The following is a 55,741-nucleotide window of genomic DNA, read 5'->3' on the forward strand; positions in this document are numbered from 1 at the left end:
GCGGCGCGTTGCGGCGCTCCGCGCGCGGCCCGCTGCGCGCCCTCGTCGCGCTCGGCCGCCGGCCGACCGGCCGCGTCGCGCGCCGTCGCCGCGTCGCGGTGGACGGGACGGCACCGGGGGTGCCCGATCCTGGTATCGCGGAGCGAGACGTTCCCGGGGCACCGCCACGCGCGGGGAGCCGCGTTGCGGCCGCGCTCGCCCTGCTCGCGCGTCATCCCGGGCGCGTGCTCGCCGTCGCCGCCGTGCTCGCCGTCGGCGGCTGGGCCCTGGACTCCCGGATCGCGGTCGTCTCCGAGCTGCCGCGGCTCGTCCCGCAGAACCTCGCCGCGGTGCGCGACCTCGACGCGCTGCAGCGCGACACCGGCGTGGCGGGTGAGGTCGACGTGCTGGTCGAGAGCAAGGATCTCACCGACCCGAAGGTGATCGCGTGGATGCGCGACTACCAGGCCGAGCTGCTCACCCGCCACGGCTACAACGCGCAGAAGGGGTGCGCGGGCGGGGAGCTGTGCCCCGCGCTGTCGCTCCCGGATCTCTTCCGCCAGCCCGAGTCGTCGGTGACGCGCGCGCAGATCCGCGCGCTGCTGGACGCCGTACCGCCGTACTTCTCGCAGGCCGCGATCACGCCCGACCGGCGCACCGCGGTGCTCGCGTTCGGGATGCGGCTGCAGTCGCTGGAGGCCCAGCGCGCGGTGATCGAGGACATGCGCGCGCGGCTGGACCCGCCCAAGGGCGTCACCGCGACCGTCGCTGGCCTGCCCGTCCTGGCCGCGGACGCCAACCACGCGCTGAGCGACCCGCTGCGGCGGATGCTCACCGCGCTGGCGGGACTCGTCGCGGTCGCCCTGGCGCTGTTCGCGGTCTACCGCTCGTGGGCGCGGGCGTGGGTGCCGCTCGTCCCGATCGCGCTCGCCACCGGCTGGTCGGCACTCGTGCTCTGGCTGATCGGCGTCCCGCTCAACCCGATGTCGGCGGCGCTCAGCGCGCTGGTCATCGCGATCTCGACCGAGTTCTCGGTGCTGCTCAGCGCCCGCTACCGCGAGGAGCGCGAGGCGGGCCTCTCGGCCCCCGACGCGCTCGCGACGACCTACGCCTCCACCGGCGCGGCGGTGCTCGCCTCGGGCGTCACCGCGATCGCGGGCTTCGCCGTCCTGATCGCCTCCGACATCGCGATGCTGCGCGACTTCGGCCTGGTCACCGTCATCGACCTCGCCGTCTCGCTGCTCGGCGTCCTCATCGTCCTCCCGGCGGTCCTGGTCGTCGCCGAGCGCCGCGCCGCCCGTCGCCCCGCCCGCCGCGCCGTCGCCGCATGACCCCGACTATTAAGGGGTCTGACCCCTCAACGCCGCGTTCGTATGAAAAGCCCTGCTCACGGCGATTTCGCTTTGTTAAGGGGTCTGACCCCCTGTGATGCGGCGGGTGCGGCCGGGGGTGTTGCTCGCGGTGTTCGTGGTGGCGCTGCTGGGGTGGATCACGCTCAATTCGGCGGCGACGAAGACGGCTGGGTCGAAGGGCCTGGAGGCGGGCGACGAACTGCCGCCGTTCGCGATGCCGCTGTCGACGTCGACCTGTCGCGGGCGCTGCGACGCGAACGTGGCGACGAAGGCTGATCAGGGCGCCGCCGGCGCGAAGCCCGCCTGCGACGTGCGCGGCGCGGACGTGCTCAACTCCTGCGAGCTGGCCGAGGACGGGCCGTTCGTGCTCGCGTTCGTGTTCGAGCCCGTGGCCCGCTGCCGGGCGCAGGTCCCGGTGCTGGAGCAGGCCGCGGCGCGCCACCCCGAGGTGAAGTTCCGGATCGTCGCCGTGCGCGCCGATGCGGCGACCGCGCGCGGGCTGCAGTCCACGCTGCCGGTCGGCTACGACCACGACGGCGCCGTCGCGAACGAGTACGCGGTCGTCGTCTGCCCGACGATCACCTACGCGCGCGCGGGCGGGCAGGTCGCGGGCTCGACGGTCGGGCCGCTGGACGAGGAGGCGCTCGAGCACTGGGTCGGGCGCATTGAGCGCTGAGCCCCCGATCACGGTCGCGCCCGGCCTCGCGTGGTGCGCCTTCGCGATCGACCGCAACCCGCTCCGGCGGTCGCCGCGCACGCTGCGGCGGCGGCTGAACACGCTGTCGGACCGCCACGGCGGCGCGCGCGCGATCACCCAGTCCACCCGCGAGATCCCGCAGGCCTACCGCGCCCGCTACGGCATCGAGCGCAGCCCCGCCGAGGAGCTGACGATCAAGCGGCTGATCCGCGGTCAGTACCGGTCGCGCGGCGTCCTGCGCGACGCGCTCCTGCTCGCGACCGTCGACACCGAGGTCGGGGTGTGGGCGCTCGACGCGGACCGCGTCAGCGGCGCGCCGCACATCGTCGACGACACGGTCGCCGACGACGCCGGAACGCTCGCACCCCTCTTCGCCGACCCCAAATCGGTGACCCGCGCCACGCGCCGGCTCGTGCTCTACGCCGTCACCGCTCCCGGCATTCCGGACCTCGCGATCGAGGAAGCCCTCTACGCCGCCTGGGACGTGCTCAGCGCTCAGGGCCCGCACAGAAATTACTGACGCGTTTGGGCGCCGCATCGCGGCGCCAGGAGCCACCCGCGATCCTCAACGGGCTGGCGCCCGCCTGCGGTCGCGTGCGGCCCCTGGCATCCACGATCCGGACCCCAAACCCGCCACTAATTCCTCTACGAACCCTTACGCAGCGCGTGCCTAGCGACCCGCGTACGGGTCCCGCAGGCGGGGCCGCACCAGCGCTGGTCGCGGCGGCTGCGCATGAAGAACTGGCCGCAGCTGGGCGCGTCGCAGTACGCGAGCGCGGGCGAAGGAAGGAGGTCGACGGCGGACATCGCGGTGCGGGCGAGCAGCTCGTCGAGCGGGTCGCAGTCGGGCGGGGCGACGAGCTCGACCGCGCCGTCGCGCAGCTGCGGGATCAGCGGGACGGCCGCCAAGGCGGCGTTCACCTGCTTCTCGATGCCCGGCGACGCCGGCTCGTGCTGGGCCGCGGCGAGCAGCAGGGCGAAGATCGCGTCGCGCAGCTCGCGGACCTCGTCCAGGCGGATGTCGGAGGCATACTCCGACGGGTCCGGCACGCGGCTCGCCTCGTGCTGCGCCCACGCGCGCAGGTCGGCGCCGCTGGAGAGCAGCTCGGTGTAGTCGCTCCCCCGCCGCCGGACGGTATTGGCGAAGTCGATCGCGAGCGGCTCGCCGAGCCAGGACCAGCGTTCAGGAGGCACGACGACATATTGTAGGTTACTAACGCTTTCAGTGATTCAAAGCGTTATCGCGCAGCGCTTCGAGTAGACGGTCGAGCGCTGCCGCTTCAGGCGGGAGCGTGACGCGCACGTGGTGCTCGTCGCCCCACGCGGAGCCGGGCGCGACGTAGATCCGCCGCGCGGCGAGCTCCTCCGCGACCGGCAGCGCCAGCCACGCGTACGGCCCGACGCCGGCGGCGACGGGGAACTCCGCCGCCAGCCGCTCCCGCGCCGCGTCCGCCTGCTCGCGCCGCCGGCGGACCGATTCCGCGCCGCCCTCGACCGCCCACGCCGCGGCCGCCAGCGCCGGCGCGCCCACGCCCAGCACGGGGGAGAGATCCGGGCCGCCGTCCGGGACGATCGCGTAGCCGATCCGCAGCCCCGCGAGCGCGTGGGCCTTGGAGAACGAGCGGATCTGGATCACCCGCGGATGGTCGAGCACCTCCAGCTCGGCGAACCCCGCCAGCGCCTCGTCGAGGATCAGCCAGTGATCCCCGATCAGGTGGTCGAGCGGGATGATCGCGCCGGTGGGATCGTTCGGGCGGGCGGCGACGAGCGTGCGCGCGGCGGGAGCGGCGGCGGTCGCCTTCCGGCGCGCGGCCAACTCGGCCGCCGCGACCGGTACCGGTGACGCGCCCGCCTCGCTCACGAGCCCCGGCAGCAGTCCCCAGCCCGGCCACAGGACCTCGGTCTCCTCCGTCGCCACCGCGCGCAGCGCGGAACGGATCAGCTCGCCCGCCCCGTGCCCGATCGCCACCCGCGCCGGATCGATGTCGTGCGACGCCGCGATCGCCGCCCGCAACGGCGCGCTGTCCGGGTACGCGTTCACCGCTCGCCGCAGGGCGAACGTGGCGGCGTTGATCGCCTCCGGGTGCGGCGGACCGTGCCATGCGGCGCCGGAGAGATCCAGCGGCGGCGTCGTCGCCGGGTGGCGTCGCAGCTCCTCGTCGCGGCGTGCCAGGAGCTCCTGCGAGATCTCCTCCGGCGAGAGCTCGTCGAATTGGCGGTAGTAGCCGAACAGCCGCTTCATCAGCCCATGTCGGGTGCGGGGCCTTGGATGACCAGGAACCAGATCCCGAAGAGCACGAGAGCGATCACGGCCGAGCCGCCGAAGATGCGCGGCAGCGCCCCTTCGCGCTGCTCGTGCCCCGCGGCGCGCCGCACCATCCGCCACACGCGATCGAGCCGCGACGCCAGGGACAACGTGATGAACAGGGAGGCCAGGATGCCCACGAACGCGATGACGATCCCGCCCATGTTCGAGTCCATCCGGTAATCCGCCTGCGACCCGATCCACAGCCACGCCAGCGGCTGCGGGCCCCAGAGCGACAGGCAGAGCACGCCTTCGGCGAGGAGCAGCACGAACGCGAGCACGCCGTCCGCCCGCCGGCGCCCGCTGCCGCCACGCGTCGGCTCGCCCCGCAGGTGCACCGGCCCGGTCCCCGGCCGGCGCCCGATGAAGAGCCCGCCGGTGTCCGTCGGATCGTTGCGCGGCACCTAACCGAGGATACGCGGCAGGAGATACCCTCGGCCCACGTGAGCCGGCACAACAAGGGCAAGCGCCGCCGGCGCCCGAAGAGCACCGCGCCGCAGGTCCCGCCGCGGGCGCCGCGCCGGATGACACCGGCGCTCGAGGAGCGCCCGAAGGCGCCGTGGCACCCGTTCCCGCTGGTCGAGGTCTCGGTGCTGATCGGGATCGTCTGCATCGGCGTCGGCTTCTTCTCGCGCGACAGCGCGGGGGGCCGCACGATCCTCGCCCTCGGTTTCGTCCTGGGCGCGCTCGGCGGCCTCGACACCGCCGCCCGCGAGCACTTCTCCGGCTACCGCTCGCACACCCTCGTCCTCGCCGCGTTCCCAGCCGTCGCCGCCGCCGTCCTGACCGCGCTGGCCGGCGTCCCGAACGTCCTCGTCCCGGTCCTGCTGGTCGCCGTCTTCATGGTCGCGTTCGTGGTGCTGCGCGGTGCGTGGGAACGTTCGGCGGGCGGCTAGCGCCTATCCTTCCGCCGCGTGTCGGATGAGAAGCGCATGCAACTGCGCGGGCTGCACCACGTGACGGCGATCTGCGCCGACCTCGAGCGGACGATCGCGTTCTATCGCGACATGCTCGGGCTGGCGGTCGTCCACGACGCGCCGTCCGACGACGATCCCGACGCACGCCACGTGTGGTTCGGCTCCGGCGACGGGACGTACGTGAGCTTCATGGAGTACCCGGAGCTCCCCCCGGGGCAGATCGGGCGCGGCGTCACCCACCATTTCGCTCTCCGCGTCGACTCCGAGGAGGAGCAGGAGGCGTGGCGCGACTACCTCAAGGCCCACGACGTCGAGTGCACCGACGTCTATGACCGCGGCGCCTTCCGCTCGATCTACGTCGCCGATCCCGATGGACACGTGGTCGAGATCGCGACGCGGGTGAATGGCTTCGGCGCCGGCGGGCCGCCCGCGTAGCGGGCCACTCGCCGACGCCGCATCCAGGGCGCGCTTACGCGATCAGGGCGTAGCCCGTCTCGTGGTCACCGCTCAGCCGCCGCGCGAGCTCGTTGCGCTGGCGCTCGGTCATCGAGCCGATGGTCTTGGTCTCCACCATCGGGATCGAAGCGAGGAACCGGCGGCAGCGCGTACGTCCCCAGCGGTGTTGGCTCATCAGCAGGTCCGCGATCGACATGCTCTCCGCCTCCCAAGGCCGCTCGAGCACGATCTCGGCCACGCTTGCTTCACCCTCTGACACCTGGCGCTTGAGCTCAGCACGCGCAAGCCGCACGCGGTTGGCCTGCGCGAGCGCCCGCATGTGTTGTGGCGCAGGTGCTGTCGCAGTTGCTTCCATCGAACCTCCCCGCTGCTCCCGCCCTCGCTTCGGCGGGAGTCCGTCGTTTTCATTGCCCGGTCGAGGGCGCGCGCGGATCCGGGCACCAGCCCCCCAGCTCTCGCACCCGACAGTGCGGTGAGCCGTGCCGGCCACCCGTTGATTTCTTGCCTTACGTGTCCCCGTGCGTCCCGTTCGGGACGGCCCGTGTCGCGCATCGACCGAGGCAGCAGGCTAGCCCGCCTTGAGCCCGACTATCAACGCTCAACCACCCTCCGCACTCGCAAAGAGCACCCTTTTTTGTGCTGGTGTTGCCGTTCGGTGAATCTGCTATGCGGCCGGTCCCGGCAACGCGCCATGCTCGGATTCGAACTTTTGTTTGACGTTTTGAAACGCAACCAACGCCCGGTCCAGGACAGCCCGGTCGTGGGTCGCCATGACGCTCGTGCGCAGCAGCGCGCCGCCGGGCGGAACGGCCGGGTGGATCGCCACGTTGACGTAGACACCCGCGTCGTATAGGGCGCGCCAGAGCAGCACGGCCTTCCAGTCGTCGCCGACCACGACGGGCACCACCGGCGTGATCGTGGGCTCGCCTTCGACGACCTTGAAGCCGAGGTCGTGCAGGCCGCGGTTGAGGTAGCGGGCGTTGTCCAGGACGCGCGCGAACAGCCCCGGGCCCTCGGGCGAGCGGATGATCCGCAGGGCGGCCAGCGCGGCACCCACGGCGGCGGGAACGCCGGACGCCGTGAAGAGGAACGCGCGGCTCGAAATGCGCAGGAAGTCGATCACCTCGTGCGGGCCGGCGATGAAGCCGCCGCACGACGCCAGCGACTTGCTGAACGTGCCCATGCGCAGGTCGACGTCGGCCTCGACGCCGAAGAGCTCCGACGCGCCCGCCCCGCGCGCCCCGAGCACGCCGGCGCCGTGCGCCTCGTCGACCATCAGCCGCGCGCCGTACGCCTTGCACAGCTCGACGATGCGCGGCAGCGGGGCGATGTCGCCCTCCATGCTGAACACGCCGTCGACGACGACGAGCACGCCGCCGCCGTCGTCGGCCGCGCGCTGGAGCATCTTCTCCATGCGGTCCAGCCGGTTGTGCTTGAACGGGCGCAGCTTGGCGCGGGAGATCAGGCAGCCGTCGAGGATCGAGGCGTGGTCGGCGGAGTCGACGATCACCGTGTCGCCGGGGGCGAGGATCGTGCCGAGCGTCCCGACGTTGGCCTGGTGTCCGGTCGAGAAGACGATCGCCTCCTCGGTGCCCATCCACTCCGCGAGCTCGCGCTCGAGGTCCAGATGCAGGTCCAGCGTGCCGTTGAGCAGGCGGCTGCCGGTGAGGCCGGTGCCGTACTTGTCGAGCGCGTCGCGGGCGGCTTGCCGGACCCGCGGGTCGGCGGTCAATCCGAGGTAGTTGTTGGAGCCGAGCATGATCCGCTCGGCGCCCTCCATCTCCACCACGGGGCCGGCCGGACCCTCGAGTCTGCGGAAGTAGGGCAGCAGGTCGGCGTCGCGGGCGGCGCGCAGCTGCTCTGAGCGCTCGTGCCCGCGCACCTTGGCGAAAACGTCGGTGGCAGTCGGCATTGGTAGGGTCCGTTCCCGTGAGCGTGGTCGTCCGTCCCGTCTCTGGCTGGCGGGACCGCCGGGAGTTCGTCGACCTCCCGTACCGGTTGCACTCTACCTCCGGGGTTTGGGTCCCTCCGCTGCGCCTGGAGCGTCACATCTTCCTGATGCGCTCGCAGAACGCGTACTTCACGCACGGCGACGCGCAGCTGTTCCTGGCCTGGCGCGACGGCCGCGTCGTGGGGCGCATCAGCGCCCAGTACGACGACAACTTCAACGCCTTCCACGGCAACCGCTGGGGCATGTTCGGCTTCCTCGAGTTCGAGGACGCGGCGGACATCCTGCCGCCGATGCTCGAGGCCGCGGAGATCTGGCTGCGCGCCCACGGCCGCGACCACATGATCGGCCCGATGGATTTCGGCATGAACGACGAGAGCGGCGTCCAGATCGAGGGCTTCGAGCGGATGCCCTTCATCAAGCAGCCGTGGCACCCGCCGTACTACGCGGTGCGCTGCGAGGAGGCCGGGCTGGCCAAGGCGATGGACCTCTTGATGTACGAGCTGGTGATCTCAGACCGCTCGAAGATCCTGCCCGTCGTCTTCAAGCTCGCCGAGAAGGTCGAGCCGCGCCACGGGATCAAGATCCGGCGGATGAGCCGGCGCTCGCTGCGCCGCGACATGGACGCCTTCGCCGAGGTCTACAACGAGGCCTGGAGCGAGAACTGGGGCTTCGTCCCGTACTCGGAGAAGGACCTCGACGTCTACGCGCAGGAGATGCAGCTCGTCTTCGACCGCAACTGGTACATGGTCGCCGAGACCGAGTCGGGCGAGACCGCGGCGATCGCGATCACGATCCCGGACATCAACCAGGTGCTGATGCGGATGCAGGGCCGGCTGCTCCCGTTCGGGTGGTGGCACTTCCTGCGCAAGGGCCGCACGATCGATCGTGTGCGGGTCGGCTTCCTCGGCGTCAAGAACGAGTTCCAGCACACGGGGGTGGCCGCGGCGCTGTACGTCGAGCACTTCGACACCGCCTCGCGGGTCCGCCAGAAATGGGGCGAGATGGGCTGGATTCTCGAGACCAATCGCAACATGAACCGCGCGATGGAGGCCATGGGTGGCCGCGTGGTACGGCGTTTTCGGGTCTACGGGCGGGATCTTTGAAGTTAGGGCAGCCTGATATGTAGGGTTTAGCTATGGATCGCAGCGAGTTCCTGAAGGCTTCCCCGCCGATGTTCAAATCGGGTGTGCTCGACAAGTTCACCCGCGTCCATCACCTCGTGCCGGTCGTGATCTTCCTGCCGGCGATCGCGATCCTCTTCGCGTACGGCATGAATCGCGTCGGCCTGGCGCCCGCGCTCGCCTACGCCGTCGGCGGCTACTTCCTGTGGACGCTCGCCGAATACTGGATCCACCGCGTCATCTTCCACTTCGAGCCCGAGGACGGATTCGGGGCGCGCCTGCACTGGATGGTCCACGGCGTCCACCACGACCACCCGAACGACCCGCTGCGGCTCGTCATGCCGCCCGCCGCCTCGGTCCCGCTCGCGCTGTTCTTCTACGCGCTGTTCTGGCTCGTGCTCGGCGCCGACCGCGCGTTCGCGTTCGGCGCCGGCTTCCTCGCGGGCTACCTGGCCTACGACATGATCCACTACGCGCTGCACCACTACACCCCGCGGACCCGCGTCGGCCGCTGGCTGCGCGAGCTGCACATGCGCCATCACTTCCAGGACGACGAGCGCGGCTTCGGGATCAGCGCGCCCTACTGGGATCGCGTGTTCGGCACCATGCACGTCCGGCGGGGGCGGTAGGGTCTGTAGTTCGTGGGAGCTGACGAAGCAGAAGAGATCCAGGACGTCGAAGTCGTCGACGGCCTCCCGGTCGTGACCGAGGCCGGCGTCCTCGAGGAACGCCCCACCGCCGTCGTTTCGGCGGCCCAGGCGACGGCGCTGGCCTGTACCGGCTTCGTGGCCGGCGCGGCGACGATCGCCGTCGTCTCGCGCCACCGCACCAAGAAGGCCTTGAAGAAGAGCAAGCGGTCGGGTCCGATCGGCGAGATCGTCTCCTCGCGCTCGTTCCTGGTCGACGTCCACCTCCTGCGGCGAGATTGAGCCGTCCGGGGCGGGCTGAAGGCTCCGTCCTGGTCCGGGAGGTCGTCCGGCCGCGGTGGGCTCCGTACCGGCTGGGCCCGCCCTCGCTGGACGGTCTGACGCGCCGACGCGGGAACGGGCTCGTCCGCCTGCTGCACGTCGGCGACGAGCCGGTCGTGGTCGCGGTCGCGGGCACGGTGTTCGCCGCGCGGGCGGTTTCGGAGTCAGCGGCGCGCGCCGGGATCGAGCGGATGCGCTTCGCCACCGGGATCGACGACGACGTCACCGACTTCCACGTCCGCTTCCGCGACGATCCGGTCATCGGCCGCGCGGTCCGTGCCTACCCGTGGCTGCGCGTGCGCCGCAACCCGGATCCGTGGGAGACCCTGATGTGGTCGATCACCGAGCAGCTGATCGACATGCCCCGCGCGACCGCGATCCAGCGCCGCATGATCGGCCGCTTCGGCCGCAGCTGGGAGGGTCTGCGCGACTCGCCCTCCGCCGCGACGATCGCGGCGTGCGCGCCGGCTGAGCTCGAGGCGTGCGGCCTGCACGCGAAACGCGCGATCGCGATGATCCGGGCCGCGCGGGAAATGGTCGCGGGGCGGGTGGCGTTGGCGCGCGGAGGCGGAGCGGGGGGCGGCGCGGTCGCGACCGCGCGCGATGACGTGCTCGCCTCGCTGCGTGCCGACGCGGACTTCGCACGGCTGCTCGCGATCCCCGAGATCGGGCCGTGGACGGTCGAGATGGTCGCGCTGCACGGGCTCGGGCGGCTCGACGTCGTGCCCGCCGGCGACCTCGGGTACCTCAAGCTCGTCGGGCGGCTCGCGACCGGGCGCCCGAAGGCGATCGCCGACGAGGCCGAGGTGCGCGGGTTCTTCGCTCCCTACGCGCCCTGGGCCGGCCTCGCCGCGAGTTACCTCATCCGCGCGCGGACGATCCCAGGCCCTCCCCAGGCAGGAACTCGTTGGTCAGCGGCGGCGCCTCGGAAGGCGGCCGCTTGAGCAGGTCGTTCTTGCGCATCCAGCGCTCGTAGTTGGCCCAGTCGACCGGTTCCATCCAGCCCCACGGCTCATCGGGCTTCGGGAAGAAGGTCGGGAGGGTCGCCCGGACCTGGGCCTCGGTGAGCGTGCGGTCAAGGCCCTTGTCGGCCTTCAGCAGCGCGTCGACGCCCGCCGCCGGGTTCTCCCGCACGAGCCGGTGTCCGGCGGCCGTCGCGGTGATGAAGCGCCGCAGCCGCGAGGCGCCCGCCTCGTCCAAGGACTCGCGCTTGGCCACCATGATCAGCTCGTCGTAGGTCGGCACGCCGAGGGTCTCCATGCGCAGGATCACCGGCTTGCGCGGCGCGAGCTGCACGCCCTCCACGTTCCAGTAGGCGCCGAGGGTGGCGTCGACCTTCTTGGACACCATCGCCGGGACGAGGTTGAAGCCCACGCTGGTGGTCTTCACCGTGCTCGGGTCGACGCCCGCCGCCTCCAGGATCGTCTTCAGATAGGCGGTCTGGTACGCGATGCCCGCGGTGCCGACGTGCTTGCCGGCCAGGTCTTTGACCGTTTTGACGCCTGAGCTCGGCAGCGCCATCAGCGAGGTCAGCGGGGCCTGCACGAGCGCGCCGACGGCGACGAGGTTCTCGGCGCCCTGGTCGCGCGCGAGCAGCAGCTCGGGCTCGTAGGAGATCGCCAGGTCCGCCTTGCCGGCGCGCAACAGCTTCAGCGGCGACGCCGCGTCCGGCGGCGTGACGAACTTCACGTCGAGCCCCGCCTTGGCGTAGAGCCCCGTCTCCTTGGCGGCGAACATGCCCGCGTGGTCGGCGTTGGGGACGTAGTCGAGCATCACCGTGAACGGCTCCTGCGGCGGCAACGCGTTCCCGCTCGGCTCCGCCTTCTCACCGCAGCCCGCGACGAGGACGAGCATCAAGACTCCACACAGCAAACGCTTCACGACCGCGGCCCCCAGGTGATGACGCGGCGCTCAAGCCACGCGAACAAGACGTACAAAGCAAGTGCCTCCGCCATCAGGAGCGCCGTCGCGGCGAACGCGCGCGCGGTCTCGAGCTGGCTGTTGGCGGTGACGAGCAGGTGGCCGAGCCCCGAGTCCGAGCCCGACCACTCGGCGAGCACCGCGCCGATGACCGCGATCGCCGCCGCGACCTTCATCCCCGTGAACGCCGCCGGCAGCGCCGAGGGCGCCTCGAGCAGCCGCAGCCGCTGCCAGCGCGTCGCGTCCAGCGAGCGCAGCACCTTGCGGGCGTCGGGGTCGGAGTCGCGCAGCCCGTCGGCCAGCGCGACCGTCACGGGGAAGAAGCAGATCAGCGCGATGATGAGGATCTTCGGCGCGAGGCCGAAGCCGAGGATGAGCACGATCAGCGGCGCGACGACCGGGATCGGCACGGCCTGCGAGCCGACCACGAGCGGCCGCAGCGACCGGTCCACCCACGGCACGAGGTGCATCGCGACCGCGAGCGCCGCGCCGAGGACCAGCGCGGCGGCGAGGCCGATGACGACCTCCCACGTGGTCGTCAGCAAGTCGGGTGCGAGCAGCGAACGGTCCTCCCACAGCGACTGCGCGACCTGCGTCGGCGCGGGCAGCAGCAGCGCGTCGACCCACCCGACGCGCACCACGAGCTCCCACACGGCGAGGAGCGCCACGAGGACGGCGACGGGCGCGGCGACGCGACGAGTGAAAGGTTGATCGGGCTGTGCCCGACGAAGTTGACGTTCGCCGGTCATCCGTCGACCCCGAGCGCCTTCAGCGCGCGCTCACGCAGCTCGACTACGGCGGCGTCGGTCCGCACCCGCGGACGCGCGAGCGCCACGTCGAGCTCGAGCACGACCCGCCCCGGACGCGGCGAGAGCAGCACGATCCGGTCCGCGAGCAGGGCCGCCTCTTCGACGTCGTGCGTGACGAGCAGGACGGTTCGCGGCTCCCGCGCCAGCGCAAGCCCCAGCCACGTCTGCGCCTGCGCGCGGGTCAGGGCGTCCAGCGACGCGAACGGCTCGTCGAGGCAGAGCAGCGGCCGCCCGGCCAGCAGCGTGCGGATGAAGGCGACGCGCTGGCGCATCCCGCCGCTCAAGGCGGCTGGGCGCGCTCGCTCGAAGCCGTCGAGCCCGAACGCGGCGAAATGCGCGTGGGCCGCGGCGCGGGCGGTGGCGCGGGAATCACCCGCGACCCGGCGCGCCAGCGCCGCGTTGTCCAGCGCCGACAGCCACGGCAGCAGCCCGTCGCGCTGCGGCATCAGCGCCGCCGGCGGAGCATCGACCGAGCCCGCGTCCGGCGCGGTCAACCCGCACACCAACTCCAGCAGCGTCGACTTCCCGCACCCGCTCGGCCCCACGACGGCCACGAGCTCACCCGGGCGCACGCGAAGGTCCACGCCGTCGAGCGCCACGACGTCACCGAACGCCTTGCGGACGCCCGTCAACGCCACACCGCTCACGTAAGGAGGCTCCATAGCTGGAGCCTCGACCTCGGTCACCATACGCTCCCTCCGCGGGCATTACCCCACAGGTTCGAAGGGTCAGCGCCGGAGCGGGGCGCTATCTCAGCCGGGCGTGCCTCCCAGCCCCCCTGTTTTCACAGTTCGCTGACAGCGTACCCGCCCCACCGCGGAGGGAGCGATTGGTGATCGTTACGGGGTGGTGGAGAAGACGCCTTCGCGCTCGAAGTCGAACACGGTGTCGTTGACGCGCAGGCCGTCGATGGCGCCCGACCAGGCGTTGTCCCGGCCCTTGCTGACCATGACGCTGAGGATCGTGGCCGGATCGCCGGCTCGGTCCAGGTACGTCTGGACCTGATCCCACGTGCAGCTCGCGGTGTTCAGCGAGCATGTCGTGTTGTTCCACTTGTTGCCGCTCAGACCCCAGGTGCCGGTCTTGGTGGCGTCGATGTAGCCGCTCCAATCGTTGGACTTCGAGTTGTCCGCCGGGACGTAGACCAGCGAGGCGTAGGTCTCGGCGGGCAGGTCGTCGGAGTTCGGGTTGATCTCGAAGATGATGCTCGGCATGTTCTTCGCAGCGCCGGGCTTGCCGTTCTCACCCGTGGTGAAGATGTTGAAGCCGACCTGCTTGACGTTGTGGAGCAGGCCGCCGGCGACGGAGTCGACGTCGTCGCCGAACGCCACCTTGTCCGTCGACGCGCCGACCGTGAGGTTGAGCGAGCCGGTGCCATAGGGCGGCTTGAGCGGGCCGGTGCGCAGGATCGCGCTCGCGGAGCCGATCGTGTTGCGGTTCATCAGGCCCCAGTTGGCCAGCGCGTCCCGGCCGGGCGACGGCTGCACCGTCGTGCCGGGAGCGCCGTCGGCGCCCGCGGCACCCGTGGCGCCGGTCGCGCCCGTGGCGCCGGTCGGGCCCGTCGCGCCCGCCGGGCTGACGGTGCCGGCCAGCTTGACGACCTTCTGCGTGGCCGGAGTAAGTCGATCGAGGGCGATCGTGCCCTTCTTGATGTCCTTGCTCTGGATCGTGCCGTCCTTGATCTTCGCGGACGTGATCAGCGCGCCGGCGGTGGCGCTGCCGCTCATCGCCAACACGATCGCGATCGAACCCAGTACTACCCCTGGACTGAGGTGTTTGCGCATTCGTTCCTCCCGAACTTTTGCGAACTACTAGACGGCGGGGCACCGTAGCGGGGCATTCCTGATCGGTAAGCGGACTTGAGCGAATTCAACGGATGTATGAGGCGAGTTCGCGGGTACCTTGCGAGGCCTGTATGAATTGGGACGCTGAAGGTCTGCTGGACGGCCTCGAGGACGACACCGCGCGCGCTGCCCGGCGCCGTCTGCTCGACGAACTGCATTCCGGCGGTATGGGTCTGGAGGAGCTGCGCCGGACCGTCGCCGAGGACAAGCTCGTGCTCGCCCCCGTCGCCCGCGCGCTCAGCTCCGAGCCCCGCTACACGGCGCGGGAGATCGCGGAGAGAGCCGGCGTGGACCTCGACTTCCTCATCGCCAGCCGGCGCGCGCTCGGCCTTCCGTCAGCAGGCCCGGACGAGCGCGTCTACGGCGAGAAGGACCTCGAGGCGACGCGGCTCGGCACGCTGCACCGCCAAGCCGGCTTCGACGACGAGGACGCGCTCGAGGTCGCCCGCGTACTCGGCCAGGGGATGGCCCGCTACGCCGAGTCCACACGCGCGCTCGTCGCCAGGACGTTCATCGAGCCCGGGCTGGACGAGTACGAGCTCGCGCACCGCTACCGCGTCGCCGCCGAGCAGCTCATGCCGCTCGCCGGCCCCTGGCTCGAGCACGTCTTCGCGCTCCACCTCCAGCAGGTGCTGCGCAGCGACGCGCTGACGCAGGAGCAGCGGCGGGCGGGCAAGCTCGACGACACGCAGCAGGCGGTGATCGCCTTCGCGGACCTGGTCGGCTTCACCGAGCTGGGCGAGAGCGTGCCGGTCGAGGAGCTCGGGAGCGTGGCCGGCCGGCTCTCGCAACTCGCGGGCGACGCGCTCGAGCCGCCGGTGCGGCTCGTGAAGCTGATCGGCGACGCGGTGATGCTCGTCTCCCCGGAGCCTGAGCCGATGCTCGACGTGACGTTGCGCCTGGTCGAGCTTGCCGCGCAGGACGAGGCCGTCCCGCCGCTGCGGGCGGGCATCGCGTCCGGGCAGGCCGTGCACCGCTGGGGCGACTGGTTCGGCACGCCGGTCAACCTCGCCAGCCGCCTCACGACCCGCGCGCGGCCGTCGACCGTGCTCGTCGCCGAGGAGGTCCGCGACGCGGTCGACGGCGGCTACGCCTTCTCCGACGCCGGTCGCAAGAAGCTCAAGGGCTTCTCGGCGCCGGTCCGCGCCTACCGGGCTAGAAGGTCCGGCGATGCAGCGCCATGAGCGCCTGCGACGACACCCACACGGGCGTCTGGCGGCCGGTGCGCGAGTAGCGGACGAGCCCGTTCGGCTCGGTCAATGAGCGCAGGTAGGCCTGGCCCTTCTTGACCGCGCTCTCGTGCCCGCCGGCCGCCACCAGCCCCTGGATCGCGTAGGCCGTCGACTGCGCGTTCGGCGCCGCGTTGCGGGTGAGGGGGAAGCCGCCGTTGGCCTGCTGCTGGGCGGCGAGGAACGCGGCGCCGCGTTTTGCGGAGGCCGCGCGGCCGGCGAGTTTGAGCGCCTGGACGGCGCTCGCGGTGTCATCGATCCCGCTCGCCCCGCTGCCGCCGACGTTGAAGCCGCCGTCGCTGTTCTGGTGGCGCTCGATCCAGCGCGCCGCGCTCGCGACGGTCTTCGGGCTCGCGCCCGAGCGGCGCAGGGCGAAGATCGCGAACGACGTGTAGCTGACATAGCCGTCGAAGGAGCCGTCGGAGGACCGGTGGCGCAGGATGTCCGAGATCAGGTCACGCCCGCCGAACTTGCGCGGGTCCTGCCCGGCGGCGCGGACGACGAGGACGGTGCGCTCGACATCACCGATCGCGGTCAGCGAGCCGAGCCCGCGCTTGACGTAGTTCAGCGCGGCCGGACCGGGCTTGGATCCCGCGGCGGAGAGGCCGAGCAGCGCCCACCCGGTGGCGAGCTGCGAGGAGCCGCCGGACTGGGTCATGCCGAAGCCGCCGTCGGAGTTCTGGGCGCCGCGGACGTAGTCGACGGTGCTCGCGGCACGGGCCGGAGCGGCGAAGGTCAGCGCGCAGACGAGCGCGAGGAGCAACAGACGGGACAAGGCCAAAAGGGTATTCACGAGTTCTTGACCGAATGAACAAAGGGTGAAAACATCGCCGTTGCGGGGCCCGGGGGCTCGCCTTCATAGGCGAAATTGGGGGGTGGGAAAACGTGATGCGGATACGCATGCGTTTGCTGGTACTTGCGTTCGTCGCGGCGGTGGTCAGCCCGTCCGTGGCCGGTGCGCAGGGGCGGTCACCGCTGGAAACACCCGATGCGGTGAAGACGGTGCGCGTCCACGTCGACGGTGCGGTGGCGCTGAGCAAGCTCGAATCCGAAGGCTTCGATTTCTCCGGCGGGGTCGTGCGGGTCCCTGACGGCATCGAAGTCGACGCGATCGTCACCGATCAGCAGGAGCTCGACCTCATCGCGCGTGGCGCCGAGGTGGTCGAGCCGGGCGAGGAGTTCAAGTGGAAGACGGTCAAGCGGGCGTCCTTCGCGGCGCCGCAGGCGGTGCTGCCGCGCCCGCCTGAGCCGACGGTGCGGATCGTGCGCGCCGACTGGTTCACGACGAAGGGGCAGGGCTTCCTCTACGTCGAAGCGCGCACGACCCAGGGCGAGCAGACGAATCCGATCGTCGGCATGACGCTGGAGAACGACCAGGGCCCGGGCACCGAGTTCATCTCGGCGCGCACGATGAGCCGCTTCGTGGACTCCGGCGTCTACATGTTCCACCGCAACCTGTTCAAGCTCGCCAAGCGCCCGGACAAGATCCGCGTCTCCTCGAGCACCGGCGGCGTCGCCACCGGGCCGGTCTCCAACTGGCTCGAGGACGTGACGCCGATGGACGCGGCGCCCGGCTACCTGCACGACTTCGTCGACGACTACAAGACGCCGCAGCAGGTCTACGGCCGCTTCGAGCAGATCGCGCAGCAGTACCCGGCCATCGCCGAGATCGTCCCGCTCAAGAACAAGACCAACGGCTACCAGCGCAAGGCGCAGGCCACGATCGGCGGGACCGGGCAGGCCGCGGTCGTCATCAGCTCGGCGGCCTGGGGTCAGGACGGCGGCAACGACATCACGGTCGAGTTCGTCAACCGGCCTGGCGCCGACCTGCCGCTGAGCGTGTCGGTGACCGGCAAGGCCGTGCGCGTGCTCCTCGCCAAGGACGCGGCGGGTGCGCTCGCGTCGACCGCCGCGCAGGTCGCGGCGGCGCTGGAGACGGGGTCTGGCGGCCTGATCGACCGCGCCCACCCGTATCGCACCAACGCGGGGACGGGGATCGTGCAGCCGACGACGGCTCCCGTCGCGCTGACGGACTTCCTCGACCAGAAGCGGGTTGGCGCGCCGGCGGGCGATCCGCCGCGCGGCCCGTACACGATCCGCGCGCTGCGGATCGGCAAGTTCCGCGACGGCACCAAGCCCGGCGTGCTGATCCAGGCCAACGACCACGCCCGGGAGTGGGTGCCGATCACGATCACGCTCGAGACCGCCGAGCGGCTCGTGCGCAACTACGCGACCGACCCCGAGACCAAGAAGATCGTCGACAACACCGACATCTTCCTGATCCCGTCCAACAACCCGGACGGCGCGAACTACTCGTTCTACAACTTCGCCTCCCAGCGGCGGAACATGACCAACCACTGCGACGACGCCAACGCCGACCCCGCGCGCCGCAACGCCTGGGGCGTCGACCTCAATCGCAACTACAGCGTGGCGTCGGGCTTCGACGGCTATGACGGCGCGTCGACGAGTTGCACCAGCGACACCTACCAGGGCCCCGCCGAGCTATCGGAGCCCGAGTCGCAGAACATCATCGACCTCGTCCAGCGCAACCGGAACATCAAGTTCATGATGTCCGTGCACTCCAACGGCGGCCAGCTCTTCTGGCAGCCGGGCGCCTACATCGCCAATGGCCGGATCACGACGCCGCGGCCGCCGCTCGGGCATGAGGCGTACTACTGGCAGTCCGCGGACCGCATCCTCTCGCAGGTGCGCGCGGAGCGGCAGACCGTCGTCACGCCGGAGAACGTCGGCGGCTCGTCGGACGTGCTCTATTCGAGCGCCGGCAACGTGCGCGAGGAGCTGTACTTCAACTACGGCGTCTTCGCCTTCGGCTGGGAGGTCGGCGGGTCGGTCTACAACACCGCCACGGGCAACTTCCAGGAGGGCTCGTTCCAGCCGCCGTGGGTGGGCGACCCGAACGTCGTCAGCGGCCACAGCGAGACGATGGAGTACGCCAACGGCGTGATGGAGATGTTCCGCATCGCCGACGACTGGGCCGCGGACAAGACGCCCGCGACCTCGACGCTGACGCCGTCCGCGCAGTCGGACTCGCCGAAGGGCGTGCGCTTCGAGGTCTCCGAGCCCGCCACCGTCTACTACACGACCGACGGCTCGACGCCCACGATCGACTCGCCGCGCTACAAGCAGACCGAGTTCCGAGAACCAGGTGAGACGCTCTGGGTCGAGCAGACGACGACCTTCAAGTGGTTCTCGGTCGACGCCGCGGGCAACCTCGAGCCGATGCGCTCGGCGACGGTGCAGATCGGCGAGAACGGTGGTGTCGGAGGCGCCGTCCCGGCGACCTTGGCGCTGACGCTCAGCGGCCCGGCCTCCTTCGGCGCGTTCACGCCAGGCGTGGCGAAGGACTACACGACCACCACGAACGCCAACGTGATCTCGACGGCGGGTGACGCGGCGCTGACCGTGTCGGATCCCGGCCGGCTGATGAACGGGACGTTCGCGCTGCCGTCGCCGCTGGAGGTCGCGTTCTCGAAGGCCGCCTGGACCGCGCCGGTCTCCAACGATCCGGTGACGATCACGTTCAAGCAGCACATCGGGGCGACCGACGCGTTGCGCACGGGCGCCTACTCCAAGACGCTCACGTTCACCCTGTCAACCACAACGCCGTAGGCCGTATCCGGCGGGCGCCCTTCCCGGGCGCCCGCCGCGAATGCGAGGATGCGCGCCGTGGACCTTCCGGAGGGCGTGATGCGCAGACGTGGGCGTGCGTGCGCGAGATCCGAGGTCACGGCGCGGGAGTACGCGCGGTCGCGTTTGCTGCGGGCGGCACGATCCTCGCCACGGGCGGCGACGACGACTCGATCCGGCTCCGAGCCCATGAAGGAGACCGTGCTGCCGGTGCTGCTCGCGAGCTGAACGCTCATTTCCCAACGCCCGCGAGGTCGCCTGTAGTGTGAGGTCGTGACCCGGCCGGTCGAGCGTGAGCGCGAACCGGAGGCGAAGGCCCCCGTGGTCGCGGGTGCCCCGCTCGAGGGCGCCCGGCAGGCCTCGACACTGCTCGCCCTGCAGCGCTCGGCGGGCAACCAGGCGGTCACCCGCGCGCTCCTGCAGCGCGCGCCCAAGGACCCGCCGGACGGGGTGACGCTGCCCGCCGATCCGCTCCCCGCGGGCGCCAACGTCGCCGATCCCGACGCGGCCAGGATCGCGCCTGACCCGAGCTTGGGCGGCGGGTGGAAGGACAAGAAGGACAAGGCGGAGTCCGGCCACGTCGGCGGCGTCGACCGGATCCTGCTCGAGAACATGCCCGGCAACCAGCAGCAACAGCCGGAGTCCAGCGGCGCGCCGACGCACGGCGGGGACGTCTCCGACACGGCGGGAACCGGGCCCGGCCCCGACCACGGGCGGGCGATCGCGATCGTGCCGAGCTCGCTCAAGGGCGGGGCCGGCGGCGAGGTCACCGTGGTCGTGCACTTTCACGGCATCGGCAAGGCGCTGCGGGGCAAGGGCGACAACCCGCGCGACGTCGACCACTACCAGATCGAGCAGCAGCTGGACGCCTTCGCGGCGGCCCGGCCGGGGGCGCGGATCATCGCGCTGCTGCCGATCGGCATCCAGACCGAGGGCAAGAACGCCAAGGACCAGACCGTCTACGGGGTCAGCTTCGGCAACTTCGACACCAACAAGTTCATCACCGCCGCCTTCGGCCAGCTGGGCGGGGCGCTGCCGTCGGGCTCGACGCCCGGCGACGTGATCATGAGCGCCCACAGCGGCGGCGGGCTGCCGCTCGGGCAGATGCTCGCCTCGGGCAAGGGCGTGCCGGACCGGCTGAAGGGCGTCTTCCTCTTCGAGGCGCTGCACGGCGACACGGACTCCTACGCCACGTTCATCACCGGCCGCATGGAGACCGACCTGAAGGCGCTGGAGGCGGAGCGCAAGAAGCCCGGCGTCTCCGACGACGACATCTTCAAGGCCCAGGCGGCGTACCTGCAGGGGAGCCTGCACGTCGTCGCGCTCGGCGGGTACGGTGGGTACAAGGACCGCACGCTCGCGGTGCGCACCAAGATCCTCGAGTGGTGGCAGAGCCACGCCAAGCGCATCGCCGCCGCGGCCAACGGGCACTCGGCGCTGCTGGACACGCTGTGGGCGCACTACCAGGCGCAGTACTTCCCGGGTTCGACGCACGAGAACGCGCTCGCGACCTCTGCCAACAACCTCGGGCGGGCGCTGGCGTCGATGGAGAAGACGGGCGCGCTCGCGCCGGCGGCGCCGCCGCCCGTCAAGGCGACGGTCGCGCCCAAGCGGCGGCGCGTCGCTCGGGCGCCCTGGGATCTGTCGTCGGACCCGGTCACGGTGGTCAAGGCGGACGAGAAGAAGAAGCGCTCCGAGGTCAACGTCGCGCCGTCGGAGTACGTACCCGCGATCATCACCGACGCCGGCGTGGCCGCCGACTGGCTCTCGAACTTCAAGTCGACGACGTTCCTCGGCAAGTCCGTGGGCGAGCCGATCCACGCCGACCTGGTCGCGCACCTCAAGACCGTCGAGACGGCCTTCGCGAAGAAGTACGGCGACGGCGACCCGGCGGTGGCGGGGCAGGCGCTCGGGATGCACGAGAACGTGATCGGCTCACGCCACGCACCGACCAGCGCCGCGCTCTCGATGCACCTCTTCGGCCTGGCGATCGACGTCAACTACACCACCAACCCCTTCATCTCGGCCACGGCCAACCCGGTCTTCGATCGCGCCAACAAGAAGCTCGGGCGCAGCGTGAAGACGTTCCGCTACGGGATGACCTACGACGAGATCGCCGAGCTCGACAAGCTGCTCGAGGACTACTTCGCGCTGCTCAAGGACGAGACGCTGGACGCGGCGGCCAAGAAGACGATCCAGGACGACCTCACCCTCGTGACCAACAAGTGGGAGCGCAAGCAGCCGGCGCAGAAGGCGGCGATCGAGGCGGGCGGGCTGCTCGACCTCGACAAGCGCCTGGTCGAGGAGATCGGCCTGGACTGGGGCGCGTCCTACGGCGACGTCATGCACTTCGACATGCGCAACAAGGGCAACGGCGCGAAGATCTACGCCGCGATCAAGCGCTACGAGGCAAAGAAGGAGCAGGAGGGCGCGGACGCCTACGCCAAGGAGCACCCGCCGAAGCCGGCGGACGCGCCTAAGTGACCGTCGGGCGGGTGAGCGCCTTCACGAAGTCCTCGAGCTGGCGCGTGGTCCAGCACTCGTAGGCCTCGCAGAACGGCGTGTACGCGCTGATCACGCTGTCGCCGTAGTTCCAGTAGAGCTTGGGCTCCGGATTCAGCCAGAACGTGCGGCCGGCCTTCTCGGAGATCCGCGAGAAGATGTCGGCGCGGGGGTCGCGGCCGTTGGTGCGCGCGTCCCCGAGGACGATCACCGTCGCGCGCGGGTGCAGGTCATCCTCGACGCTTTGGAGGAACTCGCGCCAGACGCGGCCGTAGTCGGTGTAGCCGGAGACGTCGGCGACGCCGGCGTCCTTGGAGATCGCGTCGTTGACCGCCTTGAAGGAGCGTTCGCGCTCGAAGACGTCGGTGACCTCGGAGATGCGCTCGACGAAGACGAAGGAGCGCATGCGGCGGAAGCTGTCGTGCAGGGCGTGGAGCACGGAGAGAAAGAAGACGCTCGCGCTGGTGACACTCGTGGAGACGTCGCAGAGGACGTAGAGCTCGGGGCGACGCGGGCGCTTGGGCTTGTACTTGAGGACGACGGGGACGCCGCCGGTCTCCAGCGACGCGCGCATCGTCCGTCGCACGTCGACGTGGGCGTGGCGGGCATGGCCGCGGTTCTGCTGGCCCTGGGTGGCGAGCCTGCGCTTGAGCTGGGTGACGACGCGGTGGACGGCGGCGAGGTCCTGGGCGGGGCCGGACGGCAGCGCGCGGTCGAGCTCGTTCAGCGGTCTTGACGGCGGTAGCGCCTGGGTGCGCTCGATCTGCGCGCGCTCGAGCTCCCGCCGCAGGTGCGCCTCGAAGCGGCGGATCTGGTCCCGGGTGAGTGGCATCTCCTGCGCCGCGCCCTCGCCCTTCACCAGGCCACTCGGCTCGGACTTCAGGCCGAGCGCGCGGCGGATGCGCTGGACGTCGACGCCGAGGACGCCCGAGCCTTCCCCGCGGCGGCCGAAGGCGGCGATCGCCAGCCGGGCGAGATCTCTGAGCGCGGCCTCGTCACCATTGCGGATCGCTTCGAGGATCTGCTCGCGCAGCGCGTCGAAGTCGATCCGGTCGCCGGTCTCGGCGCCGCGTTGCTGCGCGTCGCCCTCCGTGATGCCGGTCTCGAGCGCGGCGCCCTCGGTGGCGCGGAAGAAGTAGCGCTCGAAGACGAGGTCGAAGACGCGGCGGTCGTCGGGCGACTTGGCCATCGTCGCCGCCAGTGCCTCCTTGAACGGCCCGGGGCGCGTCCACTCCACCTCGCCGAGCGCGGCGAAGGCGTCGTTGAGCTCGGACGTCCCGATCGCCACCCCCTCGGTGCGGAGGGCGTCCGCGAACCCGATCAGGTGGCCGGGGAAGCTCACTCGTTATGCGGCCAGTCGGACGCCGACGCGCTCGGCGACGGTGTCGAGGTCCGTGCGGTGCTTGACGATGATCGACAGCGTGTCGCGGAAGGTCTTCTGGTCGATGTCCTGCGCGCCGAGCAGCAGCAACGCTCGCGCCCAGTCGATCGACTCCGCGATCGAGGGCGGCTTCTTGAGGTCCAGCTCGCGCACCATGGCGACGACCTCGACCAGGCGCTGCGCCACGTTCGCGGGCAGGCCGGGGGCGTGCAGGTGCACGATCTCCAGCTCCCGCTCGGGCGTCGGGTAGTCGAGCCACAAGTACAGGCAGCGACGCTTCAGCGCCTCGGTCAGCTCGCGCGAGTTGTTGGACGTGAGCAGCACGACCGGGTGGGTGCGCGCCTCGATCCGCCCAAGCTCGGGGATCGAGATCTGGAAGTCGCTCAGCAGCTCGAGCAGCATCGCCTCGAACTCCTGGTCGGTCTTGTCGATCTCGTCGATCAGCAGGACGACGGGGTCGGGGCTTGAGATCGCCTGCAGGAGCGGGCGGGTGAGGAGGAACTCCTCGCCGAAGATGTCGTCCTGGACCGCCTGCCAGCCGGTGCCCTCGGCCTCGGCCTGGATGCGCAGGAGCTGCTTGCGGTAGTTCCACTCGTACAGCGCCTTGGCCTCGTCGAGGCCTTCGTAGCACTGCAGGCGCACGAGCTCGCGCTGCAGATAGCTCGCCATCGCCTTGGCCAGCTCGGTCTTGCCGACGCCGGCGGGACCCTCGACGAGCACGGGCTTGCCGAGGCGGGCGGCGAGGTAGGCGACCAGCGCGGTCGACTCGCCCGGGAGGTAGCCGACGCTCTGCAGGCCGTCCGCGACCTCGTCGACGGACGCGGGAACGACGGGCTCACTCATCAGATTGAGGATAGGAGACGCCTGCAGAGGTCCGCGTGCGCGTCGACGAGCTGCGGGCACGAGAGCTCGCGCTGCGAGCGCAGGTAGCCGTAGCTGGTCGACGCCAGCGGGCCGAGGACGACGTCGGCGAGGTAGTCCGCGCGATCGCCGAGTCCGCCTTCGCGCAGCAGGAGCGCGATGTGGGTGCGGTAGAAGGCGTACGGCGCGCTGGCCAGGAAGTCGTCGTGCGAGCCCTCGGCGGAGCGCAGCAGCGGCGCGTGGCGCTCCAGGAACGCGACGTAGGCCTCGCCGAACGCGATCAGGCGCTCGAGTGGGGGTGCGCCCGGGCCCAGCGGCGGCTCGCCGCGCAGCATCTCATTCTGCAGCTCTGACTCGAACTGGGAGATCACCGCGCGCGCGAGGGAAGCGCGATCGCCGAAGCGGCGAAAGAGCGTGCCCTTGCCGACCCCGGCCTTGGCCGCGATCGAGTCCATCGACACCGTCGACGGGTCGCAGGAGGCGAACAGCTCCTCGGCCGCGGCGAGGACCTTCTCCCGGTTCGCAGCGGCGTCGGCGCGCTCTGGGCGCTCTTCACCGAGGAGTGGGAGGGGCGTTGTCATGAGACGTATTGTAGCTAAGTGGACTGCGGTCCGATTAGGTGCTACAGTACCTGCATCAAGCGGACCACGGTCCGGATACACCACCCCGAGGGACACCTTCAGATGACCGCCATCAGCGCCACCACCCCGATTCCCGCCAACAGCACCTGGACCGTCGACCCGGTTCACTCGACCGTCGGCTTCGCCGTCAAGCACATGGTCGTCTCGACCTTCCGCGGCCAGTTCGACGACTACTCGGCCACGCTGACCGCGAACGAGGACGGCACGCTGACCCTCGAGGGCCGCGTCGCCGCCGACTCGATCGCCGTCAAGGACGAGAACCTGGCCACCCACCTCAAGGCGCCGGACTTCTTCGACACCGAGCGTCACCCGTACGTGACCTTCAGCTCGACACTCGTGCGCGCCGACAACGGCTCGCTGACCGTCGACGGTGAGCTGACGATCAAGGGCAACTCGCGCCCGATCGAGGCCCGCGGCGTCATCACCGAGCCGCACGAGACCTTCGGCGGCGTCGAGAAGGTCGGTCTCGAGCTCGAGGCCGTCGTCGACCGCACGCAGTACGGCCTGGACTGGAACGCCCCGCTGCCCAAGGGCGGCTTCGCCCTCGCCAACGAGGTCAAGCTCCAGATCAACCTCGAGCTGGCTCAGCCGGAGGCGTAATTCGATGAAGGTACTCGGCCTCTCCGGCAGCCTGCGCGCCGGCTCCCACAACTCCAAGCTCCTCCGGGCAGCGGGCGATCTCTTGCCCGGAGAGGCCGAGCTCGTCGAATTCGACGGGCTCAAGCTGATCCCGCCGTTCGACGAGGACGACGAGCACGCCCGCCCGGACTCGGTCCAGGCGCTCTTCGACGCCATCGCCGACGCGGACGCGGTCCTCGTCTCGACCCCTGAGTACAACCACTCGATCCCGGGCCAGCTCAAGAACGCCCTCGACTGGCTCTCCCGCCCGCTCGCCGAATCCCCCCTGCGCAACAAGCCGGCGGCCGTCGTCGGCGCCTCCACCGGCCTCTTCGGCGCGGTCTGGGCCCAGGCCGAGGCCCGCAAGGTCCTCTCGGCCATCGGCGCCCGCGTCATCGACCGCGAACTCCCGATCGGCATGGCGGACGACGCCTTCCACCCGCACGGCCCGCTGGTCGACGAAGACCTCTCTCTCGCCCTGGCCGGCATCCTCGCCGAGCTGCACGCGGAGACGCGCTCGTCGCTCCCTGCCGCGGCGTAGACGAAAGTCAACGACGCCGGGTGGGGGAGGGGGGAGTGGCGCACCGTCCGGGTCTGGCTCGCCGCGGTCCGCCTTGCGGCTCGGCTCTCATGCCTCGGGTTGTCGCGCCGGGACACCGACAGTTACGGGCCACGGAGACGGAAAGTGTGTCCCGCGCGCGCCTTGTCCCGGTCGCCATGGTCGACCGTGCGCGTTTGGCGTGCGATGCGCGGGTTTCGATCAGGTTCGCACTGTTCGATGTGGCGCGTCGGTGGGGGTGCGGCACCAGAGCGTCCTGACAGGAAGCTCTCGTTACACACCCCCCGTCGCACCCCCTTGCCGCGGGGGGTGGTCGGCGCGCGTGAGAACGCGCTTTCTGTCTCCGTGGCCCGTAACTGTCGGTGTCCCGGCGGGGCGTCCCAGCGTGGGCAGGCGGACAAGGCGCGGCGCACGGGAGTCAGACCCGGAGGGTGCATCACTTCCCCCTCCCCCACCCGGCGCAGTTGACGTTCGCCAACCGCGCGCGGCGAAGGTCAGCGGGCGAGGTCGAGCTGCTCGGTGAGGCGGGAGAGCTTCTCCGAGTGATCGGAGAGCTGGGCGACCGAGGCGACGATCTCCTGGGTGGAGGCGTTGGTCTGCTGGGTCGTGGCCGACATCTGCTGGGCGGAGGCGGCGGTCTCTTCGGCGTAGGTGGCGATGTCCGCCGTGAGCTGGCCGATGCCGCCGAGCTCGACGGTGATGAGGCCGACGGCCCCGTCGATCTCTTCGAGCGTGGCCTTGGCGCGGCTGAAGCCTTCGGTTCCGACCTGGGTCTGGTCGGCCGCGTTGCGGACGAGCTGGACGGCCTGGTCGGTCTCGCTCTGGATGCCCGCGATCAGCTCGCCGGCGTCGGCGGCGGAGCGACCGGCGCGCTCGGCCAGCTGGCGGACCTCGTCGGCGACGACCGCGAAGCCCTTGCCGCGCTCACCGGCGCGGGCGGCCTCGATCGCGGCGTTCAAAGCGAGCAGGTTGGTCTGGCGGGCGATGTCGTGGATGGCCTCGACGATGCCGCCGACCTGCTGCGAGCGGCCGGCGAGCGCGGTGATCGCCGTGGCGGCGTCCTCGATGCGCTCGCGGGCGTCGTTCAAAGCGGCGGTGGCGCCCATCGCGGCGTCGATGCCGGTGCGGCTGTGCTGGGTCGCGGTCGCGGCGGCGCTGGAGGCCTGCTCGACGGCGCTGCGGCCCTGGACGGCGACGTCGGCCTGGCGTGCGGACGCCTCGGCGACGCGCGACGCGCTCTCGGCCATCTCGTTGATCGCCTGGCCGGTCTCGGAGAGGCGCACGTTCATCGTCGTGCACATGTCCTGCACCTCGAACGTCGAGGCGCCGAACGTCTGCAGCGTGTCGTGCATCTGGTTGCGCACGTTGCCGAAGAGATCGGAGATGTCGCGGCCGGCACCGGCCTCGCCCATCATCTTCAGGTTCACGCCCATCGACGCGAACGTGTCGTAGTAGAAGGCCTCGACGATGGCCTGGGAGTCGTAGTTGAAGATCCGGCTCAGCGCGCGCTCGGCGGAGGCTAGGACCTGGTAGTCGACGCCGGCGCCCTTGCGCCCGAACGTCTTCTTCCCCAGCCGTGCCGGCTCCGGCACGTCGACGGCCATCGCGTCGTGGACGAGGTCGATGAACACGGGGTACGTGCCGAGGAACCACTTCAGCGGCAGGTTGATCTTGCTGTGCAGCGCGCCGACGCCGAGGAGCCCCTCGAAGTACTTCACGCCGAAGCCGCCCGGCCGCCCGGCCTCCTTGAAGATGTCCTTGAAATGGCCGGCCTGAGCGGAGCCCCAGCCCTTCTTGAGGGCGTCGATGGGCATGTTCTTGGAGCTCGCGTACTCGCGCAGGAACCCGCCGGAGGCGCCGGCATTGAAGGTGTGCTCGGCAAGGGCCTTGCCGATGGCGTCGGCATTGCGATCGGCCCACGCCTGCATGCCGCTCAACAGCTCGAACTCGGCGGGCGTCATGCGCATGTAGGACCGGCGCAGTTCGAGCCCGCGCTCGTCGATCTGGTAGATGGAGGCGGCTGAGAGGTTCACGCTCCGGTCATCGGCCGAACCAGGGACGACCTGTAGGGCCAATCCGCTGGACGTTCGTACGAAGAGTGGCGACGTGCCTCAGGAGGCGGGCGAATCGTCGTCCCACAGCGGCGGATGCTCCGCGGGACGGCGCTGGCGGCGGGTTCGCGCCTCGGGCGGATCATCGGGCAACCGCGTGGTCTTGGCGCGCGAGGGGTCGTCGAAGAGCCGCGAGGCGCGCTCGTCCGAAGGGTCGGGCAGGCGCGAGGTGCGATCGTCCGACGGATCGGGCAGGCGCGAGGTGCGATCGTCCGACGGATCGGGCAGACGGGTCGTCCGTTCCTCCGAGCGATCGGGGAGCCGCGTCGTCGGATCCTGCGGCTCTCCCTCCCACGACGGGCGGTCGCGCAGCATCTCGGTGACCGCGGTCGCGTCACGGGGCCGGCGCTCCGGCCGGCGATCGCGCTCGCCGCGCGGCGGGGGAGCGACCCACCCGTCGTCGTCGGCGACCGGGTTGGGCGGCTCGGGCGCGTGCACCGCGCGCACGCGCGCGCCCGCGACGATCAGCCCACCCGCGCAGATCAGCGCCACGAACAGGCCCCACTGGATGCCGAGGTCGACGCCGACGCCGTGCACCGCGGGCCGGTCGAACATCCGCCAGACGAGCAGCAGCACCGCCCACCCGCCCGCGATCGTGATCGCGACCCCGTCCCCGCCCGGCAGGTGGAACGCCTTCTGCTGCGAGCGCGCCCAGACCAGGAACAGGACGGCGAACGAGACCAGCAGGATCGCGGCCTCGACGAACGTGAAGACGCCGAGCGCCGAGACGTTGCCCTGAACGATCTTGCCCCCCTGCGGCACCGACTTCTGATACCAGGGCAGCACCATCGACACCGCGAGGGCGATCGCCGCCAGCCCGGCCAGCTGCATCTCCTTGGAGACGCTGGCGAGTCGCGAGCTCATCGGATCGGGATGTCCTCCACTTCGCGTTCGCCGGAGGACGGGCGATCGAGCCGCTCGATCGTGTAGTCGAGCACGGCGCGCAGCGCGACCAGCAGCTCGCGCAGCGCGTCGGAGAGCTGGCGGGCGAGCTCGGGCGGCAGGTGACCGCGCAGCCCGTCGACCATCGCGATCAGCGCGCTCAGGTCCGGAAACGCGTGGCTCGAAGGCGGCGGCGGACCGTTGCCCCACCCGTTGGGCGGGAGCTCGCTCGTCGCCTCGCGCACCGCCTCCTCGGCGCGCGCCTGCGCCTCGCGCACGAGCTTCTCGGCCGCCTCGTAGGTCTCGCGATCGGGCTCAGACATCCTCGAACCCCACGACCAGCGAGCCTTCCTCGAGCACCGCGGAGATCGGCTTGAAGCCGGCCAAAGCGCCCGGGAGGACGATCGTGCGCTTGTGCCCGTCCACGCGCACGACGAGCTCGAGCCCGATCTTCTTCAGCGAGATGTCCCCGCGCTGGGCGAACGGCAGGTCCAGCCGCAGCGACGCGCCGCCGTCGGTGACGGTGAGCTCCTGGGTGAGCCGGTCGTGCAGGACGGCGGCCGGGTCGGTGTCGGCGAAGATCGCGGCGCCCAGCTCGTCCAGCCGCTCCTCCCCGATCACCTCCGACGCGAAGTAGGGCGCCTTCAGGACAGGTACGGCGAACGCGGAGGCGACCAGATCCAGCTGCTCCTGCTGGACGGCGTGCCAGGCGCCGAAGTACCCCTCGGAGAGCTCGTCCGGGAAGACGCGGTTCACGACCACCGCGTCGGTCAGATACCCGTAGAGGTTGAGGTACGTGTACGTGCGCATCGCCTCGGCCACGACCATGCGATCCGGCGTCATCACCAGCCGCATCGATACGCGCGAGGCGTCGCGCAGCAGGTCGTGCATCGCGACCAGGTTGCCGACCAGGCGCTGGATCTCCGCGACGACCTTCTCGTCGGGCAGCTGGATGTCGAGGAACATGCGCGCGAACGGCCGTGCGGCGGAGAGCATCGTCTGCTCCTTACCCAGCACCTTGTCCAGCCACCAACGGGCGGCGTCGGGGAAGGAGAGGAGCCGCAGCGTCTCGCCGGTGGGCGCGCAGTCGACGACGATCGCGTCCCACTCGCCCGATTCGACGTGCGCCTTGAGGACGAGCAGCGAGAACAGCTCGTCGCCGCCGGGCGGAACGGTCAGCTCCTCGGCGGCGATCCGGTCCACGCCGCGCTCCATCAGCAGCCCGCCGAGCCACTCCGAGACCGCGCTCCAGTGGTGCTCGAGCTGATCCTGGGCGAGGACCTGCTGGGCGTGCAGGTGCTCGGCGACCTGCGTGGGCTCGCCGCCGATCTCGGTCTGGAGCGCATCGGCGAGCGAATGCGCCGGATCGGTGGAGAGGACGAGCGTGCGGGCGCCGCCGGCCGCGATCCGCCGCGCGGTGGCCGCGGCGACCGACGTCTTGCCGACGCCGCCCTTGCCCGTGTAAAGAATGGTCCGCGGCCGCACGAACCACCCAGTCTACGTTCGCCGCTTGACCGTCACCTCACCGGTGGCGGAAGCCGTGTTCCCGGCGAGATCCGTCGCCGTCACCGTCATCGAGTAGGCGCCCGTCTTCTTCGGCGCCGTCCAGGTCAAGGTCTTCGTCCCGCGCCCCAGAACGCCGGGCGCCATCGTCGCGACGACCGTCGTCCCGCGCATGACCTTGACCGTGATCCGCGAGATCTTCGAGAGCTTGAAGCGCAGCGTGCCGGTCTTTCGTGCCGTCAGGGTCCGCGGCAGCACCGACAGGACCGGCGCGACGGTCAGATACTGGGTGAAGTGCTGTGCGGCGCTGCAGTACTGGATCGTCGCCGTGCGCTTGCACAGCTGGGTCAGGAAGTCGCGCAGGAGCTTGTGATAGCCGAGGTCGGACTCGGTCTGGCTGGATCCACGGGAATACAGCGACCAGGCGCCGGTGTCGAACGTCGGCACCTCCTTGCGCGCCGCGACGTCACCCGCGTCGAACAGGGCGCGCGCCGTCGGGTCGCCCGTGAGCGCGGCGAAGTCATAGAGCCCGACCAGCGACTGGACGAAGCCGTTGATGATGAAGAGGTTCGGCAGCCCGGAGTACTGCAGGTAGTGCGCGCCGTCGTCGGCGGGCACGCGCACACCCGCCGGGGGAGCGGTCTCGAAGATCCCGAGCCCCCGCAACGCGATCGGGAAGACGTCCGCCTGGCGCTGCAGGCGGGTCGCGGAGCGCGCCATCGCCTGCAGCCCGGTGCCCTGCGCGAGCGAGGAAACCCACGGCGGGTTCTGGCCGTCGAAGGGGAAGAGGTACTCCCACGCGAGCCCGCCCGCGCGCTCTGTCGCGAGCGGGAGCGCCTCGTCCAGCAGCGCGCCGGCGCGCGTGTCGTAGCGCTTTCCGCCGGTCCAGTAGCCGTTGAGCTTGCCGAACGTCGCGAGCCACTGGATCTGCAGCCCGTGCCCGGGGTAGAGCTGGAAGACGAGCTCGGAGCCGGGGAAGCTGAGCCGCGCGCCGCCCGCGAGCAGCGGCTGCGACGCCCAGTACTCGCGGTTGCGCTGGAGCGTGAGAAAGAGCGCGGGGAGCCGGCTCGGCGTGGCGAAGGATCCGCGCGCGGCCATGCCGTCGAGGTCCTTGACGACCCCGCCGAGCTCGAGCTTGCGGGTGCCCGTGAGCTTGGCCGCGGTGGCCTTGGCGTCGTCGTAGATCGCCCGGTCGGCGGCGGCCGCCTCCGGGGTCAGCTTGCCCTCGGCGGCCAGCCGTTTGAGCTCCCCTGCGACCGTCGGAGGCTTGGCCGCTTGAGCGGTCGCCGCCGCGGAAACACTGCACAAAATCGATACAAAGGCGCAACAAAGACTGCGTCGTAGGCGCATTTCTCAATGCTAGGCTCGGCCGTGCCGATGACCCGCAGTCTCCGTTGCATCGTGCCGTTGGTCGCCGTTCTCATGCTCGCTTCGTGCGGCGGTGAGAGCAGCGAGCAACCCGACCCGGCGCAGCGCGCGAGCGCTTCGACGGACGTCAACTCGCTGCTGAAGACGACGTTCGCCAACGTCTCCAAGATGCACTCGGCGACGGTCGACCTGAAGGTGCAGATCACCCCGCGCGGCGCGAAGGCGTCCGACGGTCCGGTCAGCGCGCATCTCTCCGGCCCGTTCGCGAGCCAGGGCGCCAACAAGCTGCCGAAGTTCGCCTTCACGGCGGAGCTGCAGTCGGGCGGGCAGAGCTTCAACGCCGGCGCGTCCTACGACGGGTCGAAGGCCTACGTCTCGCTGATGGGCACGCCCTACGTGGTCTCCGACCTCGTCACGAAGCAGTTCGTGGCGGGCTACGAGCAGTCGCTCAAGACGCGCCAGAAGGCGCAAGGCGGCCTGGTGCTCGGCAGCCTCGGCATCGACTTCACGAAGTGGCTGCCGGACGCCAAGAACGAGGGCGAGACCCAGGTCGGGGACGCCAAGACGATCAAGCTCTCCGGCAACGCCGACGTCAAGCAGGTCATCGCCGACCTGGAGAAGATCACCGAGAAGGCGTCCGCGCTCAACGTCCCCGGCACCGGCGGGCGGATCCCGCAGAAGCTCACGCCGGAGCAGAAGGCCGCGGCCGAGGCCGCGATCAAGGGGCTGACGGTGACGGTCTACACCGGCGCCGACGACACGATCCTGCGCCGGCTGACGGTCGATGCCGACCTCCAGGACGCCGCCGCGAAGATCGACGCGGGCGTCCTGCTCGATCTCACGTTCACCAAGGTGGGTCAGGAGCAGACGATCACCGCTCCCTCTAACCCGAAGCCCTTCACGGAGTTGCTGAAGGCGGTCGACGCGTCCGGTCTCGCCAACCTCGGCCTCGGCGGTGCCGCCCCGGGCGGCGGCACCGACTCCACCGTTCCGAACAGCTCGACGACGCCCAACAACGTCGACAAGTACGCGACCTGCATCGAGCAGGCCAACGGCGACAAGGCGAAAGCCCGTAAGTGCGCCGACTTGTTGACCGGGTAACAGACTCACCCCGCGCTCACGTGCCTCGGCCTCGTATGCTGCCGCAGCGGTGAGCGAGGCCACGAGCCCTACCAACCTGCGGCAGTTCCTGTTCAGCGGACAGGGGTGGCCGTACCTCCTCGTCCCGTTCATCGCGGTCGCGATCGTCCTCGACCAGATCGGGGCGAACTCGACCATCATCTTCTTCTCCTCCGCGCTCGGCGTCGTGCCGACCGCCGCGCTGATGGGAAGGGCGACCGAGGAGCTCGCGCACCGCGCCGGCCCGGGGATCGGCGGCCTGCTCAACGTGACGTTCGGCAACGCGCCGGAGCTGATCATCGCCCTCTTCGCCCTCAACAAGGGCCTGCAGGAGGTCGTCAAAGCCTCGATCATCGGTTCGATCCTCGGCAACCTGCTGCTCGTCATGGGCGCCGCGTTCCTGATCGGCGGGTGGGGGCGCGAGCGCAACAAGTTCGTCGCCGAGGCCGCCTCCGCGCAGGCCACGATGCTGCTGCTGGCCGTGGTCGCGCTGATCCTGCCCGCGATGTTCCTGCTCGCGCGCGGGGGCGAGCTGCCGCAGCTGGGCGACGAGGCGACGAACTTCCCCTCCAGCGTCGAGCACATGTCGTTCGCGGTGGCGATCGTCCTGCTGTGCTCCTACTTCGCGGGCCTGTGGTTCTCGCTCAAGACCCACCGCGACGTCTTCAACCCGGACACCGAGCACGAGGACGTCGCCGCGCAGGCGTGGAGCCTCAGGAAGAGCATCGGCCTGCTCGCGATGGCGGGCGTGGCCGTCGGCGTCATGTCGGAGATCCTCGTCGGCTCGATCGAGGAGGCGTCGGAGGGCATTGGCCTCTCGCCGTTCTTCGTCTCGCTGATCATCGTCGCGATCGTCGGCAACGCCGCTGAGCACTGGGTCGCCGTCTACTTCGCCGCCCGCAACAAGATGGACATCGCGATCGCCATCGCGATCGGCTCGAGCGCCCAGATCGCGCTCTTCGTGATGCCCGTGCTGGTGCTGCTGAGCTTCGTGATCGGCCCGTTCCCGCTCTCGCTGGAGTTCAGCGGGCTGGAGCTGGGGGCAATCCTGCTCGCGGTGCTGATCGCGTCACACGTCTCCCAGGACGGCGAATCGACCTGGTTCGAGGGCGTCCAGCTCCTCGCGGTCTACGTCGTCCTGGGCGTCGTGTTCTACTTCGTCTGACCTAGAACTCGTCCGGGTCGGGCTCGAGCTCGTCCTCTTCGTCGGCCTCGTCCTCGTCGGGGTCCTCAGGCGTGGAGGACCGGGCGCGGCGGGTCTCGAAGGCCTCGACGACCTCGTCGCGCTTGTGCTCGTCGATCGCGGGATCGTCGCCGAGCAGGATCCACTCGGCGCCTTCCTCCTCATCCTCGATCAGCTCGAGGTCGACGTGGGCGGAGTCGTCGACCACGAGGACGATCTCGGTCTCTGGGTTGAAATAGGTGCCCGGACGGGTGAGGAGCTCGTCAACGTCGAAGCGGCGCAGGGCAGGCATGGCCGGGAGGCTACCCGTCCTGACCGGATAGGCGCCTTTCGACCTCGCTCTCGACGTCCAAAGGGGGGATCCCGCGGGCCACGCGGCGGGCGTTGCGAGCCTCGACGAAGGCTCGGACCTCGTCCCGGATCGAACCCTCGTCCGCGCGCTCCGCTTCGTGGTCGAACGTGATCGTCGAGCGACCGATGTGGTCGTAAGCGCCGCGGCTGAAGAGCACGGTGGCGACGCCGACGAGCCCGCCGACGACGACGACGGCCACGATCACGATCGGTAGCGCATCCTGCACTTCAGTTCATTGTGGACTTCGCGTCAATAGCGGGTACCATAGGACGTGTTGACTGACCAGTCAATCGTGAGCTGGCAAGGAGTTTTGAGATGGTCGATTTCACACTGACCGACGAGCAGATCGCCCTCCGAGAGATGGCGCACGATTTCGCCGCCAAGGAGATCCGGCCCGTCGCCTGGGAGTTCGACAAGGAGGGCACCTGGCCGCAGGCGATCCTCGAGAAGGCCTGGGAGCTCGGCCTGATGAACGCCCACGTCGAGGAGCGCTACGGCGGCCCGGGCGTCAGTTATCTCGAGGGCGCGATCATCGAGGAGGAGCTCTGCTGGGGCTGCTCCGGCATCGGCACCTCGATCGGCGCCAACGGTCTCGCCACGGCTCCGTTGGCCCTCGGCGGCTCAGAGGCGCTGAAGGAGAAGTACTTCGGGATGCTGACGGAGTCCCCGATCTTCGCCTCGTTCTGCCTGACCGAGCCCGATGCCGGCTCCGACGTATCCGGCATGCGCACCACGGCCGTCCGCAAGGGCGACAAGTGGGTCATCAACGGCTCGAAGTGCTTCATCACCAACGGCGGCTACGCGTCCTTCTTCACGGTCTACGCCAAGACCGACAAGGACAAGGGCCACCGCGGGATCTCCTGCTTCATCGTGCCCAAGGACGACACGGTCACGGTGGACAAGAAGGAGGACAAGATGGGCCAGCGGGCGTCCAACACCGCGACCATCACGTTCAACGACACCGAGATCCCCCTCGACCACCTGGTCGGCGAGGAGAACAAGGGCTTCAAGCTCGCGATGATGACCCTCGACCGCACCCGCCCGGGCGTGGCGGCGATGGCCACCGGCATCTCGCGCGCGGCGTTCGAGTTCGCGACCCAGTACTCCAAGGAGCGCGTCCAGTTCGGCGTGCCGATCGCGATGCATCAGGGCATCCAGTTCCTGATCGCCGACATGGCGACCAAGGTGCACCTCTCGCGCCTGGCCGCCTGGCATTCCGCGGTGCTGCTCGACCAGGGCAAGCGCAACACGCTCGAGTCCTCGCACGCCAAGCGCTTCGCCGCCGACTCCGCGATGGAGGTCACCACCGACGCGGTCCAGGTCTACGGCGGCTACGGCTTCATCAAGGACTACCCGGTCGAGAAGCTGATGCGCGACGCGAAGATCATGCAGCTCTACGAAGGCACGTCCCAGATCCAGCGCCTCGTGATCGCGCGCGAGACGCTGCTTCCGCGCCGCATCGAGGAGCCCGCCGCGGCCTAAGCGGGAACCTCCAGCGCCGTGATGAATCCCAGGATGCGTTCCCAGGCGTCCTGGGATTCGTCTTTGTAGGACTCCTGGCGGCGATCGAAGAAGGAGTGCGGCGCGCCCTCGTAGACGTGGATCTCGTGCTCGACCGGCAGGGCGGCGTCGAACGCGGCGATCTGGTCGGGCGTGATGTTCTCGTCGGCGCCGCCGAAGAGGCCGAGCACCGGGACCTTGGCCTCGGGCGCGCGGTCGATCGACCAGCGCGTCCCGTCGGGCTGCAGGCCTCCGGGCCGCGACACGAGCGAGCCATAGAAGCCGACGACGCCCGCCAGGCCCGCGTGGCCCATCGTCGCCGACATGAACGACTGCGCGCCGCCGAAGCAGAAGCCGACCGTGATGGCCCGCTCGGTGCCGAGCGCCTGCAACGCGGCGGCGACGTCCAGCGCGATGTTCTCCGGCGTCGTCTGCTTGACGTGCGGCATCCATTCGAAGTCCTCGTCACGTGGGTCGAGCCCGGCGGTGCGGCCGAAGTAGTCGATCGCGATCGCCGGGTGCCCGGCGGCGGCGAAGCGCTCCGCCAGTTGCTCGTAGAAGCGGAACAGGCCACGCACGTCGGGCAGCACGACGACCCCGGTCGGGCCGTCGGCCTGCGCCAGATAGGCGCTGAACTCGGTCCCGTCGGCGGAGGTGAGGGTGAGCCGCTCGCCCGCCGCGCCGCCGGCGATCACCTGGAAGCGCTCGGGGAGCTCGGGGACGATCGCGTCAAAGGGGAAGCACATGAGTCGCAACGTACCCTTGCCGCGTGAGAAGCATCACCGCGACCGTGATCGTCGAAGGCCCCGGCATCGAGGCCGAGCAGCTCTGGCACGACCGTTCGCGCTGGGCGTCGTGGATCGACGGGTTCGGCGGACTCTCCAAGCTCGAAGGGGAGTGGCCGCTGGCGGGCGCGCGGCGGGTGTGGACGATGCGGGTGGGCTCGCCCACGGCCTCGCGCGGACTGATCGCGGAGCGCGTGAGCTCCTACGCCGCCGGCGACGGCCAGGTACTGACGTTCGAGGACGAGCGGGTGACCGGGGTCCAGCGCGTCCGCTTCGAGACCGACGGCGTCCGGACGCGGATCTCCGTGACCATGGAGCTCGCGACCAAGACCTCGCTCGCGCCGGCACGCAAATGGTGGCTGCGACGCCAGCTGCGCGGCGCGCTGAACCGCTCCCTCGCCCGCTTCTCCTACGAGCTCGCCGCGGAGCGCGACCGCTAGTCTCGCGACCCATGTTCGTGTTCAAAGCGGCGGTCGTCGGCACGGGCGACGCGGCGGACGAGATCGCCGCGGCGATCGAGGCCGCCGGCGTCGGAGTCGTGCGCTCCGCCGGCGATGCCTTCGACGGCCTCGGCGACGTCGACCTCGTGATCGAGGCGATGCCCGAGCGGATGTCGATCAAGCACCGGGTCTTCGCGGAGCTCGACGCCGCCACGCCCGGTCACGCGATCCTCGCGACCACCACGGCGGAGCTCTCGCTCACCGAGATCGGCGAGATCACGCTGCGCCCGCACCAGGTGGTCGGGCTGCACTTCGCGGGCCCGCGCGTGGTCGAGGTCGTGGAGGGCGACGACACCTCGCCGGAGACCGCGCAGGCGGCGGCGACCTTCGTCCAGCGGCTGCGCCGCACGGCGGTGCGGTGCGCCGAGTGTCCCGGGTTCGTGGTCAATCGCGTCCTCGGCTCGGTCGCTGCCGAGCGCGGGTCCTCGACCGAGCTGTCGGGCGCGCTGCGCGACGCGTACGGCGACCGCTTCCAGCCCGCGCGCGACGTCAGCGAGGACACGGCCGACGAGCGCGCCGAGTTGAAGACGTTCGTCGAGGCGTGCCTGATCCTCGAGGAGGGCGTGGCGGGGGTGCGGGACATCGACCTCGCCGTCGGCAAGCCCTTCGCGAAGGCGGATGCGCTCGGGCTCGACAAGGTGCTGCGCGCGCTCGAGGCGGCCGAGGACCGCTGGGGCGAGCACTTCGAGCCGCCGCTGATCCTGCGCCGGCTCGTCGCCCAGGGGCGGCTCGGCGCGACTGCCGGCCAGGGGTTCTATCCGCACCCGCTGCCGGAGACGGGGTATGAGGACGCCGTCGTCAAGCTCGACGTCCGCGGTGAGGTCGGCGTGGTGTGGATCGCCAATCCGCCGGCCAACTCGCTCTCCCCGGCGACGATCGACGGGCTCGCGCGGGCGTGGCAGGACGTCATCGCGCGCGGGTTGCGGGCGATGGTGCTGGCGTCGGCGAACCCGATGCTCTTCTGCGCGGGCGCGGACATCAAGGCGTTCACGACGTGGGACGAGGCGAGCGGGCGCGCCCACCTCGAGCGCATCCACGCGCTGGGGCGCGAGTGGGAGCAGTCGCGGGTCACGACGATCGCCGCGGTCAACGGGCTCGCGTTCGGCGGCGGGTGCGAGGTCGCGATGGCGTGCGACGTCCGGCTCGCCGCGCGCTCGGCGACCTTCGGCCAGCCCGAGATCAACCTCGGCATCATCCCGGGCTTCGGCGGGACGCAGCGGCTTTCGCGGCTGGTCGGCCCGGCCAAGGCGCTGGAGATGAACACCGTCGGCGACCCGATCTCCTCGTACGAGGCGTTCGAGTACGGGCTCGCCAACCGCGTGCTCGAGGACCACGAGCTCTTCGACGCCGCGCTCGCGTGGGGCCGCAAGCTGGCGGGTCAGGCGCCGATCGCGGTCGAGCAGATCAAGCGCGTCTCGCATGCGCCCGACCTCGACGAGGGCCTGGCCGCCGAGCGCGACGCGTTCCTGCGGGCGTTCGGGAGCGCGGACGGGCGCGAGGGAATCGCGGCCTTCATCGAGAAGCGGGCGCCGAAGTTCACCGGGCAGTGAGCGCGCAGGAGCTCGCCGCGCTGATCCGCTCGTCCGGGCCGGTCGTCGTCTTGACCGGCGCGGGTGTGTCCGTGCCGTCCGGGATCCCCGATTTCCGCACGCCGATGACCGGCCTGTGGGCGAACGTCGACCCGATGGAGGTCGCCCACATCTCCGTGTGGCGGCGCGACCCGGAGCGGTTCTGGTCCTTCTATGGGCAGCGGTTCGCCGTGCTGGACGGAAAGGTTCCCAACGGCGCGCACCGGGCGATCGCCGAGCTGGAGCGCCGCGGCTTGGTCTCTGGCGTGATCACGCAGAACATCGACGGTCTGCACGCGCTCGCGGGCTCCCTCGACCCGATCGAGGTCCACGGCTCGATCCGCACCGCCTCGTGCCTCACGTGCGGGGCGTCGTACTCGCTGGCCGAGACTCGGGCGCGCGGGGCCGTGCCGCGGTGCGACTGCGGCGCGGTGCTCAAGCCCGACGTCGTGCTGTTCGGCGAGATGCTGCCCGAACGGGCGATGCTGCAGGCGTCGGCGCTGGCGCAGTCGGCGGGGATGATGCTCGCGGTCGGCTCGTCCTTGGAGGTCTGGCCGGTGGCGGGGCTGCCCGAGGAGACGCTCAACGCGGGCGGGAAGCTGGCGATCGTGACCAAGGGCGACACTCCGTATGACGCGTACGCCGACGTGAAGCTGGACGGCGACGTGGTCGACGAGCTCGAGGCCGTCCTCGCTGCCCTCGACGCCGCCGCCGCGTAGGCGGCGCGGCGCGTGTGGCCGTGGCGCGTTGCCGCTCGTGTGCGGCGCGAGGGTCGAGTTTGTCGTGTACAGCGCGACAAACTCGACGCTCGTTGCGCGGCTACTCCGCCGCGTGGAGCGCGCGGGCGCGGATCGCGGCCTCCAGGCGGGCGAGCGCGGCGGTGACGACCTCGACGCCCGCCGGCTGGAGGCGGCCTTCGCGGGCGGCGGCGGCCGCCGCGCGGACCGGGTCGAGGTAGCCGCGGAGCTCCTCGAGGCGCTCGGCGAGGTCGCCGTGGGTGACCCAGCCCGCCAACTCCGCGACCGCCGTCGACAGCGCAGCCTCGAGCTGGAGTGCAGCCTCAGGGTGGCGGCCGCATTCGAGATCGGCGCGGGAGCGCAACGTCAGCTCCTCGCAGGCCAGCGACACGTCGCGCGCCGACAGCAGCGCCGCGAGCCGCTCGCCCGGGCGGTGCTTGGAGCGGCGGCGGACCCGCTGCGGTTCAAGCAGCGGGAGCTCGTGCGCCTCCGTCCATTCGCCGATCGCCAGCTCCGCGCCCGTTCCGGTGCCCGCGCGCATCAGTGAGGCGCGGCCCGGGTCGGGGGCGCCGGGCTCGGCGGAGGCCACGCGATGGGCGGAGAGGAAGCGCGCGAGGCACGCACCAGCGCGACGCTGCCAGTCCTCGTCGTCGGGATCGCCCGCCGCGGAGGCGTCGATCACCGTCACCCGCCGCACGGGGATCGCGTCCTCGGCGGCCGCACGCCGACGGCGCCGGCGCGGCGCCTCGGCCTCGGTCACGACGACCACCTCGCGCACCTGGTCACCCGCGAAGCGCCGTGCGACGTAGCGCCCGGGCGGAGGCCCGAGCGGGCCGGCGAACTCCCACTGCACGAAGCGGAAGCTGCGCGGATCGTCCGTCAGCGGTCCTTCTTGGCCTTGATGGCCGAGTCCGACGGCTCGACGGACACCTTCGGGTTGTCGATCTTGCCGAGGCGCTCGATCAGGCGGGCCCACTGGGTGGGCTTCAGGACCGCGTTGAGCTGCTTGGAGAGCTTGGTGTTGTCGCCGTACTGCGGGTGGAAGCCGATGTGGATGTGATCGGCGTGATCCGGCAGCGAGAGCGTGTTGTCGGCGTCCGGGAAGGTCATCAGCGAGATGATCTGGTGCGGCTTCATCGTGCCCTGCAGCGTGAGCAGGCGCTGGATGACCATCTCGGTGATCGAGCCCTTGCCCTGGTTGCCGAGGATCGGGATGCCGTTGATGGCCGCGATGTCGACCGCGGTCCCGGTCGTGTGCTCGGACACGTTGCCGGACGTCGTCAGGTAGGAGTGGCCGCACTCGAGCGCCGTGACGGTCGGGTTGAAGCCGGACGCGACGAGGAACTCCAGCGTGGCCAGCACGCGCCGGTCGATCAGACCCGCCTGGATGTCCTGACGACCGCACTCGTAGATCTGGATCCGCGGGTCGGCGAGGACGCGCTGCTGCAGCGTCTCCTTGCTCATCAGCAGGATCTGGCCGATCGTCGGCGCGGTGGCGTCGGGGCCGACGAACGGGTTCTTGCCCTTGGCGCGGTAGATCGCCGTGGACTCGAGCAGCTTCCAGCCGTCGAGGATCGGCTTCGGGTCGATCCGCGGCGCGCCCTTGCCGGCGGGGCGGATCTCGAAGCGCACGAACGGCTTCTTCTTCGACGAGGCGGCGCCGATGCGGCCGAGCACGGTGCCCGCCGGGACCTGCGAGCCGACCTTGAGCTTCTTGATGACGATCTGGTCGCGGGCGAGGCCGAGCGCGCGGGCCGGAGTCAGCGCGCCGTCGATCCGGCCGGTGCGCAGGAACTCCTGCTGGGCGCCGCCGGCGGCCATCGCGTTCGAGCGCGTCGGGTGCGCGAACAGGCGCTCCTTGACGGCGGGCTCGGCGGCCGTGGTCGTCGCGGTCGCGTCGGCGGCGGCCGTGGTCTCCGTCTCCGGCTTGCCGGCGGCGTCGGCGGTCTGCTTGGACGACGCGCGCGAGGCGGGCCGGTCCGTGTTCGAGGCCGCCACCTTCGGCTTGGCGTCCGGCTTGGGGAGCGCCAGCAGGCGCTTGATCTCCGCCGGGTCGGCCTTCTGGGGCTTCGGCGCTGCGTACTGCGCGGAGATCTTGGCCAGCTTCCCGTACGTGTACGTGTTGCCGTAAGCGTCCTGCACCTGGATGTAGTTGCCGAGGCGCTTGGAGTGACCGATGCTCGTCACCTGGACGTCGCCGATGGCGATCACCGGGGACCCGGCGTTGGCGTAGATCGAGATCCCGTTGTGCGAAGCCGAACCCTGAAGTGCAACTGCACGGTTGGAGCCGGTGACCTTGAGGCTGCGCTTGGTGACCTCGTCCTTGTAGCTCGCGGTGGCCGCGACCGGGAAGCGGCCTTCGGTAAGACCGGTGAGCGAGCCGACCAGGTTTGCCGGCATGCCGCCGATGATCTGGGCCCGCATCAGGACCGAGTCCACATACCAGTCCGCGTGGTTGTAGGCGTAGACGGCGCCGCGGATGTCCTTGTCGGCGCCGGCGGCCTTCAGGTAGCGCGCGGCGGCGAAGATCGCGTCGACCGGGTTGTACGGGTCCATCAGGCCGTCGTTGTTGCCGTCGACGCCGTACGTCTTCCAGGTCGCGGGCATGAACTGCATCCAGCCCTGCGCGCCCGCGGAAGAGACGTTGAGGTTGCGGCCGTAGTCGGTCTCGATCTCGTTGATCGCGGCCAGCAGCTCCCAGCGGACGCCGTACTGGGTGCCCGCCGCCTGGTAGATCGGCAGCAGGAACGGCGGGATCCGGAAGCGGTCGATGAAGAAGTTCGGGACGCCGGGCTTGGCCGCGCCGGGCGTGGCGAGCGTGACCGACGGATCGTTCTGCGCGGCGCCGGTGCCGGCAGCGGCGTTGTCGTGCGCGGGCGCGTCGTCGGTCGGCGCGGGCGTCGCGGCTTCCTCGACCTTGCCGGTCAGCGACTCGGTGTTGGCCTTGGTCTCGTCGGTCGCCTGGTTCGTCGTGTCCTTGGGCTTCTCGACCGGGGCCTTGGGCTTGGCCTTGTCCTTCGTCTTGGTCTTGCCGGAGCCGCCCTTCTGGTTCTGCGGCGTCGGTGTCGCGGTCGGCGTCGGGGTGTCCGTCGGCGTGGCGGTGACCGTGGGCGCCTGCGTCGCCGTCGGCGTGGGCGTGGTCTCCGTCGAGCCGAGGTCGACGATCGAGGAGACGGGCGCGGGCAGCCCGGGGATCTGCAGCTGGTCCACCGGCGTGCCGGGCGGCACCTCGACCGTGATCGTGAGCTGCTGGCCGGTGACCAGGGTCACGCGCACGTAGTGCATGTCGGCGTGGGCAGCGGTCACGAAAACGCCCGCGTAGAACGCGGAAGCGGCGAGCGCAACGGCAATTGGACGGCGTGACGAATTCATGAAACGGACGGCGGCAAACCTAGCGACGAATTCCAGGGTGCTCGTACTGACAACGCAGAATCATCACGAGTCTGTCGCTGTTTTGTCTCAATTGACTGCAAATCGGCTCACTCTCGACCTGTGGTCGAGGTAGAGGCCCTTGTTCCCTCGGTGCCTACGGTACCGTCCGGCATATAGGCGTTCGATAAGGAGTTGGGAAATTGGCCGACGAAGATGGCGGGGGGCTGCGGGACCGGCTTTCACGCCAGAGCGAGGAAGCGCTGGGCAAGCTCGCGTCCGAGTTGCTGGAGAACCCGCTGGTCAACAGCGCGATCACGAGAGCGTTCTCCGCGCGCGAGAAGGCCGTCTCCGCACAGGAGGCCGCGATGGGCGCGCTGAACCTGCCGTCGGCGGCGGACATCGATCGCCTCACGCGCCGGCTGCGCACCGTCGGCACCCGGCTCGAAGGGATCGAGGAGTCGCTCGACCGCCTGCAGGACGGCGTCGACAAGCTCTCGGTCAAGCTCGAGGCCGCCGGTCGTTCCTCCGAGCCGGGCATCAGTGAGCGCGTCGCCGCGATCGAGGGGCAGCTGTCCAAGCTGGTCAACGAGGTCGGCCACGTCTCCGACGCGATCGAGGCGGGCCCGGTGCCGGTGCACCGCGAGCAGGAGCGCCTCGCGGTCGACGAGGCCCCGCCCAAGCCCGCCGCGGCCAAGAAGAAGGCCGCGGCGAAGAAGAAGCCGGCGGCGGGCTAAGCCGCCGGGAGGGCCGCGAACGCGACGCGGCCCATTTCCTCCTCGGCGGCGAGGAGCGCCTCGTCGCCGATCCGCTCGTGCGTGGACACGATGTCGCTGACCACGCACACGCACGCGGCGGCGAGTCCGTGACGCGCGGCCACCGCGAACAGCGTGGCCGCCTCCATCTCGATCGCGACCGCGCCGTCCGCCCGCCAGCCGTCCGCGCGACGCGGGTCGGGGTCGTAGAAGAGGTCGGCGGAGACGATCACGCCCGCCGGCGCCTGCAAGGCGGCTTGCAGTTTCGGGTCGGGCGCGAGCGGGCGCGTCGCGCCGAGCGCGCGGCTCGCGCCGTCCCCCGGCAGCGCCGCCTCGGCGGACAGCAGCTGACCGAGCTGTAAGTCCGCGCTGAGTGCTCCGCAGGTCCCGACCCGCAGCAACCGCCGCGCGCCGAGCATGATCAGCTCTTCGGCCACGATCGCCGCGCTGGGGCCGCCCATGCCGGTGGCCTGAACGGTGAGGGGATGGCCATCGGCGGCGATCCCGCTGTACCCCCAGAGGCCGCGATGGTGGTTGAGCATCTTGGGGACGCCGGTGATCAACTGCTGGGCGAGCCGCAGCGCGCGACCGGGGTCCCCGGGGAGCAGAACGCGCTCGGCGACGGGCTCGTGGGGGCGGAGATGGAGGGTCTCTGTCGACATGCGGCGTGGTATCGAACTACAGTCCGGTCGTCATGGCGAAGGACAAGAAGAAGGACAAGAAGGACAAGAAGGACGATAAGGGCGTCGAGACCGACGCTCTCGCCGCCGTTCGTGCAGCGGTCGAGCGGACCCTTCAGTTGTCGGCGGAGGGCGCCGCGTCCACGCGCGAGCGTACGAAGGAAATCGTCGATGACATCGCCGCGGCCGCCAACAAGGTGCGCGGCACGCTCGAGGACATGAAGGTGCTCGACGAGGTCAAGCGGCTGCGCCGCGAGGTCGAGGCGCTCGCGTCCCGCGTCGCGTCGCTGGAGCTCCGGCCCGGCAGCGGCGCCGCTCCCGCCGAGAAGCCCGCGGCTGCCGCCAAGCGCAAGCCCGCGGCGCGCAAGACGGCTGCCAAGCGCAAGCCGGCCGCGCGCAAGCCCGCGGCCGCCAAGGCGCCCGCAGCGGTGACCACCACGGTCGCGAAGCCGGCGGCGGCGGCCAAGAAGCCCGCGGCGGCCAAGAAGCCTGCTGCGGCCAAGAAGCCTGCTGCGGCGAGGAAGCCGAGGGCGGCCAAGAAACCGGCGGCGGCGCGCAAGCCCGCGGCCGCGAAGAAGCCGGCGGCGGCCAAGGCGCCGGCGGTGGCCAAGGCGCCGGCGGTGGCCAAGGCGCCGGCCGTGGCCAAGGCGCCCGCCGTGGTCAAGCCCGCCGCGACGACGCCCCCGGCTCCGGCCGTGACTCCGGCCCCCACGCCGGTCGTCGCTCCGAAGCCGCCCGCCGGGAGCTCGTAGCCGGTGAGCGCCTCATTCGAGTCGGCCAAGGAGCTCCGCGAGGTGATCGACAAGATCTTCTCGCTGATGGACGCCGACCCCGACATGGGGCCGAAGCTACGCGCTGCGGACACGCCGCAGCGGTTCGAGTTCTCCGACTTCGACGTCGTGGTGAACATCCGCGCCACGAAGGGCGACGAGGAGGGGAACCTGTACTGGGAGTGGTCGGACGACGTCGCATGGGACTCCAAGGTCCAGATGACGATGTCGTCCGAGGTCGCCAACCGGTACTTCCAGGGCAAGGAGAACGTCGCGATGGCCGTCGCGCGCCGGCGGATCAAGACCGGCGGGGACATGAAGGCCGCGTTGGACCTGATCCCGATCACCAAGCCCGTGTACGCCCAGTACCGCGAGTACGTCGAGCGCGAGAAGCCGCACTTGAAGGTCTGACGAGCGGGGCGGACGTCGCGTGACGCTGGCCGACGTCGCCCGCTCGCTCTCGGTCTCCCCCGCCACGCTGCGCCGCTGGGTGGCGGAGGGGATCGTGCCGCTGCGCGACGGCGAGTGGACGCCGGCGGCGTTGGCGCAGGCGCGGCTCGTCGCCCGTCTGCGCGCCCGCGGGCACTCGCTCTCGCAGGTGCGGACCGCCGCCAAGCAGGGGCGGCTGGCGTTCGGCTATCTGGAGGACCTCTTCCCGGATGCCGACGTCGAGTTCTCGCTGGCCGAAGCCGCGCGCGAGACCGGCCTCGAGCCTGAGCTGATCCGCCGGATCTGGAGCGCCGCCGGATTCAACGCCGCGTCGGTCGAGCACCTGACCGCGGACGACCTGGCGCTCCTGGCCCGCTTCAGCGCGGTGCTGGACGCCGGGCTGCCGCTGGTCGCGTTCCTGCAGCTCGTGCGGGTCTATGGGCTGGCGCTGGCGCAGATCGCCGACGCCGAGGTGAAGCTCTTCCACCTGTTCGTCCACGAGCCGCTGATCCGCGACGGCGCGCCGGTCCTGGAGATGGCGGAGGAGCTCTCGGACCTCGCCTCGGAGCTGCTGCCGCTGACCGGGCCGATCATGGACTCCGTGCATCAGCGACTCCTGCAGCACTTCCTCGAGCAGGACGTCGTCGGGCACCTCGAGCTCGTGTCCGACGAGGCCGACCTCGGGCGGGTGCGGGTGGCGATCGCGTTCGCCGACCTCGCGGGCTACACGCGGCTGACCGAGGAGGTGGGGGAGGAGGAGGCGCTCGAGGTCGTCGAGCGCTTCATCGAGCTCGTCGGTGCGACGCTGCCCGACGACGCCCGCGTGGTCAAGACGATCGGCGACGAGGTGATGGTCGTGGGCACGGACGTGGTCGGGCTCGCCGACTGGGCCGTCGGGCTCGTCGCCTTGTCGACCGAGCGCCCGCTGCCGCGGATCGGCCTGCACTACGGCAGCGCGCTGTACCGCGACGGCGACTACTACGGGCGGGCGGTCAACCTCGCCGCGCGGGTGGGAGCGCGGGCGACCGGCGGCGAGGTCCTGGTCACGCGTGAGGTGCGTGAGGCGGCGGGGCGCAACCTCTCGTTCGCCGCGATCGGCGAGGTCAAGCTCAAAGGCTTCGACGAGGCCACCGAGCTCTTCCTGGCGGGGCTGCGGTGAAGGTCCTGGTGCTGCTCTCGGGCGGGCGGGACTCGGTCTGCCTGCTGGACCGGATGCTCGCCTCGGCGTCTTCGGTGTGGGCGCTGCACGTCAACTACGGGCTGCGCGGCGCGGAGTCCGACGCCGACGAGGCCTTCTGCGTCTCGCTCTGCGCGCGCCTGGGGGTCTCGTTGTCGGTGCTGCGGGCGGGTGAGCCGGTGGGCAACGTGCAGGCGTGGGCGAGGGAGGTGCGCTACGCGGAGGCGGAGCGGCTGGCGGCGGAGCGCGACGCGCTGATCGCGGTCGGCCACACGGCGACCGACCAGATCGAGACCGTCCTCTATCGCCTGGCGGCCTCGCCGGGCCGGCGGGCGCTGCTGGGCATGCCGGAGCGCTCGGGCCGTGTCATCCGGCCGCTCTTGGGGATGACGCGCGACGAGACCGCCGCGTACTGCCGCGCCCGGGGGTTGGGGTGGCGCGAGGACTCCTCGAACGCCTCGTCTGCGCGGGGCCTGATCCGCGCGACGATCCTCCCGGCGCTGCGTGAGCTGCACCCGGCGGCCGAGAGGAACCTCTTGGCGACACTTGCGGCGCTGCGCGACGAGGCGACGGTGCTCGACGCCGCGGTCGACGCCGCGCTCACCGAGCGTCGAGTTTCTCGCGTAGAGCTCGAGAAACTCGACGCTCGCGGCGGGGGCGGCGGGGCGGCGGGCGGTGTCGAGCTCGCCGCGCTGCCCGCCCCGCTGGCGCGGCTCGTCGTGCAGCGTCTGGCCGACGACGCCGCCGGTGGGCGCGCGCCGTCGCTCGCCGCTCACGCGGACGACGTGATCGCCCTCGCGGGGCATGACGGGACCGCCGCGCTCGACCTGCCCGGAGGTTTGCGCGCCATCTCTGAATACGGTCGCGTCAGGATCGAGCTCCTTGCCGCGACCACGATCCCCATGAGCGCGGAACTCTCGATTCCCGGGCGGGTCGCCTTCGCCGGCGGCGAGGTGATCTGCGAGCGCGGGGAGTTCCCGATCGCCGACGGGACCCTCGCGGCGGACGCCCTGGCACCCACGCTGGTGGTGCGGACGTGGCAGCCAGGTGACCGGATGCGCCCGCTCGGGCTCGGCGGCAGCAAGTCGCTGCAGGACCTCTTCACCGACCGCAAGGTCCCGCGTGAGCGGCGTCATCGGCTGCCTGTGGTGGTGTCCGGCGGCGAGATCGCGTGGGTGCCGGGTGTGGCCACGGGGGAGCGCTTTCGGGTCGAACCGCACAACCGGGCCCGGGTGCGGCTGGCCTGGCGCCTAGACTGCGCGGCCCCATGAGCGAAGAGATCGGCGAGATCCTCGTCCAGGCGGACGACCTGCAACACCGCATCCGGGCGATGGCAGAAGAGATCGCTCGCGACTACGAGGGCAAGGACCTGCTCCTGATCGGGGTCCTGAAGGGCGCCTTCCTGTTCCTGGCCGACCTCATGCGTCATCTGGACGTCGGCTGCGAGGTCGACTTCATGGCCGTCGCGTCGTACGGCTCCTCGACGGAATCGTCGGGCGTCGTGCGCATCCTGAAGGACCTCGACGCGCCGCTGGAGGGCCGCCACGTCCTGATCGTCGAGGACATCGTGGACTCCGGGCTGACGCTGCAGTACCTGATGCGGACCCTCAAGGGCCGCGGGCCGGCCTCGCTGGAGGTGTGCGCCCTGCTGACCAAGCCGAGCCGCCGGACGGTGGAGCTCCCGGTGCGTTACACCGGGTTCGAGATTCCTGACAAGTTCGCCATCGGCTATGGGCTTGACTACGCTGAGCGATACCGGAACCTGCCTTATGTGGCGGCGCTGGTACTGACGGACGATTGACCGATTGTCGGCGCTCTGACCCCAACCGTGAGCCGTTCACCTTCCTCGTTCGTTAGGGAAGGCAAAGGAACTCGCACCACACTGCCCGCACCCACTTGGGCCCTTCGAATCCCCTGGTAGCCTTGACTCTCTTGACTCGCCGTATCACTTTCGCGCGCGGGATGCGCGCCGGCTCATGAGCCGCTTCTTCAAGAGCGCCGCGTTCCCGATCTTGATCGTGATCGTGCTGGCGTTCTTCGCCTCCAAGTTGATCCAGAACGGGAGTGCTGCGCCGGCCACGAAGTACGGCCAGTTCCTGAAGCAGATCGACGACGGCCAGGTCGACTCCGTGGTCCTTCGCTCGAAGGACAACTCGATCGAGGTCACCCTCAAGGGGACGGACAAGAAGCGCTACACGACCGGCTTCCTCCAGGGCGACTCGGCTGCCGGCCTCGTGAACAAGCTGACCGTGGCCGAGAACGCCGGGCGCATCAACGGCTTCGACATCAAGCCCGCCCGCTCGAGCGTGATCCTCTCGCTCCTGACCTACGTCTTCCCGATCCTGATCTTCATCGGGTTCTGGATCTTCCTGATGAATCAGGTCCAGGGCGGCGGCTCGAAGGTCATGTCGTTCGGCAAGTCGCGCGCCAAGCGCATGAGCGTGGACTCCCCGAAGATCACCTTCCGTGACGTCGCCGGGGTCGACGAAGCCGTCGAAGAGTTGCACGAGATCAAGGAGTTCCTCGAGAACCCCAAGAAGTTCCAGGCGCTCGGCGCGCGGATCCCCAAGGGCGTGCTGCTCTACGGGCCTCCCGGCACCGGCAAGACGCTGCTGGCCCGCGCCGTCGCGGGTGAGGCGGGCGTGCCGTTCTTCTCGATCTCGGGCTCGGACTTCGTCGAGATGTTCGTCGGCGTGGGTGCCTCCCGCGTGCGTGACCTGTTCGAGCAGGCCAAGCAGAACTCGCCCTGCATCATCTTCATGGACGAGATCGACGCGGTCGGCCGCCATCGCGGCGCCGGCCTGGGCGGCGGCCACGACGAGCGTGAGCAGACGCTCAACCAGCTCCTGGTCGAGATGGACGGCTTCGAGGCCAAGGACAACATCATCATGATCGCGGCCACCAACCGGCCCGACATCCTCGATCCCGCCCTGCTGCGCCCCGGCCGCTTCGATCGCCAGATCACGGTGGATCGCCCGGACCGCAAGGGCCGCGCGAAGATCCTCGAGGTCCACACCCGCGGCAAGCCGCTGGCCAAGGGCATCGACGTCGACACGCTCGCGGGCCAGACGCCCGGATTCACGGGCGCCGACCTGTCGAACCTGGTCAACGAGGCCGCGCTCCTCTCCGCCCGCAGCGGCAAGAAGGAGATCGGGCAGAACGAGCTCGAAGAGGGGATCATGCGCGTGATCGCCGGCCCGGAGAAGAAGACCCGGGTCATGGGCGAGAAGGAACGCCTGATCACCGCGTACCACGAGATGGGCCACGCGATCGTCGGCCACTTCCTCGAGCACTCCGATCCGGTCCACAAGATCTCGGTCGTCTCCCGCGGGCAGGCCCTCGGGTACACGATCTCGCTGCCGAGCGAGGACAAGTTCCTCACGACGCGCGCGGAGCTGCTGGACACGATGGCGATGACGCTCGGCGGCCGCGCCGCGGAGGAGATCGTCTTCGGCGAGATCACCACGGGCGCGTCCAACGACCTCGAGAAGGTCACGGCGACCGCCAAGCAGATGGTCATGCGCTTCGGCATGAGCGAGAAGCTCGGGCCGCGCGTCTTCGGCCACGATCACGGCCAGCCGTTCCTCGGCCGCGAGTTCTCCAGCGAGCCGGACTACAGCGACGAGATCGCCCGCGAGATCGATGACGAGATCCGCCGGATCGTCGAAGGCGCCCACCAGGTCGCCAAGGACATCCTGGGCTCGCACCGCGAGCACCTGCAGACGATCTCGGAGATCCTGCTCAAGCGCGAGACGATCGAGCGCCAGGAGTTCGAGGCGCTGCTCGACGGCCGCGAAGAGGCCGAGCTCTGGCCCGACCTCCCGGAGGGCCCGGAGCGCCCGGAGCTCCCCGGCACGGTCACGCGTGACCGCGAGCAGGCCAAGCGCGGCCTGCGCCCCGGCCTCGCGGGTGGCGCGGCGGAACTCCGCCGCGACTTCCCCGAGAAGCCCGAACTGGCCTAATCCCGTCTCGGCAAGACCTTCCGCGCGCGTCCCTTCGGGGGCGCGCGTCGTGTTTAAGCGCCACGCGGCGGTAAGCCGGCGCCGGCGTCGCGGCCGGGATCTACCTGTTCCTGCTGAACCGCGAGCGAGTGGCGGCGACGCCCGAAGGCATCGTCACGCCGGTCTAGCCGAAGTTCGGGCCCGAGAGCTGGGCGTGGAACGTGGCGATCTCCGTCACGGCCGCGCCGACGAAGGCGGCGTGCGAGCGCGCGATATCGCGCTCCAGGTCGGCCATGTAGGACCCGATGCGGGCGACGCCCGTCTCCTCGGCGAGGTGACGTTCGGCGTGCAGTTCAAGCAGTTGGTTGTGGAGTTCGAAGGCGGACATCGTGGAGAAGAGATTCGCAGTGCTGTCGTTGATACACGCGGGGGCGACCACGCGTCTTGCGGTGCGTGGTCCCCACCTGGGGGGTGCGGCTAGCGCGAGGGTGTGAGGAGTTGGGTGGCGGCGGTCGAGAGTTGCAGGATCACGTCGGCGTGCTGCTCGGGGGTCCTGGCCTGTTGCGCCGAGGCGAGCGTCGCACGTACTGCGTCGAGGTTGTGGGCCTGGATCATCAGAGCGGGACTGTTGGCTTGGATCTCCATGGTCTCAGTCATCGTCACGCCCAAACCTGTGTTTAGGCTGAACGTCGGCTGTGGACGGATGTCGCTCGGAGCGGAAGTGGGGACGAAGGCTTCAGTTCCGCGAGTCGCAGCAGCGTTACAAGACGTGACGCACCGCCGCGGGTGGACAGGCGCGAGAGCGTCACGTGCAGCTCGGCCACGTCGTGTGCGACGAGCATCAGGATCGCGTCGATCTCGCCCGCGACGCTGTCGGCGGAGATCACGTGGTCAAGCGAGGCGACCTCCGCCGCGAAGCGCCGCTCCGCCGCGTCGTCGTGGCGCGCGAGCGTGACCAGCAGGTAGACCTGCAGCGCGAAGCCGGCGGTGGCGGAGTCCAGCCGCGCGGTGATGTGGCGGATCACGCCCGCCTCCTTCATCCGCCGCACCCGGTTGAGGGTCGCGGCGGGCGAGAGACCGACGATCCGGGCCAGCTCCACGTTGGGGCGGTCCGCGTCGGTCTGGAGCTCCTTCAGTAGTCGAACATCGATTTCGTCCAGTGCAACGGCCATACGACGAAACAATATTCCGTCAGAGGCCCGAACTGGGCGATCCACACAAGTCGCAAGCGATTGCGGCCGAAGATGCTCTTGTCATGGTCAATGGTCGCCGTCATACCGCCCTTGCGGCGTTGGTCACCGCGGGCCTCCTCTGGGGGCTCACGGTCCCGCTGTCGAAGCTCGTCCTGGACTGGCTCGACGGCGGCACGCTCACCGTCGTGCGCTTCGCGCTCGCCGCGCCGGTGCTCGCCTTCGCCGCCCGCAAGCACCTCAAGGCCGCGTTCACGCCCCGGGTCCTCGCCGCGGGCGCGGTCGGCTACGGCCTCGTGATCGTGCTTCAGAACCTCGGCATCGAGCGGACCTCGGTCAGCCACGCCGCGCTGATCGTCGGCGCCACGCCGGCGCTCGTCGCGCTCTTCTCGGTCATCTCCGGCCGCGGCAATTGCGCCCCGATCGCCTGGGCCGGCTTCGCGCTGGCGCTGGCCGGCGTCGGGATCGTCGCGGGCGGGGGCGGGGGAGCCTCGACGCTCGGCGGCGACGCGATCGTCCTGCTCTCGGTCTCGATCAGCGCCACCTTCGTCGTCATCCAGCCGTCGCTGCTGGCCGGGCGCGACCCGTTCGCCGTCTCGGCCGTGCAGATGCTGGGCGGCCTGCTCGCCGCGCTGCCCAACGCGCTGTCGGAGGGCCTGCCGCACGCGCCCGCGGGTACGACGCCCGTGCTCGCGCTGGCCGCGCTCGTCACCGTCGGCACGGTCGGGCCGTTCGCGCTGTTCGCCTACGGGCAGTCGCGCGTCGACCCCGCGCTGGCCGGCACGTTCCTCAACCTCGAGCCGCTGGTCGGCACCGCCGCGGGCGCGCTCGCGTTCGGGGACCCGTTCGGCCCGATGCAGCTGGTCGGTGCCGCGGTGATCCTCGCCGGGATCGCGCTCTCCACCACGCCCACAGACGGCCGCCCGCCGCGCCCGCGCAGGCGGCTCGTGTGGCAGCCCCTCTGGCGGGGTGCGGCTCACCGCACCTGAAGAGACAGGGCAACTCCCTCCCACTCCGAGAGGGAAAAGAGGAATCTACGTATCAAGCAGCGCCCCTCGAAACTCTCTTCCAACATGACCCTCCTGGCCCCCCGACCCGACCGCAGCCTGACTCCCCACACCTTTGTGGTCCCGGTGGTCCGCGAGCTCCCCAACTCCTCCTCTGATCCCCTCCCCGCTACCGGGTTTCTCCCCTCCTCCTCGACCTGGTAGCTCCTCCTCCTCGACCATCCACTGATCCCTCTACCGGCCGCGCCTGAGTCCTCCTCCCTCAGGCGCGGCCAGTAGCGTTTAAGGCCTTGTCCTTCCAGATCATGGGCGTCGTGAACGTCACGCCGGACTCCTTCTCGGACGGGGGCGCGTTCGACGACGCGGCGCAGGCCGTCGACCACGGCCGCCGGTTGGCCGCCGAGGGCGCGGTGATCCTCGACGTCGGCGGCGAGTCCACCCGCCCCGGAGCGGCGCCCGTGCCCGCCGAAGAGGAGCTCGAGCGGGTCGTGGGCGTGGTCCGCGGCCTCGCCGGCACGGCGCGGGTCTCCATCGACACGATGAAGCTCGTCGTCGCGGAGGCGGCGGTCGACGCGGGTGCGAGCTACGTCAACGACGTCACCGCCTTCCGCCACGACCCCGAGCTGGCCGCGTTCGTCGCCGACAAGGACCTCGACTGCTGCCTGATGCACATGCTCGGCGAGCCGCGGACGATGCAGCGCGACCCGCGCTACACCGACGTCGTCTCCGACGTGAAGGCGTTCCTGACCGAGCGGATGGCGGCCGCGACCCGCGCCGGCGTCAAGGAGGAGCGCATCCAGCTCGACCCGGGAATCGGCTTCGGCAAGACGATCGAGCACAACCTCGAGCTGCTGCGGCGGCTGCAGGAGCTGGCCGACCTCGGCCGCCCGCTCGTGATCGGCACGAGCCGCAAGTCGTTCCTCGGCAAGATCACCGGGCGCGATGTCACCGAACGCGTCCCGGCGACCATCGCCACCTGCGTGATGGCCTACGAACGCGGAGCGAGCGTGTTCCGCGTGCATGACGTCGCGGCGGTCGCGGACGCGCTCAAGGTGGCTGATGCTACGGTCGCGGGATGGCCGATGACGAGCCCGAGGACTACGACGACGACCTGAGCGAGGACGACGACGAGGAGGGCCTGGAAGTCGGGGTCACGATCGAGATCGTCGGCCTGTCGCTCTACACGCACCACGGCGTCACGCCCGAGGAGCGCAAGATCGGGCAGCGGATCCTGCTCGACGTCCGGTTCGACGCCGGCGAGCCCGATGCGCTGATCACCGATCGCGTCGAGGACACGATCGACTACGGCGAGGTGTGTCAGGTGATCGCGCTGATCGCCCAGGCGCAGTCCTACAAGACGCTCGAGCGCCTGTGCGCGGTGATCGCGGACCGGCTGGCCTCCCAGTTCGGCGCGGAGAGCGTCACCGTGAAGGCCTCCAAGCCCGAGCCCCCGATCCCGCTGCCGGTCGAAGAGGTTTCGGTCGAAGTTTGGCGCGAGGAACGTTAGTTCGTTTCCGGCGATCGATCGTGGATGCCACGGCGGCGAGGGCCCGCGAGAATCGGCGGAACCGGACTTAGTACTCACTAACATGTAGGGCATGGCACCCCGCCGCTCCGCCGAAGACCGCCGTGAGGAGATCACGGGCATCGCCCTTCGCCACTTCGCGGAGGGCGGCTACCACGGGACCTCGACCGAGGCGATCGCGCGCGAGGCGGGCATCTCGCAGCCGTATCTGTTCCGGCTCTTCCGCACCAAGCGCGACCTGTTCCTGGCATGCGCGGACCGCTGCTATGCCAACGTCGCGAAGGTCTTCGCGGACGCCGTCGCGGCCGCGCCGGACGAGACACCGCTGGAGGCGATGGGCAGGGCGTACGAAGAGCAACTGCTCCCCAACCGCCACATGTTGCTGTTCCAGATGCAGAGCTACGCGACGAACGAACCCGAGATCCGCGCTCACGTGCGCGCCGGATTCGTCGAGCTGGTGCGCACGGTGTCGGCGATGGCCGGGTTCACGCCTGAGGAGGCCTGGAGCTTCTTCGCGTACGGGATGCTGCTGAACGTCACGACGGCGCTCGACTTCCCGCGCGAGGCCTGGGAGTGATCTTCCGGCACCGGCGCGCCATCGTCTGGTGCGCGGCGGTGGTGGTGCTGGTGGCGGCGGTGCTCGCGCTGCCGGTATTCGGCGAGCTCGGCAACGAGAACGACTTCGACGACCCGAGCGCCGAGGCGGTGACGGCGCGCAACGCGGTCAACCGGGCCTCGGGCGCGTTCGCGACGCCCAGCGTCGTGGCGCTCGTGCGGCTCGGCGCGCCGGTGGCGTCGGCGCAAGGGCGCGAGCGGATCGCGCGGGTGGCGGCGGCGCTGCGCGACCCGGGCGTGGCCTCGGTGGTCGCGTACGGGCCGCGGGTGGGCGGCGACGGCGCCACGAGCGAAGCGGACCTGCTCGGCGGTGGCGCGCCCGCGGACCGGCGTCTCGTCTCGAAGGACGGTCGCTCGACCTACCTGCTGGCGACGTTCCGGCAGGACGACCTGGGCGCCCGCACGCGGATCGAGCAGCGCGTCCGGGGCATCCCCTACGTGACGCTCGGCGGCGGCGTCTACGCCGCGCGGCAGGTGTCCAGCCAGGTCTCGGCCGACATCGCGCGCGCCGAGCTGATCGCGTTCCCGATCCTCTTCATTCTCACGCTGTTCGTCTTCCGCAGCGCGGTCTCGGCGCTGCTCCCGCTCGCCGTGGGCGTCGCGACGATCCTGCTCAGCTTCCTCGCGATCCGGATCGTCAACCAGTTCAACGGGATGTCGATCTTCTCGCTGAACCTGATCAACGGGCTCGGGCTCGGGCTGGCGATCGACTACTCGCTGTTCATGGTCAGCCGGTTCCGGGAGGAGCTGGCCGGCGGGAAGGACCGCCAGGCCGCGCTGGCCGCGACGCTGAAGACCGCGGGACGCGTGGTCGCCTTCAGCGCGATCACCGTGGCCGCGGCGCTGGCGGCGCTGATCGTCTTCCGCCAGCGCTTCCTGTACTCGATGGGCGTCGGCGGGGCGCTGTGCGCGCTGAT

At 70.6% G+C, this 55,741-nt stretch carries 60 protein-coding genes (1 of these 60 cut by a window edge); 33 read left to right on the forward strand and 27 right to left on the reverse strand.

Annotated elements, in window-relative coordinates:
* The 3 genes from OM076_RS36065 to OM076_RS36075 all read left to right on the forward strand — a co-directional run.
* Positions 1-1,310, forward strand: a 1,310-nt coding sequence (locus OM076_RS36065; RefSeq protein WP_270045023.1) for an MMPL family transporter, incomplete at its 5' end; no start/stop codon positions are given.
* Between the two features lie 106 nt (positions 1,311-1,416).
* Positions 1,417-2,007, forward strand: a complete 591-nt coding sequence (locus OM076_RS36070) for a TlpA family protein disulfide reductase (protein ID WP_270045024.1) — start codon at positions 1,417-1,419, stop codon at positions 2,005-2,007.
* Positions 1,997-2,548, forward strand: coding sequence for a hypothetical protein (locus tag OM076_RS36075; RefSeq protein WP_270045025.1), 552 nt, complete (start codon positions 1,997-1,999; stop codon positions 2,546-2,548). Before OM076_RS36070 ends, OM076_RS36075 begins: the two co-directional genes overlap by 11 nt.
* A gap of 125 nt (positions 2,549-2,673) precedes the next feature.
* On the opposite strand, the gene OM076_RS46505 is transcribed toward OM076_RS36075, so the two are convergent.
* From OM076_RS46505 to OM076_RS36090, 3 genes are read right to left on the reverse strand one after another with little or no spacing between them, the layout of a single operon-like run.
* Positions 2,674-3,222 (reverse strand): CGNR zinc finger domain-containing protein, encoded by a 549-nt coding sequence (locus OM076_RS46505; protein WP_270045026.1) that lies wholly within the window; start codon positions 3,220-3,222, stop codon positions 2,674-2,676.
* A 28-nt stretch (positions 3,223-3,250) separates the two neighbouring features.
* Positions 3,251-4,270, reverse strand: a complete 1,020-nt coding sequence (locus tag OM076_RS36085; protein WP_270045027.1) for an aminotransferase class I/II-fold pyridoxal phosphate-dependent enzyme — start codon at positions 4,268-4,270, stop codon at positions 3,251-3,253.
* Positions 4,270-4,737 carry a hypothetical protein gene (locus OM076_RS36090; RefSeq protein ID WP_270045028.1) on the reverse strand — a complete coding sequence of 156 codons (468 nt, stop codon included), beginning with the start codon at positions 4,735-4,737 and terminating at the stop codon, positions 4,270-4,272. The genes OM076_RS36085 and OM076_RS36090 overlap by 1 nt, the downstream gene beginning before the upstream one ends.
* A gap of 39 nt (positions 4,738-4,776) precedes the next feature.
* Here OM076_RS36090 and OM076_RS36095 point away from each other — a divergent pair, with 39 nt between their 5' ends.
* Positions 4,777-5,229: a hypothetical protein gene (locus OM076_RS36095; protein ID WP_270045029.1), complete on the forward strand. Its 453-nt coding sequence runs from the start codon at positions 4,777-4,779 to the stop codon at positions 5,227-5,229.
* Between the two features lie 18 nt (positions 5,230-5,247).
* A complete protein-coding gene (locus OM076_RS36100) occupies positions 5,248-5,685 on the forward strand; it encodes a VOC family protein (protein ID WP_270045030.1) in 438 nt (145 codons plus the stop codon).
* Positions 5,686-5,719: 34 nt separating this feature from the next.
* Here OM076_RS36100 and OM076_RS36105 read toward each other — a convergent pair whose 3' ends face one another.
* Together OM076_RS36105 and OM076_RS36110 are read right to left on the reverse strand one after the other, a co-directional pair.
* Complete coding sequence (locus OM076_RS36105) at positions 5,720-5,944, reverse strand: hypothetical protein (protein WP_270045031.1); 225 nt, start codon at positions 5,942-5,944, stop codon at positions 5,720-5,722.
* 426 nt (positions 5,945-6,370) lie between these two features.
* Complete coding sequence (locus tag OM076_RS36110; protein WP_270045032.1) at positions 6,371-7,618, reverse strand: aminotransferase class I/II-fold pyridoxal phosphate-dependent enzyme; 1,248 nt, start codon at positions 7,616-7,618, stop codon at positions 6,371-6,373.
* A 17-nt stretch (positions 7,619-7,635) separates the two neighbouring features.
* Between OM076_RS36110 and OM076_RS36115 the strand changes: the two genes are divergently transcribed.
* Genes OM076_RS36115 through OM076_RS36130 form a run of 4 tightly spaced genes read left to right on the forward strand, consistent with a single transcriptional unit; the run spans position 7,636 to position 10,690 of the window.
* Positions 7,636-8,760, forward strand: coding sequence for a hypothetical protein (locus OM076_RS36115; protein WP_270045033.1), 1,125 nt, complete (start codon positions 7,636-7,638; stop codon positions 8,758-8,760).
* A gap of 32 nt (positions 8,761-8,792) precedes the next feature.
* Positions 8,793-9,407 carry a sterol desaturase family protein gene (locus tag OM076_RS36120; RefSeq protein WP_270045034.1) on the forward strand — a complete coding sequence of 205 codons (615 nt, stop codon included), beginning with the start codon at positions 8,793-8,795 and terminating at the stop codon, positions 9,405-9,407.
* A gap of 12 nt (positions 9,408-9,419) precedes the next feature.
* The gene (locus OM076_RS36125) at positions 9,420-9,707 is read left to right on the forward strand and encodes a hypothetical protein (protein ID WP_270045035.1); all 288 of its coding nucleotides are present in this window, start codon (positions 9,420-9,422) and stop codon (positions 9,705-9,707) included.
* Positions 9,704-10,690, forward strand: a complete 987-nt coding sequence (locus OM076_RS36130; RefSeq protein WP_270045036.1) for a DNA-3-methyladenine glycosylase family protein — start codon at positions 9,704-9,706, stop codon at positions 10,688-10,690. Before OM076_RS36125 ends, OM076_RS36130 begins: the two co-directional genes overlap by 4 nt.
* On the opposite strand, the gene OM076_RS36135 is transcribed toward OM076_RS36130, so the two are convergent.
* The 4 genes from OM076_RS36135 to OM076_RS36150 all read right to left on the reverse strand — a co-directional run bounded on the left by OM076_RS36135 (position 10,608) and on the right by OM076_RS36150 (position 14,202).
* Positions 10,608-11,600 carry an ABC transporter substrate-binding protein gene (locus OM076_RS36135; RefSeq protein ID WP_270045037.1) on the reverse strand — a complete coding sequence of 331 codons (993 nt, stop codon included), beginning with the start codon at positions 11,598-11,600 and terminating at the stop codon, positions 10,608-10,610. The two genes, OM076_RS36130 and OM076_RS36135, sit on opposite strands and share 83 nt — an antisense overlap.
* 23 nt (positions 11,601-11,623) lie before the next feature.
* Positions 11,624-12,334, reverse strand: coding sequence for an ABC transporter permease (locus tag OM076_RS36140; protein WP_270045038.1), 711 nt, complete (start codon positions 12,332-12,334; stop codon positions 11,624-11,626).
* A 77-nt stretch (positions 12,335-12,411) separates the two neighbouring features.
* A complete protein-coding gene (locus OM076_RS36145; protein WP_270045039.1) occupies positions 12,412-13,137 on the reverse strand; it encodes an ABC transporter ATP-binding protein in 726 nt (241 codons plus the stop codon).
* Between the two features lie 177 nt (positions 13,138-13,314).
* Positions 13,315-14,202, reverse strand: coding sequence for a hypothetical protein (locus tag OM076_RS36150; RefSeq protein ID WP_270045040.1), 888 nt, complete (start codon positions 14,200-14,202; stop codon positions 13,315-13,317).
* 188 nt (positions 14,203-14,390) lie between these two features.
* On the opposite strand from OM076_RS36150, the gene OM076_RS36155 reads away from it, so the two are divergent.
* Positions 14,391-15,503 carry an adenylate/guanylate cyclase domain-containing protein gene (locus OM076_RS36155; RefSeq protein ID WP_270045041.1) on the forward strand — a complete coding sequence of 371 codons (1,113 nt, stop codon included), beginning with the start codon at positions 14,391-14,393 and terminating at the stop codon, positions 15,501-15,503.
* On the opposite strand, the gene OM076_RS36160 is transcribed toward OM076_RS36155, so the two are convergent.
* On the reverse strand, positions 15,475-16,323 hold the full coding sequence (locus OM076_RS36160; RefSeq protein ID WP_270045042.1) for a prenyltransferase/squalene oxidase repeat-containing protein: 849 nt from the start codon (positions 16,321-16,323) through the stop codon (positions 15,475-15,477). The genes OM076_RS36155 and OM076_RS36160 overlap by 29 nt on opposite strands.
* A gap of 125 nt (positions 16,324-16,448) precedes the next feature.
* On the opposite strand from OM076_RS36160, the gene OM076_RS36165 reads away from it, so the two are divergent.
* The 3 genes from OM076_RS36165 to OM076_RS36170 all read left to right on the forward strand — a co-directional run bounded on the left by OM076_RS36165 (position 16,449) and on the right by OM076_RS36170 (position 21,680).
* Entirely contained in the window at positions 16,449-19,178 is a 2,730-nt protein-coding gene (locus OM076_RS36165) for a M14 family metallopeptidase (RefSeq protein WP_270045043.1), read from the forward strand.
* A gap of 98 nt (positions 19,179-19,276) precedes the next feature.
* Positions 19,277-19,465, forward strand: a complete 189-nt coding sequence (locus OM076_RS47025; RefSeq protein ID WP_372518124.1) for a WD40 repeat domain-containing protein — start codon at positions 19,277-19,279, stop codon at positions 19,463-19,465.
* 4 nt (positions 19,466-19,469) lie between these two features.
* Entirely contained in the window at positions 19,470-21,680 is a 2,211-nt protein-coding gene (locus OM076_RS36170; protein WP_270045044.1) for a M15 family metallopeptidase, read from the forward strand.
* On the opposite strand, the gene OM076_RS36175 is transcribed toward OM076_RS36170, so the two are convergent.
* From OM076_RS36175 to OM076_RS36185, 3 genes are read right to left on the reverse strand one after another with little or no spacing between them, the layout of a single operon-like run.
* Positions 21,673-23,040 carry a VWA domain-containing protein gene (locus OM076_RS36175; protein WP_270045045.1) on the reverse strand — a complete coding sequence of 456 codons (1,368 nt, stop codon included), beginning with the start codon at positions 23,038-23,040 and terminating at the stop codon, positions 21,673-21,675. The two genes, OM076_RS36170 and OM076_RS36175, sit on opposite strands and share 8 nt — an antisense overlap.
* Before the next feature lie 3 nt (positions 23,041-23,043).
* A complete protein-coding gene (locus OM076_RS36180) occupies positions 23,044-23,922 on the reverse strand; it encodes an AAA family ATPase (RefSeq protein ID WP_270045046.1) in 879 nt (292 codons plus the stop codon).
* The gene (locus tag OM076_RS36185) at positions 23,922-24,521 is read right to left on the reverse strand and encodes a TetR/AcrR family transcriptional regulator (protein ID WP_270045047.1); all 600 of its coding nucleotides are present in this window, start codon (positions 24,519-24,521) and stop codon (positions 23,922-23,924) included. The genes OM076_RS36180 and OM076_RS36185 overlap by 1 nt, the downstream gene beginning before the upstream one ends.
* Before the next feature lie 102 nt (positions 24,522-24,623).
* On the opposite strand from OM076_RS36185, the gene OM076_RS36190 reads away from it, so the two are divergent.
* Both OM076_RS36190 and OM076_RS36195 read left to right on the forward strand, forming a co-directional pair.
* Positions 24,624-25,181, forward strand: coding sequence for a YceI family protein (locus tag OM076_RS36190; RefSeq protein WP_270045048.1), 558 nt, complete (start codon positions 24,624-24,626; stop codon positions 25,179-25,181).
* A 4-nt stretch (positions 25,182-25,185) separates the two neighbouring features.
* Positions 25,186-25,740, forward strand: a complete 555-nt coding sequence (locus OM076_RS36195; RefSeq protein WP_270045049.1) for an NADPH-dependent FMN reductase — start codon at positions 25,186-25,188, stop codon at positions 25,738-25,740.
* Positions 25,741-26,252: 512 nt separating this feature from the next.
* On the opposite strand, the gene OM076_RS36200 is transcribed toward OM076_RS36195, so the two are convergent.
* The 5 genes from OM076_RS36200 to OM076_RS36220 all read right to left on the reverse strand — a co-directional run bounded on the left by OM076_RS36200 (position 26,253) and on the right by OM076_RS36220 (position 31,562).
* Positions 26,253-27,791: a globin-coupled sensor protein gene (locus OM076_RS36200; RefSeq protein WP_270045050.1), complete on the reverse strand. Its 1,539-nt coding sequence runs from the start codon at positions 27,789-27,791 to the stop codon at positions 26,253-26,255.
* A 78-nt stretch (positions 27,792-27,869) separates the two neighbouring features.
* Positions 27,870-28,733: a hypothetical protein gene (locus OM076_RS36205; protein ID WP_270045051.1), complete on the reverse strand. Its 864-nt coding sequence runs from the start codon at positions 28,731-28,733 to the stop codon at positions 27,870-27,872.
* Positions 28,730-29,074 carry a hypothetical protein gene (locus tag OM076_RS36210; protein ID WP_270045052.1) on the reverse strand — a complete coding sequence of 115 codons (345 nt, stop codon included), beginning with the start codon at positions 29,072-29,074 and terminating at the stop codon, positions 28,730-28,732. Before OM076_RS36210 ends, OM076_RS36205 begins: the two co-directional genes overlap by 4 nt.
* Positions 29,067-30,236 carry an ArsA family ATPase gene (locus OM076_RS36215; RefSeq protein ID WP_270045053.1) on the reverse strand — a complete coding sequence of 390 codons (1,170 nt, stop codon included), beginning with the start codon at positions 30,234-30,236 and terminating at the stop codon, positions 29,067-29,069. Before OM076_RS36215 ends, OM076_RS36210 begins: the two co-directional genes overlap by 8 nt.
* 12 nt (positions 30,237-30,248) lie before the next feature.
* A complete protein-coding gene (locus OM076_RS36220; RefSeq protein WP_270045054.1) occupies positions 30,249-31,562 on the reverse strand; it encodes a D-glucuronyl C5-epimerase family protein in 1,314 nt (437 codons plus the stop codon).
* A gap of 69 nt (positions 31,563-31,631) precedes the next feature.
* Here OM076_RS36220 and OM076_RS36225 point away from each other — a divergent pair, with 69 nt between their 5' ends.
* A complete protein-coding gene (locus OM076_RS36225; protein WP_270045055.1) occupies positions 31,632-32,723 on the forward strand; it encodes a hypothetical protein in 1,092 nt (363 codons plus the stop codon).
* A gap of 49 nt (positions 32,724-32,772) precedes the next feature.
* Complete coding sequence (gene cax, locus OM076_RS36230; protein ID WP_270045056.1) at positions 32,773-33,906, forward strand: calcium/proton exchanger; 1,134 nt, start codon at positions 32,773-32,775, stop codon at positions 33,904-33,906.
* A gap of 1 nt (position 33,907) precedes the next feature.
* Here the strand turns inward: cax and OM076_RS36235 are convergent, their stop codons facing one another.
* Positions 33,908-34,216, reverse strand: coding sequence for a hypothetical protein (locus tag OM076_RS36235; RefSeq protein WP_270045057.1), 309 nt, complete (start codon positions 34,214-34,216; stop codon positions 33,908-33,910).
* Positions 34,217-34,226: 10 nt separating this feature from the next.
* Positions 34,227-34,502 (reverse strand): hypothetical protein, encoded by a 276-nt coding sequence (locus tag OM076_RS36240; RefSeq protein ID WP_270045058.1) that lies wholly within the window; start codon positions 34,500-34,502, stop codon positions 34,227-34,229.
* 89 nt (positions 34,503-34,591) lie between these two features.
* On the opposite strand from OM076_RS36240, the gene OM076_RS36245 reads away from it, so the two are divergent.
* The gene (locus tag OM076_RS36245; protein ID WP_270045059.1) at positions 34,592-35,758 is read left to right on the forward strand and encodes an acyl-CoA dehydrogenase family protein; all 1,167 of its coding nucleotides are present in this window, start codon (positions 34,592-34,594) and stop codon (positions 35,756-35,758) included.
* Here the strand turns inward: OM076_RS36245 and OM076_RS36250 are convergent.
* Positions 35,755-36,522 (reverse strand): dienelactone hydrolase family protein, encoded by a 768-nt coding sequence (locus OM076_RS36250; RefSeq protein ID WP_270045060.1) that lies wholly within the window; start codon positions 36,520-36,522, stop codon positions 35,755-35,757. The two genes, OM076_RS36245 and OM076_RS36250, sit on opposite strands and share 4 nt — an antisense overlap.
* Positions 36,523-36,545: 23 nt before the next feature.
* Here OM076_RS36250 and OM076_RS36255 point away from each other — a divergent pair, with 23 nt between their 5' ends.
* Genes OM076_RS36255 through OM076_RS36265 form a run of 3 tightly spaced genes read left to right on the forward strand, consistent with a single transcriptional unit; the run spans position 36,546 to position 39,348 of the window.
* A complete protein-coding gene (locus tag OM076_RS36255) occupies positions 36,546-37,001 on the forward strand; it encodes an SRPBCC family protein (RefSeq protein ID WP_270045061.1) in 456 nt (151 codons plus the stop codon).
* An 11-nt stretch (positions 37,002-37,012) separates the two neighbouring features.
* Positions 37,013-38,611: a 3-hydroxyacyl-CoA dehydrogenase/enoyl-CoA hydratase family protein gene (locus OM076_RS36260; RefSeq protein WP_270045062.1), complete on the forward strand. Its 1,599-nt coding sequence runs from the start codon at positions 37,013-37,015 to the stop codon at positions 38,609-38,611.
* Positions 38,608-39,348 (forward strand): SIR2 family NAD-dependent protein deacylase, encoded by a 741-nt coding sequence (locus OM076_RS36265; protein WP_270045063.1) that lies wholly within the window; start codon positions 38,608-38,610, stop codon positions 39,346-39,348. Before OM076_RS36260 ends, OM076_RS36265 begins: the two co-directional genes overlap by 4 nt.
* Before the next feature lie 100 nt (positions 39,349-39,448).
* On the opposite strand, the gene OM076_RS36270 is transcribed toward OM076_RS36265, so the two are convergent.
* Complete coding sequence (locus OM076_RS36270; RefSeq protein WP_270045064.1) at positions 39,449-40,219, reverse strand: hypothetical protein; 771 nt, start codon at positions 40,217-40,219, stop codon at positions 39,449-39,451.
* 26 nt (positions 40,220-40,245) lie between these two features.
* Positions 40,246-42,672: a lytic murein transglycosylase gene (locus tag OM076_RS36275; RefSeq protein ID WP_270045065.1), complete on the reverse strand. Its 2,427-nt coding sequence runs from the start codon at positions 42,670-42,672 to the stop codon at positions 40,246-40,248.
* 266 nt (positions 42,673-42,938) lie between these two features.
* Between OM076_RS36275 and OM076_RS36280 the strand changes: the two genes are divergently transcribed.
* Entirely contained in the window at positions 42,939-43,472 is a 534-nt protein-coding gene (locus OM076_RS36280) for a hypothetical protein (RefSeq protein ID WP_270045066.1), read from the forward strand.
* On the opposite strand, the gene OM076_RS36285 is transcribed toward OM076_RS36280, so the two are convergent.
* Positions 43,469-44,152, reverse strand: a complete 684-nt coding sequence (locus OM076_RS36285; protein WP_270045067.1) for a phosphorylase family protein — start codon at positions 44,150-44,152, stop codon at positions 43,469-43,471. The two genes, OM076_RS36280 and OM076_RS36285, sit on opposite strands and share 4 nt — an antisense overlap.
* A 32-nt stretch (positions 44,153-44,184) precedes the next feature.
* On the opposite strand from OM076_RS36285, the gene OM076_RS36290 reads away from it, so the two are divergent.
* From OM076_RS36290 to ftsH, 6 genes are all read left to right on the forward strand, one after another.
* Positions 44,185-44,922, forward strand: coding sequence for a hypothetical protein (locus OM076_RS36290; RefSeq protein ID WP_270045068.1), 738 nt, complete (start codon positions 44,185-44,187; stop codon positions 44,920-44,922).
* 3 nt (positions 44,923-44,925) lie between these two features.
* On the forward strand, positions 44,926-45,351 hold the full coding sequence (locus OM076_RS36295) for an SCP2 sterol-binding domain-containing protein (RefSeq protein ID WP_270045069.1): 426 nt from the start codon (positions 44,926-44,928) through the stop codon (positions 45,349-45,351).
* A 19-nt stretch (positions 45,352-45,370) separates the two neighbouring features.
* A complete protein-coding gene (locus OM076_RS36300) occupies positions 45,371-46,528 on the forward strand; it encodes an adenylate cyclase regulatory domain-containing protein (protein WP_270045070.1) in 1,158 nt (385 codons plus the stop codon).
* Positions 46,525-47,817 (forward strand): tRNA lysidine(34) synthetase TilS, encoded by a 1,293-nt coding sequence (gene tilS, locus OM076_RS36305; RefSeq protein ID WP_270045071.1) that lies wholly within the window; start codon positions 46,525-46,527, stop codon positions 47,815-47,817. The genes OM076_RS36300 and tilS overlap by 4 nt, the downstream gene beginning before the upstream one ends.
* On the forward strand, positions 47,814-48,347 hold the full coding sequence (hpt, locus tag OM076_RS36310) for a hypoxanthine phosphoribosyltransferase (protein WP_270045072.1): 534 nt from the start codon (positions 47,814-47,816) through the stop codon (positions 48,345-48,347). Before tilS ends, hpt begins: the two co-directional genes overlap by 4 nt.
* Positions 48,348-48,522: 175 nt before the next feature.
* Positions 48,523-50,508 (forward strand): ATP-dependent zinc metalloprotease FtsH, encoded by a 1,986-nt coding sequence (ftsH, locus tag OM076_RS36315; protein WP_270045073.1) that lies wholly within the window; start codon positions 48,523-48,525, stop codon positions 50,506-50,508.
* Between the two features lie 163 nt (positions 50,509-50,671).
* Here the strand turns inward: ftsH and OM076_RS36320 are convergent, their stop codons facing one another.
* The 3 genes from OM076_RS36320 to OM076_RS36330 form a co-directional block, all read right to left on the reverse strand.
* Positions 50,672-50,875: a hypothetical protein gene (locus OM076_RS36320; RefSeq protein WP_270045074.1), complete on the reverse strand. Its 204-nt coding sequence runs from the start codon at positions 50,873-50,875 to the stop codon at positions 50,672-50,674.
* An 89-nt stretch (positions 50,876-50,964) separates the two neighbouring features.
* Positions 50,965-51,132 carry a hypothetical protein gene (locus tag OM076_RS36325; RefSeq protein WP_270045075.1) on the reverse strand — a complete coding sequence of 56 codons (168 nt, stop codon included), beginning with the start codon at positions 51,130-51,132 and terminating at the stop codon, positions 50,965-50,967.
* Between the two features lie 32 nt (positions 51,133-51,164).
* A complete protein-coding gene (locus tag OM076_RS36330) occupies positions 51,165-51,659 on the reverse strand; it encodes an Lrp/AsnC family transcriptional regulator (protein ID WP_270045076.1) in 495 nt (164 codons plus the stop codon).
* Between the two features lie 83 nt (positions 51,660-51,742).
* Here OM076_RS36330 and OM076_RS36335 point away from each other — a divergent pair, with 83 nt between their 5' ends.
* The 5 genes from OM076_RS36335 to OM076_RS36355 form a co-directional block, all read left to right on the forward strand.
* Positions 51,743-52,666 (forward strand): DMT family transporter, encoded by a 924-nt coding sequence (locus OM076_RS36335; RefSeq protein WP_270045077.1) that lies wholly within the window; start codon positions 51,743-51,745, stop codon positions 52,664-52,666.
* Positions 52,667-52,974: 308 nt separating this feature from the next.
* Entirely contained in the window at positions 52,975-53,799 is an 825-nt protein-coding gene (gene folP / locus OM076_RS36340) for a dihydropteroate synthase (RefSeq protein ID WP_270045078.1), read from the forward strand.
* Positions 53,760-54,191 (forward strand): dihydroneopterin aldolase, encoded by a 432-nt coding sequence (gene folB / locus OM076_RS36345; RefSeq protein WP_270045079.1) that lies wholly within the window; start codon positions 53,760-53,762, stop codon positions 54,189-54,191. Before folP ends, folB begins: the two co-directional genes overlap by 40 nt.
* Positions 54,192-54,282: 91 nt before the next feature.
* On the forward strand, positions 54,283-54,786 hold the full coding sequence (locus tag OM076_RS36350; protein ID WP_270045080.1) for a TetR/AcrR family transcriptional regulator: 504 nt from the start codon (positions 54,283-54,285) through the stop codon (positions 54,784-54,786).
* Positions 54,783-55,741 carry the 5' end (the start) of an MMPL family transporter gene (locus OM076_RS36355; protein WP_270045081.1) on the forward strand. Its footprint extends 1,132 nt past the window's final position, so only the first 959 of its 2,091 coding nucleotides appear in the window; its start codon is at positions 54,783-54,785; its stop codon lies off the right edge, out of view. Before OM076_RS36350 ends, OM076_RS36355 begins: the two co-directional genes overlap by 4 nt.

This window comes from Solirubrobacter ginsenosidimutans (assembly GCF_027587205.1).

Coding starts and splice junctions, on each gene's coding strand:
- folB (WP_270045079.1), top strand. CDS start 53,760: ATGGCCGATGACGAGCCCGAGGACTACGACGACGACCTGAGCGAGGAC.
- OM076_RS36320 (WP_270045074.1), bottom strand. CDS start 50,875: ATGTCCGCCTTCGAACTCCACAACCAACTGCTTGAACTGCACGCCGAA.
- OM076_RS36210 (WP_270045052.1), bottom strand. CDS start 29,074: ATGTCTGAGCCCGATCGCGAGACCTACGAGGCGGCCGAGAAGCTCGTG.
- OM076_RS36165 (WP_270045043.1), top strand. CDS start 16,449: ATGCGTTTGCTGGTACTTGCGTTCGTCGCGGCGGTGGTCAGCCCGTCC.
- OM076_RS36180 (WP_270045046.1), bottom strand. CDS start 23,922: ATGAGTGAGCCCGTCGTTCCCGCGTCCGTCGACGAGGTCGCGGACGGC.
- ftsH (WP_270045073.1), top strand. CDS start 48,523: ATGAGCCGCTTCTTCAAGAGCGCCGCGTTCCCGATCTTGATCGTGATC.
- OM076_RS36155 (WP_270045041.1), top strand. CDS start 14,391: ATGAATTGGGACGCTGAAGGTCTGCTGGACGGCCTCGAGGACGACACC.
- OM076_RS36350 (WP_270045080.1), top strand. CDS start 54,283: ATGGCACCCCGCCGCTCCGCCGAAGACCGCCGTGAGGAGATCACGGGC.
- OM076_RS36195 (WP_270045049.1), top strand. CDS start 25,186: ATGAAGGTACTCGGCCTCTCCGGCAGCCTGCGCGCCGGCTCCCACAAC.
- OM076_RS36260 (WP_270045062.1), top strand. CDS start 37,013: ATGTTCGTGTTCAAAGCGGCGGTCGTCGGCACGGGCGACGCGGCGGAC.
- OM076_RS36205 (WP_270045051.1), bottom strand. CDS start 28,733: ATGAGCTCGCGACTCGCCAGCGTCTCCAAGGAGATGCAGCTGGCCGGG.
- OM076_RS36145 (WP_270045039.1), bottom strand. CDS start 13,137: ATGGAGCCTCCTTACGTGAGCGGTGTGGCGTTGACGGGCGTCCGCAAG.
- OM076_RS36325 (WP_270045075.1), bottom strand. CDS start 51,132: ATGGAGATCCAAGCCAACAGTCCCGCTCTGATGATCCAGGCCCACAAC.
- OM076_RS36190 (WP_270045048.1), top strand. CDS start 24,624: ATGACCGCCATCAGCGCCACCACCCCGATTCCCGCCAACAGCACCTGG.
- OM076_RS36285 (WP_270045067.1), bottom strand. CDS start 44,152: ATGTCGACAGAGACCCTCCATCTCCGCCCCCACGAGCCCGTCGCCGAG.
- OM076_RS36235 (WP_270045057.1), bottom strand. CDS start 34,216: ATGCCTGCCCTGCGCCGCTTCGACGTTGACGAGCTCCTCACCCGTCCG.
- OM076_RS36085 (WP_270045027.1), bottom strand. CDS start 4,270: ATGAAGCGGCTGTTCGGCTACTACCGCCAATTCGACGAGCTCTCGCCG.
- OM076_RS36245 (WP_270045059.1), top strand. CDS start 34,592: ATGGTCGATTTCACACTGACCGACGAGCAGATCGCCCTCCGAGAGATG.
- OM076_RS36135 (WP_270045037.1), bottom strand. CDS start 11,600: ATGCTCGTCCTCGTCGCGGGCTGCGGTGAGAAGGCGGAGCCGAGCGGG.
- hpt (WP_270045072.1), top strand. CDS start 47,814: ATGAGCGAAGAGATCGGCGAGATCCTCGTCCAGGCGGACGACCTGCAA.
- OM076_RS36150 (WP_270045040.1), bottom strand. CDS start 14,202: ATGAGCGGCAGCGCCACCGCCGGCGCGCTGATCACGTCCGCGAAGATC.
- OM076_RS36335 (WP_270045077.1), top strand. CDS start 51,743: ATGGTCAATGGTCGCCGTCATACCGCCCTTGCGGCGTTGGTCACCGCG.
- OM076_RS36225 (WP_270045055.1), top strand. CDS start 31,632: ATGACCCGCAGTCTCCGTTGCATCGTGCCGTTGGTCGCCGTTCTCATG.
- OM076_RS36250 (WP_270045060.1), bottom strand. CDS start 36,522: ATGTGCTTCCCCTTTGACGCGATCGTCCCCGAGCTCCCCGAGCGCTTC.
- OM076_RS36120 (WP_270045034.1), top strand. CDS start 8,793: ATGGATCGCAGCGAGTTCCTGAAGGCTTCCCCGCCGATGTTCAAATCG.
- OM076_RS36290 (WP_270045068.1), top strand. CDS start 44,185: ATGGCGAAGGACAAGAAGAAGGACAAGAAGGACAAGAAGGACGATAAG.
- OM076_RS36330 (WP_270045076.1), bottom strand. CDS start 51,659: ATGGCCGTTGCACTGGACGAAATCGATGTTCGACTACTGAAGGAGCTC.
- OM076_RS36110 (WP_270045032.1), bottom strand. CDS start 7,618: ATGCCGACTGCCACCGACGTTTTCGCCAAGGTGCGCGGGCACGAGCGC.
- OM076_RS36185 (WP_270045047.1), bottom strand. CDS start 24,521: ATGACAACGCCCCTCCCACTCCTCGGTGAAGAGCGCCCAGAGCGCGCC.